Origin of the sequence: Rhizobium sp. NZLR1b (genome assembly GCF_019685155.1) — a bacterium.
GTDB lineage: Bacteria > Pseudomonadota > Alphaproteobacteria > Rhizobiales > Rhizobiaceae > Rhizobium.
Window position 1 is genome coordinate 1 of record NZ_JABDWC010000030.1, and the last position, 57671, is coordinate 57671.

A 57671-nucleotide genomic window follows, 5' to 3' on the forward strand; every position below is an offset into this window, starting at 1 on the left:
GCGTACAACATCATCCGCCTTCCCAAATTGATCGGATCGACGGGCGAAGTGTGTCTTGAGGGAGATCAATAAGCCGATATGGCCAGAAAACCCGCCTCAATCGGCCAAAATCCCACCGCACGACAGCCAGTCTGTAAAAAAATCAGACCCACAGCAAGCAACTGCGCCAACGCAGAGCGAATTTCAGCAGCCTGCTAGCGTGATGCATGATACGCAATGGCGTCAGGCGGAAGCTGGCGGCAGCAGTAAAGTGTTGAGGAAGGGCAGGAGGGCGGCACCGAGTGCCACCCCGCCGCCGCTGAAGCTCGCCGGTTTCATCGGCGAAATCCATGGTGTCAGCAACGGCCTCGTCGAGGTGTCGCGCCGCTCGATGGAAAGTTGATGGATCAGGGCTTCGATCACGCCTTGTGGCAAATCGCTCCCGATCATGACGACGCTGGGCGCAAGAAAGCCGGCCATGGCGATGATCGGGTCGAGCAGATGGCCGGCGGCCTCGCGTATCCATTGCGACAATGATGGCGAGGAGAATTCTTCCCCGTCCAGCAAGCGCGTGAATTCCTGGTCGCCGATCCTCGACCGCAGGGACTCGAAACCGACGACGGTGTTCAGCTGGACATTGTCGGGGCCGGTCAGCATTTCGCCGATGCTGCCCGCCCTGCCGTGGACGCCGGAATAGGGAATGCCGCGAATGAGAAAACCAGCCTGAACGTCGTCATCGATGATGATCATCGCCAGCCCGCCCTCCCGCGTAGAGCTGCCGATCGTGCGCTCTGCGAGTAGGCTCGCGGTGCACTCGTTCTCGGCATAGGGACGGGCGATCGCCGACAGTGCAGCGATTTGATCGCTTTGCTCGTCCGTCCAATCGTTGGCGGCGATGCCAAGGCCGAGGATCGGCATGGCGGCGTGGCGATCGGCGATGTCCTTGACGGCGGCGTGCACCGCGCCGACCCTGTCTGTGGGGCCCAGGCTGAAATAGACCCGATCATGAGCCTGGCCGCTGAGATCGATGAGCACGATCTCGCCGCGCCGCTGGCGGAGTTTGACGCCGATCGAAAAGGCGCCTTCCGGACGCAAGGCGAACTCGGTGGCGGTCGCCCCGCCACCGGGACCGCTGCGGCGATGGGAGGTGACAAGCTTTTGGTCGGCCAATCGGCGAAGAATATTGGTGATGCCGGGGCCTGACAGGCCGCTATGCCGGCCAAGCTCCATCCGCGTCAACGGACCATGGCGGCGGATGGCTTCCAGAATGACGCGAATATTTCGATCGGCGATTTCACCGGACCTGAGGCCAATTGTTTTGGCGCGCGGGGCACCCATGTCCTGGGTTTGAAGCCGACGCGGCCCTGATCGAAGATACCGCATGATCGTCTTCCCTGGAGCATGATGCCGAAAAGTGTGAGCGGTTTTCTCATGACATCATGCTCTAACTATCTAATGTAGAACAGGATTCAGATTTTAGGCCGACCGGGCCTAAAATCATCCTGTTCTAAAGCACCATTTCGATTGTGTACCACGCTTCCGGTCGATGCTCGTAACAATTTTTCCTGTGGATGCGCGTAACTAACTGATTCTATTGCTCCAGAAACCACCCTGTCTCAAGGCGCAGCCCGGCAAAGTCGGAGCTGGTTTGGCAAACTGGCTCGAGCAACGGTTTGCATGTGGGTGCGGCCGCGCCTGCCGACTTTACCGTAGCAATCGTCGTCCGACAGCCCGGCCGAAGGCGATCTCGTGGAGCCATCCGACGTGGTTATCCGTTTAATAGAGCGACAAGCGATATCGGCATCTCGACCGCGAAAAAATCCATTGCCGCACCGATAATCAGCGCCCACACGACTATCAGGAAAATGAGCGCTACAATCCTGATTTCTACCGGTCGCATTGTTTGCTCCATCCCCGCATATGCGTCCCCCCCGAGACAAAAGCTCATTGTGCCTCGCGCAAATTCGCTATGCGCGAGGATGATGTGCGACCGAAGAGAGCGTGGACGCATGCAGCGCCGAAGTCTCGGCTCTCTCAATACCGATGTCGCTTTGGCCGACCAGGTCGCCGGAAATAATCCTGTTGCTGCGTTCGAGATAATGACCGTCAAGGAAAGAGCGATAGGCGTCTTCGATACCCTCCTTCAGACCGATCTTGGGAGACCAGCCGAGAGCGCGAAGCTTGTCGATGCTCAAGAGTTTACGTGGCGTTCCATCTGGCTTGGTGAGGTCGTGCTTGATCTTGCCTTCGAAGCCAACGACCTTGGAGACGAGTTGTCCCAATTCGAGGATGGAAATGTCTTCGCCGGAACCGACATTCACATGACTTTCGGCGGAATAGGTCTTCATGAGATGGAGGCAGGCGTCGGCACAATCGTCAACATGCAGGAATTCGCGCCGCGGCGTGCCAGTACCCCAGATGCAGATCTCTTGCTGCTGGTTGACCTTGGCTTCATGCGCCTTGCGTATGAGCGCCGGCATGACATGGCTTGACCCGAGGTCAAAATTGTCCTCGGGACCATAAAGATTGGTCGGCATGGCCGAGATGAAATCTCTACCGTGCTGTTTGCGATAGGCGTGGCAGAGCTTTAATCCGGCAATTTTGGCGATCGCATACCATTCATTCGTGGGCTCAAGCGATCCAGTCAGAAGGGAGTCCTCCACGATCGGCTGGTCGGCGAATTTCGGATAAATGCAGGACGAGCCCAAAAACATCAGTTTTTCGACGTGAGTTCTATGGGCTGCGTGGATGACGTTCGCTTGGAGAATCAAGTTGTCGTAAAGAAAGTCGGCCGGATAGGTAGCGTTCTCCAGAATGCCGCCGACCCTCGCCGCAGCCAGGAAGACGGCGTCGGGACGATTCTTACTCATCCAGGCCTCCACCTGCTCCTGCCGTCTGAGGTCGACCTCGGCGCGGGTGGCCGTCAAAATCTCGCAACCCTCGGAAGCGAGACGCCGCACGATCGCAGAGCCCACCATGCCGCGGTGGCCCGCGACATAGACCCTTTTTCCGGCAAGGCTGTAGATCACCTCAGGCATGAGCAAAGCCTTTGGTTGCGCCTAGCGACGGAACATTTCGTGCCATGACTTTCAGATCCTCGCGAACCATCTCCGCAACCAGCTGATCAAGGCTGGTCTCGTGTTTCCAGCCAAGCTTGGTGTGCGCCTTCGTCGGATCGCCGATCAAAAGATCAACTTCAGTCGGACGAAAGTAAGCTGGATCGATCTCCACCACACACTGACCGGATGTCTTATCGTATCCCTTTTCCTCAACCCCGTTCCCACGCCAATCAATTGGCATGCCCACCTTGGCAAAAGCCTTATCGACAAAGGAACGAACCGAGTGCGTTTCGCCTGTCGCCAGGACATAATCCTCCGGTTCGTCCTGTTGCAGCATCAGCCACATGCCGCGGACATATTCTCGTGCATGTCCCCAGTCGCGCTTGGCATCCAGATTGCCGAGATAGAGCCTTTCCTGCAGGCCAAGATGGATCGCCGCCGCCGCCCGGGTGATCTTGCGTGTCACGAATGTTTCGCCGCGGATTGGGCTTTCATGATTGAACAAAATGCCGTTCGAGGCGTGCATGCCGTATGCCTCGCGATAATTGACCACAATCCAATAGGCGTAGAGCTTGGCCGCCGCGTAGGGTGATCGGGGGTAGAAAGGCGTCGTTTCGCTCTGCGGGACTTCCTGGACTTTGCCGTAGAGCTCTGAGGTGGACGCTTGATAGAAGCGGGTCTTTTTGGTCAGCCCCAGGAGGCGAATTGCTTCAAGTAGCCGAAGAGTGCCGGTTCCATCCGCGTTAGCCGTGTATTCCGGCGTCTCGAAAGAGACTTGAACGTGGCTCTGTGCGGCGAGATTATAGATCTCGTCCGGCTGCGTTTCCTGAACGACACGGATGAGATTCGTTGAATCGGTCATGTCCCCGAAATGCAGAATAAAGCGAGGATTCTCGATGTGGGGATCCTCGTAGAGATGCTCGATACGACTGGTGTTGAAGGACGATGAGCGTCGCTTGAGGCCGTGAACGATATAGCCCTTCTCCAAGAGCATTTCGGCCAGATACGCGCCGTCCTGACCTGTTATACCGGTAATCAGCGCAACTTTTCGGTTCTCTCTCATTCTCGTATCCATGGGTCCTCCAACTTGGATGCCAATGCAGAAGCAAATTATGCTGTGTAGTTCGTGCAATTTCAAAAAATGAGCATTTAATCAGTGCGTGTGATGTATTCACACTTTGAGTTTGTAGTATTTCATCAGGGATTTTGAAAAAAGCTCCGAGTCGCTGAAGTTATACAGTGCGTGCTTTTCGGGATTTACCTTGTTGATCGCGACAACGATTTCCGAGTTCCGCGAGCTTTTCATTTGCTGCAGGCTGAACTCGACGGCGCGGCGGCTCGTCTTTCCCCATCCAACGATTGCCAGTGTTCTTTCCGCCAGGGCAGTCAAATGCACGGTATCTGTCGAGGCGAGCACAGGCGCGCTGTCGAAGATGACAACCTGGCCGGCCGCGCCCGCCATCTCGATGATTTCTGCGAGGCCGTTCGGACGGACGCGCCGCTGGAGACTGAAATTTCCAGACGGAATGAAATCGATACCGCTTGGATGGTGGTAGACGATGTCGCGGAAATCGGCTTGACCATTCAGGAATTCGTTCAATCCGTGCGTTAGCTCCGACCTGAAAAACGAATCGAGTTTTCCCCGCCGAAGGTCGCCATCGACCAGCAGCACCGGAATCGCGGCGGCGGCAAGTTCGATAGCCAGCGATCGCGCGACAAGCGACTTGCCGTCCCCGCTGTGAGCCGACGTAACGACGATGCTGTTCGGCAACTTACCGCCATTGGACTGCTTGAGTGAAAGCACCACCGTACGGATTGCTTCGTCAAACATCGGGACCGGTATATGTGTGAACATCGTCTTCGAATGTTCCCTTCGCGCCAGACGCGGGATAAGTCCAGCCGGTATCGTGCGCGCCATTCCAGATATCTGGTCGAAGCTCCGGACCGTCCGGTCCCACATTTCGATCACGAAAGCGGCCGTTATGGCGGCCGAGATTGCGGCCAGGAGGGCGCCCACCAGATAGGAAAGCCGTCCACGTCCCTGTGATGCAAGCGGCACTGTAGCCGGTGTTAAAACTTCCAACTCCGCCCCCGGCAGCAGGGCCCTCGCGGCGAGGTCACGGCGCTGGTTCTCAAGCTTGTCGAGTGCCGTTTGTTCCTTTTCCGCGATCTTCTGAAGTCGCAACAATTCCGTCTGCACCAGCGCATCGCGTATGCGTTTTTCATTAGCAACAACCAACCTGGATTGTACTGCTTCAGCTTCATGATCAAGTGCGACGAGCTTGATCCGCATTGTCTGGAGATATTGTTTGGTCGCAAGTTCGAGATCGGCACGGGATTCTTGGATCTCTCCACGTAGCTCCACCACGGCGTCGGCATTGCCGTCATATGTCTCGAGAAGACGGGCGAGATCCTGTTCCTGTCCGCGAAGATCGCGTTGCTTTATGGCAATGCTGTCGGGGACGACGATGTTCTGCGCTGCGACCGAAGCGTTATCGGCTGTTTCCAGCGTCGAGATCGCCGCCTCTACCTCAACCCGGCTTTCTTCGATTTTCCCTTCTCGGCCAGTGAGTTCCAGAAATGACTTGATCCGTTCCTCCTGAGCGTCCTCTTTCGAGACGACGTCCATCGATTCTTGATAGTTGCGGGCAGCGTCTCGAGAAGTGTCAGCGCGAACCTGCTGTTCCGTGATGCGCTGTCGTATCCACTCTTCCGCCGCATCCAGGCGGCCACGGACACTCTCCTTCCGCTCATCGAGGTAAATGCCGATGACCCGGTTCGGAACCGCGGCTGCGAGTTCAGGATCAGTCGAATTGAAGCTGATCTGGATAACGTCACTCTTATCTTCATGCCACACGCCGAGCGCCCTAAAATATTCCGGGATGATGGCGTTGATGTTGTCCCGTAAAGGCGAGGTGGGGTTTTTTGTGTCGAACAGGGCGCGCACCTTTGTCCGGATCCTTTCGATGAACGAGGTCTCCCGCAGCGCTGGATTGAATTCCTCCCGCACGTCAAGCTGCAGTTCGCGGACAACTCGCTCTGCGATACTTCTGGATAGAAGCCGCTCAGTCTCCGATTTCGCGTCAAGTAGATCACTGTGGTTGGCATCGTCCGTATCAAGCGATGTTGCGAGGGGCTGGTGGACAATCAACCGGGCCCAGCCCTGGTAGGTGGGCTTCAGCCCAAAGATCATAATCGCCGCGGGCGCCATGAGCAGCATGGTTATCGTGATGATCATGATCATTCTTCGGCGAACGAGACGGTAAATGGATGCCAGATCGAAGTTGTCCGCCTTGGTCTCTACCTGAAAGCGTGGGTCATAGCGCATCGGCGAGATCGGAAGATTGCGGTCCGGCGGAAGAGTGGAAATCGTCATCGTGCGCCAACCATTGCTTGAGGTTTCGCGGAAACGGTTTCGTATAGTTTCTCGAGCGACCGCATGTAGGCCTTCATGCTGAAATGGTTGAGGTAATGCGTGCGCCCCCGGACTGAGAGGCGGATGCAGGTTTCTGGATCGGTCACCAGTTTCGCCATGGCTGCAGCCAAGGCATTCGGATCTCCGACGGGCACGAAAATCCCGGTTTCACCGTCGGTAATGACTTCGTCATGCGCTCCGACACGCGTGGTGACGACCGCGAGCCCGTGGGACAGCCCTTCGAGCAGGGCCATTGCCAGACCTTCGGCGTGCGAAGGCAGAACCAGGATATCTGCACGCGCACACAGGGCTCGCGCCTCACCGGCGTCGAGCCAGCCGGGCATCTCTACCAGATCGGAAAGCGCCATGGCGTCAGCCTGACGGCGATAATCCTCGACAGGTCCGTCGCCTGCCAGTACAGCCCGCCACTGGAGTTCTTTCATGAGCGGGTGGCTCAGGGCCAACAAAAGCTCCGTGACGCCCTTGCGTTCGCTCAACCGGCCGAGGAATACGATCAGCGGTGTCTGGCCGACGCGAATATCGTGCGCCCCGGGATCGGGGACGCAATTATGGGCAACGACCGTGCGACGCTCGTCAACGCCCAGAAGTGTGGTCAGCGTCATGCGATCGCGCCGGCCGAGCGCCACAACGCAATCGGCATTCTGAAACATCCGACGGATGAGCCGTTGCTGGCGCGGCGAGCGTTGCGCAAAGTCGCCGGCATAGTCGTAGTCGTGCAGGTGCAATATGTGGCAGCACCCGAACAAACGGGCAGCCTCGGTCAGGATCAGTTTTCGGGAGGTGCTGCCGCGGCCGGCGATATGGATATGGTGAATGCGGGCCGGCGCGACAATCCGGTCCTTTGCCATCGTCAGGATGGCGCCGAGCAGGCGTGCGGGTGACGTCACCTTGGACCATCGAGCCCCTCTGGTATCGGTGACGAAATGTTCGGTGCCGGTCTCGTTCGCTGTCTCTGTTATATAGCCGACCAGCCTGCCAATGCCGCCGCCGTTCTCGCAGCCGCCCGGAACATAGTGGCGGACGCTGGCCGTGCTCCGTAGTGCCATTCGACTTCTGTCCGTCACGGCCTCCATCAGCATGACCCGATCACCTCCCGATAAACGGCCGCGGCCTGGGCGCCGACCCGTTCAGGCGAATTCGGTCCTTTGGCCCATTCGAGCGCATTGGCGCCGAAATTGTTTCTCAGTTCGCCGTTGTCTGCCAATGTCCTGATTGCTGCCGCGAGCTCTTTGGCATCTCCGGGAGGGACCACCATTCCCAACCCGTTGGGCTGAACGGTGCCCCGCAACTCGCCGACATCCGTGACGATCACCGGTTTGCCAAATGCGGCAGCAAGGTTGAGTACACCGCTTTGGGATGCTTCAGTATAGGGAAGCACGACAATGTCGGTGTCCAGGAAAAGCTGGGCGACCTCTGCATCCTCGATAAAACGATTGCGAATGTCGTAGCGGCCGGCATCCCCCATAAGCGGCTGGAATATCAGCGGATTGTCGCCACGGCCTGCGACCGTGATGCGCAGGTTGGGAAGGGCGTCCTTGAGCATCGCCTCGGCCCGAACCAGATGTTCCAGGCCCTTGTAGGCGAAAATCCGTCCGAAGAGCAGGACGCGTATGGTACCATCCGCTTCGCGCGGTGCCATCTTCTGTCGCCGCGCGAGTTCCGCATAGCGAAGGATGGAGGGATGCGACAGGACATGGACACAGTCCGGCGATTTTGAATATCGATCGAGGACAAGCCGCTTCAGTCCCTCGCCGTGGACGACAACATGTCCGGATTGTTTCACCATCAATTCGGGGGCCCAGTCGGGCAGCGTACGCGTATCGGAATCGCCGGGATGGATTTCCACGTCATGAACGGTCGTCACAAGCGGGATCGGGCGCCAGAACGGCACGGCAAGGTTCAGCCAAAGCGTAGAATTGCTGAGGAGATGGATGAGGTTTGGCTGTTCCCGCCGGATCAGACGCGTAAGCTGGTAGAGAAACCAGGGATTGGAGAGAGAACGGTGTCTCGGCCAGTCCAGAAGGTGCAGATCGACAGCCGGATCGAAAGAAGAGGCGAGATGTGCATAGCGCCGGCGAGGCACGGCAAGCACAACGTTCAGGTGTTGGGCAACGCCGCTGGCGAAGGAGATGGTATAGTCTTCCAGTTCGGAAACCAATAGCAGCGCCTTCATTTCGCTGCCTCCGACAAGCCGACGTCCAGGCCGAGCCGTGACAGGCCGCGCGCAGAGCGCAAACTATCGCGCGTCCGTCGGAGCAGGTTCGGTTCGCCGGCAAAGAAGAGGCCTTCGACGGCAAGCTTGAACCGGGTGCGTGTATCGGCTCCCTGCAGCTTTGCCGACGCGATGCGATAGGGATGGTGATCCGTCAGACGTAGTCTTGCCGGCAGTTGATGGGTTGAGAGAAACAGGTTCGTCGCTTCAACGGTACGCTGCCAGTGCGTCATCCGCCTCCTTAGCGTGGTGGCATCCTCGGTCGAGCGATACCAGTTGTTATTGTGGATGCGGTAGAATCCAAGCGGATCCGGCATGGCAATGACGTCCCCCAGAAACGGATAGATCCCCACGAGCCAGGCGTCGGCCGATATGCGGAATTGTTCGGGAATGCTGCCGGCAGCATTCCATGCGCTACGCCGTACCGCGACGGCTGACGTCATCGGAAAAGGCCACCAGCCAGCCGATCTGGTGAGTAGCGGCGACAAAGCGCCCGAACACAGGGTTCGAGGGATCGGCTTGGAAGTCGGCGTGCCATCGACAAGCGTTGGCTGCAGTCGGTGATAGACGAGCGATGCTTGCGGGTTTGCGCGGAACGCTGCAGCCGTCGCCGACAGCTTGCTCGGCGCCCACCAGTCGTCAGCATCCAGAAAACAGAGGATCTCGCCCGTGCTTGATCTCACAGCGGTATTGATCGCAGCCGCCTGTCCTGCGTTCTCCTGGAAGATCACCTTTACTCGGTTGTCATACACTTCCAGAACAGACCGCGACTGGTCGGTAGAGCCGTCATCGACGACGATTATCTCGACGTTGCGCGCGTCCTGGCTCAACACGCTGTCTATCGCCCGCCCAACGAAGCGAGCGTAGTTGTAATTATTGATGAGGACACTGAGGGCCGGCCGCTCCATGGCGCGCTCAGGCGGGTTGCCGCGATGCGCTGCTGTGCAGCAGCGCAAAGTTGCTTGAGAGGTCGACCTTTAGGTAGCCATCGAGGCTTGGAGCCTCGGTGATGGTGATATTCAAAATACCATGTCGGCCGAACAGCATCTCGCGCAGAGCCGATGAGATCGCCGCTGACAATGCCACGACGAGCAGAGCGCCGGTCGTGTTGCATAGAGAACTAGGATCATGACGCAGAAACATAGTAATCCTAACCTTCCAGGCTTCGACTGCAGAGATAGCCTCTGTCAGAATTGTTGCCTCATTGCAGTGGAACCGCGGCTTACCCACCACGCTTCACGAGACATTCATCGCCACGGTACCGGTGAACGGACAAGCGCAACATCTGCTCTTAAGGGCAATTCGCGGGCATGAAGACCCACCTTTTGGGTAAATGCCGGCTGAAAGCTTAGGCGCAACATCGTCTTTGGGTGGAGCGAAGGTGCATTAGGCGTAGCCCGCCCTTCACTAGAACAGGTTGACCGGGGATGTGGCCGGATGATTGCTTGAGAGCAGCGCAGCCACAAAGGCCGACACCTGTTTTTTTGATCTGCCGCGATCAACAGCCGCTTGTCTGTTCAAGTCAGTCGGGACGGATAATGAGAGTAGATAGCCTCAGAACTGCCAGCGGACCAACCATCAGTTGGCGGGCCATAGAATGCTGGGGCGCCGGCATATCCCTTTTTCTTCAGGCAGGCGCTCTTCTGCCACTTATCCTGGCTGATGCGGACGGAACGCTCAGCGAATCTGCCAAATCTATACTGCGTCTTCCTTGCTTTCCTGTTTATGCATTTACAATCGTGATCCTGATACGCAATTTTCCGCAGTTTCTAACGGCGCTCAGACGAAATCTGATTCTTCCCCTGATGCTCGTCTTGCCGTTTTTGTCTGCTCTGTGGTCAATATCACCGCCAACGACCTTGAGGCGCGCAATCGGCCTTTTGTTTTGCATGCTTCTTTCCTATGTCCTGGCGATACGTTTCACGCCAAGGCAGCTGCTGTTCCTGCTATTTGTGACGCTTGGAGCCTGTATCGGCCTGAGTGTGGTTATCTCCGTGGTGTCACCAAGCCTCGCCAGTATGCCGGACGGTGCTATGCGGGGCGTCTTCATTCACAAGAACGTCCTGGGCTGGTACGCGGCTCTGATGATCTTGGTGGCGACGGCGGTGCTGATCGACGGCACGCTCGGTCTGCGGCGAACCGCGTTCATCTTGTTGGCGGCGGGTGTGATCTGCCTTGCAAGCTCCGGATCGATGACCGCGATCATTGCAACGTCAGTGGCGTATTGCCTGATCGGCTTTTATTCCCTCCTGCAAAGAAGCAGCAGCATTGGCCGCGTCGTCATCGTCCTGTTTTTCGTTCAGCTGTCTGTCGGCATTCTGATTTCGCTGCACGAATTCCTGGTTCCGGCCCTTGTAGCGCTCGGCAAGGACGCGACTTTGACGGGTCGGGTGCCATTGTGGGAGCTGGTTGACCGCGAAATATCCGATCGTTGGTTGCTTGGCTACGGTTACCAGGCTTTCTGGACAGTCGCGAACCCTGAAGCGACGCACATCTGGTTAAAAATCGGATGGCCGGCGCCCCACGCGCATAATGGATACCGCGATATCCTGTTGAGCTTTGGCATCATTGGAATGATTCCGTTCGCTCTGATGCTTCCCTACGCAATTCGCCAGGGCGCGTTCCTTCACTGTCATGATCCGCAGTACGGGTGGCTCTGGCTCAATGTCCTTACGATCATGATTCCGGTGATGAATCTGACCGAGAGTATTTTTTTCGTTCAGAATGACGCCATCTTCATCCTGTTTACCACAGCCATCATCATGTTTTCGCTATACGCGCCCGTCGTTTCGACCAGCCGTTCGCCAGCTTGGCAGGCGCCCGCGCATGGCCTTACGAGCGGGTTGCAGACATCATGAGGCGGCGTTTTGGACGGATCCTGAGCATTTTGCCTGTCATGCTCTTTCCCCAGCCCGGCAATCCGGCGCCAGTTGGGACAGAGATAGATGGGCCCGAGCGCCTGCAGGTGCTCGTCAGGGAGGCGACTTGCGCGGAAGCTTCCGCGACTTTGTCAGCCAAGTTGAAGGGGACTTCTTTAAGCGACGAATTGAGCAGCAGCACCGGGGTGCGGACGATATTTTACGTTTCTCCCGATGGCAAAGACACCTGGAGTGGCCTCCTTCCGACCGCAACTCAGCAGGGTGGCGACGGCCCTTTCGCCAGCATTGAAAGAGCCCGTGATGCTGCCCGTGAGAAGGGCGGCACCAACACCATCGCGCTGGGTAAAGGCGATTACTACCTTACTCAGCCGATCGTCTTTGATGCCCGCGATACGGGCTTGATCCTGACGGCAAGATGCAATGAAGCGCCGATTTTGCATGGGGGGCCGCGCGTGCGCGACTTCGCGCAGCAAGCCGATGGTCGCTGGACGGCGCCGCTGAAGTTGCCGCCGGATGAAGGGGTCGGTGACCTTTTCGTCGATGGGATACGCCAAACCAGAGCTCGATTCCCCAACGCCCCCGCTGATGGCGATCCACGCAAGGGATGGTTGTTTGCCGCAAAGTGCCAGCCTACCGTCGACGCGTCGGAAGGAAACACGGGCTTTTGTTTCCATGCCGGCGATCTTCCGGCAGTGGGTGATACAAGTGGACTGGTCGTGGACATCGTTGGGGGGTATCAACCCGGAAGCCAGTGGGGCAATGATACGCTCCCCGTTGTATCCATCGATGACGCCGGCCGGACTGTCCATACGAAAGGCACAGGCTATTTCTTTACCGCAGAAGGCAGCCGCTATTTCCTTGCCGGAGCCAAGACCTTGCTCGATGCTCCCGGAGAGTGGTGGTACGACCTTGTCGCGGGCGAGCTTCATTATATCCCTGTCGATCAGTCGTTGCCCAATTCCGTCGTCGTTGCTGGCATCCTGCCGACATTCTTCAAGTTGGATGGGGCCAGCGGGATGGTTGTATCAGGGTTCGAGTTTAGAGATGGAGCTCCCGAAGGCAGCGGCAAGTTCTATACGGAAACCAGAGGATTTGGCGCCATTCGGATCGAACACGCTGATGGCGTCAAGATTGTCGGCAACAGCATCGAGAATGTCGGCGTCGGGATCCATGTGACGGAAAGCAAGGATGCGTTGATTGCCGCCAATGTGATTGCGGATGTGGCTGGCAACGGGATCTACGTCGGCACAAATTATGGCACCTTCGGCAAGTCGAACGGCGCCAGAATCCTTTCAAACCATATCCATGACATCGGAAAGGTTTACATTGAAACCGCCGGAATATGGTTTCAGGCGGCTGACAATGTCAGGATCGCCGACAATCTGATCGAAAACACGGCGCAGTTCGGAATCGCCGGCGGTTCGCTGTGGGGTTCCAATGACGCCGTCTATAACGCTGTCATCGAGCACAACGTGATCCATAACGCCAATCAGCAGACGGCAGATGGCGGTGCCATCAAGATGATGGGCGAGCAGGCCGACCCTCTGAACAGCACCATCCGCTCCAATCTCGTGACCGGCACCGGTCATCTCATGAACAGGGCCGATGGGACGTTCTGGCCTCCCGGATATGAAAATACCGGTGAATGGCCGTCCCCTATCAGCTGGGCGATCTATACGGATGGGAAGGCGAGCGGGCTGCGCATCGAGGGAAATACGCTCTCGGGCAACGTCGCGGCGATCGGTATCAATGGCGGTTGGAGCAACCTGGTGGCGGGAAACGTCATCACGAACGGATCGGGCGCTGCTTTTCGCGTTGATGACGGTACCGGCAGGGGTTGGCGTCCACCGTGGGCACGCCCCAATCGTATTGAGGAGAACGTTGTATCGGTTGACAGTGACAGCGGCATTGTCGCGTACGTCAACGCTCCCGATCTTGGGCTTGGATTTGTGCAATTCGCGCGCAACCGCTACAGCGGCAACTTGAACGACAAGAGCTTCCGAATAGATCCGAGGATCATGCGTTCGGGAGAATTTGGCAGTCTAGGCGATCTTCAGAAGGCTGGGGCGGACACCGGGAGCGTGGCCGCGCCGCCCGAGTAACAAAAGGCGCGCGCCCCGCGACGAGCGGTGTTCTGCGGCGATAATGTTCGCCGGGATCTGCCGATCCGTCGAATGATCAATCGCGTCAAGGCGAAGGCCTTTTGAGGGTCAGGCGAAGCCGCAGCCAGATCGCCTCGAAGATCTGCTGGCTCCTGTCAACCAGCGTCGGCATTTGCCGGGCATGTTCGATCCGCACATCAAAGATGATGGCATTGCCAGCTCGTACGCGCAGGCTCTTCTCTAGCAAGGCCTTTACCAGACCCTTGAGATGAGATTTCGGTCGAACCTTCAATGTCGCCGGCGAGTTCATTCCGATTCTGGCGATAGAACACGATCCTCCCCGGCTTTGTTCGCGCGAGCGAATATCTTCTGCAGCTCTTCGGTCATCAAAAAGAGCAACATGGCAAGCCATGGGGTACGTAGACTTACTTCGAATATCGTACGCCATCCCGGCGTAAGACGTAAACGTGAAGTCTCTTCTACGTCCAATAGCTGGAGCGGCAAGTATGGAGGCAATCGACCTGCCGGGATATTCTGATGACAGTTTCAGTCGCGAAAGCGTAGGTCATGAGAAAACAATCAGTAGGCAGCAGCCCAACTTCAGTTCTTCATCCAGGGGGCTCTTTAGGATGGACGAATGTCCTTGGTGTTCGCGTCTCGGCAGTCAATCTCAAAAGCGCGACGGGATTTATTCAAAAAGCGGTCGAAGACGGCAGGAAGGAATATGTATGCGTTCGCGACGCACACGGCATCGTCCGATGTCAGGATGATCCCGAGCTCCGGTCGATCCATAACCGGGCGTTCCTCGTAACCCCCGACGGCATGCCGCTTGTTTGGGCGCTGAGACATGCTGGTCATGCCGAAAGCGACAGGGTCTATGGACCAGATCTCATGCTATCCGTTTTCGATGCCGGCAGCGCCAAGGGCTTGCGCCATTTCCTTTATGGCGCAACGGCCGAAACGCTCGAACAACTGCAGGCGCGCCTTCTCGCAAAATATCCGCAAGCGCGGATCGTCGGCTCCTATGCACCGCCTTTTCGCAAACTGTCGACGCGGGAGGAAACGGATATTGCTGACCGGCTCAACCGGTCGGGCGCCGATATCATCTGGGTCGGGCTGAGCAGTCCCAAACAGGAACTCTGGATGGCGCGCATGCGCGATCGTCTGGAAGCATCGATGCTCATCGGTGTCGGAGCTGCGTTCGATTTCCACGCCGGCCTCAAGCGGCAGGCTCCGAGGTTCATTCAAAGAAGCGGCTTCGAATGGGCGTTTCGTCTTCTGTGCGAGCCGCGGCGGCTGTGGCGGCGCTATGCGCTCGTCGTGCCGACCTTCATCTCACTGTCAGCATTCCAGAGACTGGGACTTCGGAAGTTTCCGATCGAAGACGCCATTTCTGAATCGGGCGCGTCGGGACAAATGCAGTAGAGGGGTAAAAGCGTCATGTCCATATTTGTGCCGTCAGCTATGACACCGGGTCCGTCGAAGGCATCCACACCAAATGACATGACATCGCGGGCGATTCCGGCAGGGTCCGTGCCGCCCATAGCAGCCAGGACTGCCGATGCCTTTGCGCCGGCTGGACTGAATATGCCCGTCGCACTAGGGCGCCAGCTTCCTCGGCTTGCAACGTCGTCCTTCCTGGTCGCCGGCGACATTGCCAGCTATCTGACTGCCTATTTCGTTCTCCTGTTCTTTCTTCCCAGTGGTTCGGAGGGCACGCTCGTGGAGCGTGCGTTCACGATCGCCGCACTGGCTGCGATTGTTCTTTACGCATCGGCCGGCCTCTATCCTGGATATCGGCTGCATGACCACGAACATCTGCGGCGGCGCACTATGGCTGCCGTCAAGGTGGCTGTCCTGGCGGCATTCGCAGCGATTGTCCTGCCGGAGGGGGAACGACTGCTGCTTGCCATTATTGTGTTCCTCGGTCTCGGGCTGATTGTTCAGCCATTTGTGCATTGGCTTGCACGTGGCCTGTGCTGGAGACTTGGAATTTGGGGGGAGCGCGCGGTTGTCATAGGGGGGCGCAACCTTGCTCCCGCGCTCGTGGCACATTTCAACGACCACTGGCAGTATGGCATCAGGCCGGAGCCCTCTTCCTCCGATACTTTGGAGGCATTGCCGGGTGGCGGGCCATCCATTGCGGTAATTGCCGGCGACACAGGCTCGCTTGTGTCCGACTTGCCGGCGATGCGTCGGAAGTTCGCCGAAATCATTTTGCTGTCCGACACGCCGAGCCTTAAGGTAAGTGGATTGCGACCTGCGGATATCGGCGGAGAGATCGGTATTCGCCTCACCACCGGTGGGAGTTCGATCAACTCGGATCCGGTTCGCCGGATCCTCGATCTCGCAATCGCCGTCCCTGCAACGATCGTGGTCGCGCCATTCATCGCGATGGCAGCGGCCGCAATCTATGCCATCGATCCAGGCCCGGTCTTCTTTCGGCATGCCAGGGAAGGACGGTCCGGCAGGCCGGTGCACGTCCTGAAACTGAGGACGATGTACCAAGACGCGGAAAAGCGCCTCGAAGCACTATTCCGAGACAACCCTGCCATGCGCGCCGAGTGGTTGAGCCACTTCAAGCTCAAGGACGATCCGCGCGTCCTTCCGATTATAGGACATATGCTGCGCTCATCGAGCATCGACGAGCTCCCGCAATTGGCAAACATCATTGCGGGCGAGATGGCCTTTGTGGGACCACGCCCGTTCCCGGAGTATCACCTTTCGGCGATGGACGGCGAATTTCGGGACAAGCGCCGTTCCGTCACGCCGGGGCTCACGGGCCTTTGGCAAATTTCTGAACGAAGCGATGCGGACATCGAGCTGCAGCAGCAACTCGACGAGTTCTACATCGACAACCGGTCCCTGTGGTTCGACTGCCAAATTCTTCTCGGCACAATCCCCGCGGTCTTCAAGCGCAGGGGAGCCTGCTGACCACTTCCACGAGGCAACCATCAACAACGGAGCACACCAATGCACGGACACAAGAGAATTATGGTTACCGGCGGCACCGGGTTTCTGGGATCATTCCTGTGCGAAAGGCTTTTGCGAGAGGGCAATGACGTCCTCTGCGTGGACAATTACTACACCGGTTCGCGCGACAACGTGCTGCACCTTCTCGACGACCCGCGCTTTGAGATTCTTCGCCACGACATTACCTTCCCGCTGTATGTGGAGGTCGACGAGATCTACAACCTCGCCTGCCCGGCATCTCCGGTCCACTATCAGCACGACCCCGTGCAAACGGTGAAGACCAATGTGCACGGGGCCATCAACATGCTCGGCTTGGCAAAACGCACCAAGGCGAAGATCTTCCAGGCCTCCACCAGCGAAGTTTATGGCGATCCGGCCGTGCACCCTCAACCCGAGGAGTATCGAGGCAGCGTCAATCCGATAGGCCCGCGGGCATGTTATGACGAAGGCAAGCGGTGTGCCGAAACATTATTCTTCGACTATCATCGCCAATACGGTGTGGAAATCCGCGTGGCGCGGATCTTCAATACTTATGGGCCGCGTATGCAGACCAACGACGGCCGCGTCGTCTCCAATTTCATCGTTCAGGCGCTTCAAAACGAGCCGATCACCATCTTCGGCAAGGGCACGCAGACGCGCTCCTTCTGCTATGTAGACGATCTGATCGAGGGCTTCATCCGCCTGATGGGTACGCCGGCCGGCGTCACGGGTCCGATCAATCTCGGCAACCCAGGAGAATTCCAGGTCCGGGAACTGGCCGAAATGGTCATCGAGATGACCGGATCGAAATCAAGCATCGTTTACAATCCTCTGCCGATTGACGATCCCACACAGCGCAAGCCCGACATCAGCCGGGCAAAGCAGGACCTCGGCTGGCAGCCGACGGTGAACCTGCGTGAGGGGCTCGAGAAAACGATCGCGTATTTCGAGTGGAAGCTTTCTGGCGGAGCCAAGAGCGTGCCTGGCGTCCGGTCCTCGCGAACGGCTTACACCTATCTGCCTACTCCGGCCGTCGGCCTTCCTGTTGCGCAAGCTGCGCCCCTGGGAACGTGAACAGAAACGGCAAGCGAAAATCAAGGCTCGGTTTCTTCAATAGACCGAGCCCCAAATCGCGGTTTGCAAAATGAGCGGCAACCGTCGGACGTGCAAATCGCTGCAAAAACAACAATGAGGAAATGAGGCATGCGCGTTGCCGTTGTTACGCCATACTACAAGGAGCCTAACGAGCTCCTTGAGCAATGCCGGGCGAGCGTTCTCGACCAAACCGTTGCATGCGACCATGTTTTTGTTGCCGACGGGTTTCCGAACGCTATCGTCGGTGGCTGGCGCGCAAAACATTTCATTCTGCCGAATGCTCACGGCGACGCCGGCAACATGGCTCGCGTGATCGGCAGCCTCAGCGCCTTTGCCCAGGGCTATGACGCGGTGGCGTTTCTCGATGCGGACAACTGGTACAGATCCGACCACATCCAGCGCTTGCTTGAGCTTCACCGCCGTACCGGTGCTGCGGTTTGCACATCGAGACGTTCGATGCACCGTGCGGACGGCACCTACATGTTCGACGACTCAAAGAGCGACGGTCGCACGCACGTGGATACGAACTGCTTATTTCTCACGCGACCGTCCCTGCCGATCATTGCGCGCTGGGCTCACATGCCGAGGGAACTCTATCCAGTCGGAGATTCCGTCTATTGGAGCTCGATCCGAAGCTCTCGGCTGTCGCTCTCTCATGAACCGACCGCGACGGTATGCTACCGGACGACTTGGGAAGCCGACTACAAGCGAATGGGAGAACCTGTTCCTGCAGGCAGCAAGACCCTCGCGTTCACCGACCAGCCATATCACTGGTTCAAGTCTCTCCCGGCTCGGGACCGCTGGCGCATCTGGCAGGATTTCGGCTTTCCCCTCAGGCGCCGCACGGTGGCAAAGCTGGTCGGCCAATATGCGCTGTCAAGGCTTTCCCCCACCTCTTATCTCGGCGCCAAAATATGAACACCCAAAGTCTTGCCGAGCCGGCAATATCCCGTCTTCTTGCCCGGTCCGCCTTGTTGGAAACTGTCTGGCCTCGCGTGAAATCAGCCAGGCGAAAACATTCTCAACGCATGCGAGAATAATCGGAAAACAAATTACGCATAACAAAGAAACGATGCCGCGTCCGAAAGCTTTGTCAAACCAGGAGTGACGCAGTGCTTACGGAGGAAGAAGTTTGCAACGTGTTGATGTCGTAGTCCCCTGCTATAATTATTCCCATTTCTTGCAGGAATGCGTTGAAAGCGTCCTTTCGCAGGCGGGCGTCGATGTGCGCGTGCTCATTATAGATGACTGCTCGCCAGACAATACGCCGGAAGTCGGGATGGCCCTGGCATCCCGCGACACGCGGGTCACTTATCGGCGGCACACTGCAAACATGCGGCACATCGCTACCTACAATGAAGGGATCGATTGGGCAGGCGGTGACTTATTCCTGCTTCTTTCTGCGGATGATTATCTTCTGCCGGGCGCGCTGGACCGCTCGGCGGAGCTGATGCGCAAGTATCCGGATGTGGGGTTGGTGTTCGGGAACGCGCTCATAGCTGAGCCAGATGGTACTACGAGCAAGCGCGCGGATCCTCTCGGCGACAATAACGTGCACCCCATGCAGGTCTTGTCCGGTCGGCAATTCATGCGGTTGAGTGGAGCGCGCAATCTCGTTCCAACGCCGACAGCTGTTGTGAGGACGGCGCTGCAAAAGCAGGTCGGCGGCTATCGCAAGGAACTGCCGCATGCCGGCGATATGGAAATGTGGCTGCGACTCGCATCACATGCCGGCGTTGGCTACATCAATGACGACCAAGCAGTCTATCGCCAGCATGCTTCGAATATGTCGCTGCAATACTATGGGGAAAATATCCTCTCCGACCTTCTACAAAGAAAAATGGCTTTTGATATCCTGTTTAACCAAGCGGCCGATAGCCTCAGGAAAGATGAGATGTTGCGACGCTTTCTTGCCAGAGATCTCGGAAAACAGGCGCTTCGACAGGCTGGTATTGCATTCAACAACTTCGACGTTGCGACGGCCGTGGCTATTCAGCGTTTTGCACTGGAGGTTTCTCCTGAGGTGCGAAATTCGTTGCCCTGGATCAAGTTGATCTGCAAGCAAACGATCGGGCCAAAATGCTGGTATGCCTTGAATTCTGTGCGGCGAAGAGTTGCGGCGTGAATGGGCAGGATCGGGCCGGGTCAGTTCATCCGCAAGTATGGTAAAAACAGGCCGTGGTTGAGCGCCCGATTGCTACTCATGCCAAAATCGCGGGAAGCGTAATAGATCGCCTTGGTATAAGAAGACCCGGTGACGCATTCGCGCCACCGGGGGTGATTTGAGCAAGAATGTGGTTGCAAGAAAAGATTTGTCCAAGCCCTAGTATCATCACTACGTATTGTTCACGCTAGTGCCGGAATTCCACTCTGGAACAAGTCGTTAAGCTTGAACACGACTTCCGTCCTGTTGGTTGCCTTGACCTTTTTCATGATGTTGCGAACGTGTACCTTGACGGTGCTTTCTCGCAGGTTGAGCTCATAGGCAATGATCTTGTTCGCCTTTCCGCGCCGCAGTGCCGCGACGACTTCGGCCTGGCGGTCCGTGAATATCCCGGCCAGCGGGTGCGCTGTCGGGTTGTTCGACTGCAGCAAGTGACGCATGGCGAACAGGGCGCTTGCGGGCACGAAGAGTCCTCCTGCTACCGATAGCGCAATCAGCTCCATGCACACGCTAATGCTGACGGAGGCAGGAATATAACCCTTGGCTCCGTAGTCGATCGCCCTGACGATTTGAGCGAAATCGTCACTATCAGACAATATGATGACCGGTGTCGACACGAATTCCGACGAAAGGCTCTTGATCTGCTCCGAAACGACAGGGTCGTCGACCGTCTTGCCACCGACGTTCAAGAGGATTGCCGAAAGCGGAGGATATTCTTCGCGCTTTTGCTTCCACTCTTCAATCGATCCGAACGCCAGAATCACGAAATCCGCCGTGTGGGCGGCCATGCATTGCGCAAGGCAGTGCCGATCAAGTTCCCTCCTGTCAAGAATGACTAGTGAGTGCTTTGACTTTGACGGTCGGGTAAACGCCGTCGAGCCATCTTCTATCTCTATCGGAAGAGATACGGATTCCTGCCTGTGGCTTATATTTATTGTATCCAACGCCCCATCCTCCCAGCCTTTTTTACGCGGTACTTCAAAGTCGAATATCAAACTCCTCTGCAAATATGGGAGTTTAATTAGCAAAAGTGCTAATTTAATACCACAGTTTCGGGGATGTTAAACTAATTAATAGTGGTTACCTCAGCACATAGGTTCCATGGAAAGATACAAATGGTTGAATCTCTAAAACTGATCAATCTGAGTCTAGTTCATTTGTATGTCGATCCATGGGGTTGCTACACATATTCAATTTAACTCGCTAAACCCATGTAAACTATGCCCGTCTTCGACGTGGAGGATCAGGATCGATCGTTGCGTGACCTGTCGCTGCTGATGATCGATGGCCATAGACGTTCGCATGCGATCGTCATCAAATTTCGTAAGCAGATACGCCTTTAGGTGGATGAGCTTCCACGTTTTGTTTCTTTACTAAAAGGAAGAAAACAATTCTTTTTGAAGCGGAAGAAATATTTGCTCTGACGAAACGAAACCTTGGATGCATTCTTGCGATTGCCGGTTTCACCCAAGTCAGGGTTTGTTGAGGAGTAGGGGGCGAGTTGGGATGATTGCATCGAACGTCAACCTGGGTGACGGCTGCGTTATCCACCATCGGGATCTTGTCAATCTCTACGGCTGCACGATCGGCGCGGGAACGCGCATCGGCACCTTCGTTGAAATCCAGAAAAACGTCCTCGTCGGAAAAGACTGCAAGATCTCCAGCCATTCCTTCCTGTGTGAAGGCGTGACGCTGGAGGACGGCGTTTTTATCGGTCACGGGGTCATGTTCACCAATGATACTTACCCGCGCGCCGTCAATTCGGACGGCAGTCTGCAGACGGAGGCTGACTGGGTTGTCATCCCCACTCTGGTCAAGCGCCACGCGTCGATCGGCAGCAACGCCACCATTCTGCCTGGCGTGACCATCGGAGAGGCCGCACAAGTCGGCGCGGGCGCGGTTGTAACGAAGGATGTGCCTGACGGCACCATTGTTGCCGGCGTTCCGGCGAGGATCACCGGTCGCGTTCATGACCGGTCAGTCAACATGCAAGAGTTGGGAGGAATGCGATGATCGGCATTGCTGTTATTGGGTATGGGTATTGGGGTCCGAACCTGGTTCGTAACATCTCGGAAGCGGCCGGCGCGAACCTCCTTTCAGTTTGTGATCTGAACGTCGAACGGTTGGCGGCTGTTAAAAGCCGGTATCCCGCAGTAACGATCACTGACAATTTCGAGGAAGTTCTGCGCGATCCGAGGGTGGATGCAATCGCCATCGCAACGCCGGTCTCGACCCATTTCAAGCTCGCAATGCAGGCTATGATGGCCGGAAAACATGTCTTCGTCGAAAAGCCGATGGCATCGACGACGGAGGAAGCCGCGCGGATGGTCGAGGAAGCCGCGCGCAGACGCCTGGTGCTGGCCGTGGATCATACCTTCGTCCACACCGGCGCCGTCCGCAAGATGCGCGAACTCGTCGAAAGCGGCCTCGGCGACATGTATTATTATGACTCCGTCCGGGTCAATCTGGGGCTCTTCCAGCACGATGTCAGCGTCATCTGGGATCTCGCGGTGCACGACCTGTCCATCCTGGACCATGTCCTGCAGGAAAGGCCGGTGGCTGTTTCTGCGACGGGCATGAGCCATGTACTCGGCGAGCCGGAGAACATCGCCTATCTGACGCTCTTCTTCGAGAGCAAGCTCATCGCGCACATCCACGTCAATTGGCTAGCCCCTGTCAAGGTCCGCCGCACGCTGATCGGCGGCAGCAACAAGATGATCGTTTATGACGATCTGGAGCCCAGTGAAAAGATCAAGGTCTATGACAAGGGCATCACCATGTGCCCGAATTCCGACGCGTATGGCGAGAAGGTGCATCAGATGATGGTCGGTTACCGCAGCGGCGACATGTGGGCGCCCAAGCTCGATATGACCGAAGCGTTGAAACGCGAACTGGATCAGTTCGTCGATTGCATCGAGCACAATTCGCGGCCCATCACTGATGGCCAGGCCGGGCTGCGCGTCGTCCGCATCCTTGAAGCCGCAAGCCGGTCGCTTGCCCAGCGCGGTCGCATCATCGAGCTTGAAGAGGCGAGGCGCATCGCATGATCCCGTTCCTGGACCTCAAAGCACAATATCAATCGATCAAGAGCGAAATTGACGCCGCCGTGCTCGGCGTGCTTGCCTCGGGGCAATACATACTGGGCGAGGAGGTCGCCCGCCTCGAGCAGGAATTCGCGGACTATTGCGATGTCAAACATGCGATAGCCGTCAATACCGGGACGAGTGCCCTGCATCTGTCGCTTCTTGCGGCAGGCGTCGGCCCCGGCGATGAAGTCATCACCGTGCCATTTACCTTCGTCGCGACCGTATCGGCGATCTGCTACGCAGGTGCACGACCAGTATTCGTCGATGTCGAGCCCGTGACGCTCACGATGGATCCAGCTCAGCTCGAGGCAAAGATCACACCCAGAACCAAGGCCATTGTTCCCGTCCATCTCTATGGTCAGATGGCCGATATGGACGCGATCAGGGCGATTGCTGACCACTACCGGATACCGGTGATCGAGGATGCCTGCCAGGCGCACGGAGCGCAATACAAAGGCGCGCGTGCCGGCAGCATCGGCGCATCCGGCTGTTTCAGCTTCTATCCCGGCAAAAATCTCGGGGCCTGCGGCGAGGGGGGTATCGTCGTCACGAACAGCGACGATCAGGCCAAAACGATGCGCATGTTGCGCGACTGGGGTCAGGAACAGCGCTATCACCATCTGCTGAAGGGCTTCAACTACCGCATGGATGCCATTCAGGGTGCGATCCTGCGCATCAAGCTCCGGCATCTCGAAGCCTGGACCGAAGCGCGGCGCGCCCATGGACGCCGCTACTCGTTGCTGCTTGGCGGTTCGGCGAATTTGAGGACGCCTGTCGAAATCACCGACCGGCGCCACGTCTATCACGTCTATGCCATCAGAAGTCGCGATCGCGATGAGCTTCAGCGCGTATTGAGCGCGGAGGGCATTCAGTCCGGGTTGCACTATCCGATTCCCGTTCATCTGCAGAAGGCCCATGCCGACCTTGGTTACCGACCCGGCGATTTCCCAATCTCGGAAGTCGCCGCACGGGAGGTCCTGTCGCTGCCGATCTATCCCGAGATGCCGGCGCGGCACGTCGATCAGGTGGCCGCCGCGCTGGAGTACGCCTATGTCAGCTAGTCGTGCCGACGAGGCCCGGGTCGTGCAGGCGGTCCATGGCCGTCATGAAAGGCCGGCGGACCCTGCCTACCAAGCTGGGTTGGCCGAAGAACTCAGGCAATCTTATGGGCGCCCTGGCCTGATTGAGCTCTACGGTCGTTTCGCGGTCGGTGACGGTGTCATCGATACGCTGATGCGAAAAGCCATCTGGCAAGCCATTGCGCGGAGCTGCGGCACAGGATTGCAGGTTGCAGGCGGTGCCGGTTTCAAACATCCGGAAACTTTCGAAATCGGCGATGGCGTGTTCATTGGCGCCCAGGCCTATATCCAGGGACGCTTTGACGGTACTTGCGTGATCGGCGACAATGTCTGGATCGGGCCGATGGCTTATTTCGACGCTCGCGATCTGGTGATCGAGGATTCTGTCGGGTGGGGACCTGGCGCCAAGGTGCTTGGCTCGACCCACACGGCACTGCCGATGGATGTGCCGATCATTCGCACGGATCTTGAAATCAAGCCGGTACGCATCTGTGCAGAGGCCGATATCGGGACGAATGCGACCATTCTACCCGGTGTGACCATCGGGAAGGGAGCGATCGTTGGAGCGGGGGCAGTTGTCGTTTCAGACGTCGAGCCGTTCTCAGTTGTCGCAGGTGTACCTGCGAAATTCATACGTTGGCGTTCGGATAATGATCCGATGACGAACATGTCGCGTGAGGGAAGATCATGAGAAATCAACGGGTGCTCATTACCGGCGGAGCCGGCCTGATCGGGTCGCATATTGCCGATCTCGTCGCATTGGAAAAACCGCGTGAGATCATCATCCTCGACAACTTCGTGCGCGGACGCCGGGACAATCTCAGCACGGCAATAGCCAGCGGGTCCGTCAACATCATCGAGGGAGATATCCGCGACAGGGCGCTTCTGGCCAAAATCTTCGAAGGCGTCGACATCGTCTTTCATCAGGCCGCAATCCGCATCACGCAATGCGCGGAAGAGCCACGACTGGCTTTCGATGTCCTTGCAGAGGGCACGTTCAACGTTCTCGAATCTGCCGTCAAGGCAGGTGTCTCGAAGGTGGTTGCTGCTTCCTCGGCTTCCGTGCTGGGGCTGGCCGAGAGCTTTCCAACGACCGAAGAGCATCATCCCTACAATAACCGGACGATCTACGGCGCGGCGAAGACATTCAACGAGGGGCTGATGCGCAGCTTTGCGGAGATGTATGGCCTGCGCTATGTCGCGCTCCGCTATTTCAACGTCTACGGCCCGCGCATGGACGTCTACGGCGCCTATACGGAAGTTCTGATCCGTTGGATGGAACGTCTAGTGGCCGGAATGCCGCCCCTCATCTACGGGGACGGTAGCCAGACGATGGACTTCGTCGATGCCCGCGACATCGCCCGCGCAAACATTCTGGCCGCGAAAAGCGATGTCACGGACGAGGTGTTCAACGTCGCCAGCGGCAAGGAAATAAGCCTGCTGGAACTCGCGAAAATGCTAAGCGACATTATGGGTTCCTCACTCGAACCGCAGCACAAGGAAGCCCGCACGGTCAACGGCGTGACCCGTCGTCTCGCCGATATCAGCAAGGCCGAGCGGCTCCTCGGCTTCAAGGCGGAGATCTCTATGGAGCAAGGGCTTCGTGATCTTGTTGCCTGGTGGCAAAAGCAGACCGATGCAGGGGGGCAGGCAGCATGAGTTCATCTCAATCCACAATTCCGGCCACAATTCCGGTCGCCAAACCCGTCCTCGGCGAGGAAGAGGCTGAGGCTGCGCGCCGCGTTATTCTGTCGGGATGGGTGACGCAGGGGCCGGAAGTCGCGGCTTTCGAGCGTGAATTCGCTGCCTTTGTGGGCGCCGTGCATGCCTGCGCCATGTCCAATTGCACGACCGCGTTGCATCTGGCGCTGAAGGCGGTCGGCGTATCCGCCGGCGATGAAGTCGTCACGGTCAGCCATTCTTTCATCGCGACCGCAAACGCGGTTCGATACTGCGATGCAGTGCCTGTTTTCGTCGATATCGAAGAAGATGGTTACAACATCGAAGCCAGTCTGATCGAAAGAGCGATCACACCCCGCACCAAGGCAATTCTCTGCGTGCATCAACTCGGCATGCCTTGCGATCTCCGCGCCATCGTCGAGGTCGGCAAGCGCCATCAGATACCGGTCATCGAGGATGCCGCCTGTGCGACGGGAAGCGAAATCCTGTGGGATGGACGTTGGGAAAAGATCGGCAAAGCGCATGGCGACATTGCCTGCTTCTCGTTCCACCCCCGGAAGGTCGTCACGACGGGAGATGGCGGCATGTTGACCACGGCCAATCCCGAATATGACCGGAAGTTCCGGCTCTGGCGCCAGCATGGCATGAGCGTCACCGATGCCGTTCGTCACGGCTCGAAACAGGTCATCTTCGAAGACTATGACGAGTTGGGTTACAATTACCGGATGACCGATCTTCAGGCTGCCGTCGGACGCGAGCAGTTGCGGCGGCTGCCGGAGTTGGTTGCCCAGCGCAGGCTGCTTGCCGAGCAATATTGCGAACAGCTGTCGACGATTGCCGGGCTATCTTTGCCGGTCGAGCCGCGCTGGGCTCGCAGCAACTGGCAGAGCTTCTGTGTGAGATTGCCCGATACGGCCGACCAGCGGGCCGTCATGCAAACCCTGCTCGATCAGGGTATCTCGACCCGGCGTGGTGTGATGAACATTCATCTGGAGGGAGCCTATTCCGATGAGAGTTCCCACCGCGCTGCCACGAGCCTGACGCGGGGCGTATCTGCGCAGCAGCAAACGATCATCCTGCCGCTTTATGCCCAGATGACGGTGTCTGACGTGGACCGGGTTGTTGAGGCACTTCGCGCAGCCCTTGCGGAAGCGATCATCGGAGCCGCCAGCGTGCAACGTGCCATGGATGTCGCTGTCGCCTGAACCCGCAATTTGCCTGACGCAACAATCGGCATACCGAACAATGCGCGTGTCTCCGGATGCGCGCATTGTTCGTTATGCCGATTTCGTGAGCCATCCGCGGATGGTTGCTGGCACGGACTCCGGCGGAAGCAGGTCGATCAGCATGCGCAGCGAATAGAGCCCGCAGAGAACGACGGCGACGAAGCCAATCACCGTCGCCGGCCATAGCGGCATAATTGAGAACGTCAGGAAAACCACTGCCGATGCGGGCAAGAAAAGCAGCGCGTGTCTGCGATTGGCGGCGGACCAGCGAAAACCGGTCAGCTTCCGCACGATCCCATAGATCAGGATGCTGTGCCAGACATAGAGGCCAAAAAACGCCATGCCGGCTCCTTGCGTACCGAGCAGCGATACGAAGAGCCAGGCAAGCCCCACGTGCACGACTGCCGCCGCAACTTCCGTCCAGAAGAAAATCGCCTGGGTACGCTTCGCCACGACGATGAAACCCATCGGCCAGGAAATAATCCGCAGCATCATTCCAAGGCAGATCCAGCGCAGAAGCTCGACTGCCCCGTGAAATTCCGCCGAATAGAACAGGCTCATCATGAGCGGCGCGAGCGTCAGCGTGCCGAGCAGGCCGGGGCCAGCGAGCAGCATGCTGATTTCGGCCTGTTCATTGACCAGCCGATTGCATTCGGCATTGTTGTCGATCGTTGCGGTCAGGCGCGGATAGAAATCCGTTCCCATGGCCTGCAGGATGAAACCGGCGTAAAGACCGCCGAGGCCCCAAGCTGCTTGATACAATCCCGCCGCCATGACGCCGCCCTCCTTCAGCACGATGATGCGGATGGCATAGGCCGCACCAAAGGTCAGAAGTCCGCTTGCCATGAAGACGAAACCGAGCCGGAGCAGCGCCGACACCTCCCCGCTGAACTGGCGCGTCGACATGGGCGAGGGATTCGGGAAGATCCGCCGGCTGTACCACCAGGTCGGAAGGATGGAGGCAGCTGCAATTACCACGAGCGACGGTGCGATCGCCTGGATCCCGAACAGGTAGATCAGCGGGATACTCACGGCTGTACCGAAGAGCCCGGCAAGCACGTTGATGCGAGCAAGATCCGCAATGCCGCGCATGCCTTGGATCAATGCACTCTGCCCCGCAGATACCAGCCGGAAGAAAACGGCGAGCGACAGCAGCACAATGCCGCCGACGTGCTGGTAATCACCAAAGGTGAACCCTGAGACAGGATATGCCAAAGCGGCCAGAAGAAGCGCGCCAAGCAGCGCCAGCACCACCGATATACGTCTCAGTACGGTCGCCGACTGGGCAATCCTCGCTGCGTCGCCGGTGCCGGCAGCCTCCGCGACCTGACGCACGCCACTGCCGCCAACGCCCAGACCCGCGATAGACTGCGCGATATCGACGATCGAGCTATAAAGGCCCATAAGCCCGATGCCTTCCGGCCCGAGCAGAACGGCCATCGCCTTGTTTCTGATAATGCTGAGTGCGACATTCACGAGCGAAGCGCCGCCCATCAGCATCGTCGACTTGAGGATCTGAGTGTAGGTCTGGCTGGTGGGTGGGGTGATGCGCAAAGTCATCGGAAGCCCCTAGAGCATGATGCCGAAAAGTGTGCGCGGTTTTCGGACGACATCATGCTCTAACCCTTAATTTGAAACAGGATTCAGACTTTAGGCCGATCAGGCCTAAAATCATCCTGTTCGAGCCGTTTATCCCGTGCTGGCGTTCAACGGCCCGCCGCAGGCTCGATTGCAGCACATGCTTTTCGCGTATCACCGGCTTACCTGACTGACATGCGCCTCGGTCTGAACAGGCGGGGCAGCGGCGTCTTCGGACGGCGCATCGGCGATGCGGCCTCGGGTTACCCTGATCACGTCGCCCGGCGCTAGCTCGGTCGTTTCGGAGGCCTGGAATTGATTGACTTGTCCCTTGTCCCGCCGGTTCACGACGAACGTCAGAGGGAGTTCTTCACGGCGGTCATTCACGTTGGCGCCGTTCGAAAATTCTTCGAGAAGCAGTTGTTGCGTGGTGTCGCGCTTCAATTTGAGCTGATCGAGATTGGCTTTTTCCGCCTGCACCTCGGAAGCGACCTCGCTGCGGCGAGTGTCGGAAAGTCCCTCGAGATTGCGCGTCGTCTCGTTGATCGCCTGGCGGCCCCGCATGATGGCAGTCACGAGGTCGAGCCGGTCGGAGCGATAGGTGGTGAGCAATCGTTCCAGATCCATCTGGCGTGAGGTGATCGTAAGCCCCTTCTGGACCAGCGTCTTCACGCTCGTCAGTTGCTCTTCGACCGACTGGATATTGTCATCCGAACCTTTCAGCTTTTCTTCCAGTGTATCGATTTCCGCCGTCAAGAGATTGCGCAATTCGACGAGCGCCACCGACTGCTTGTCCAGCGCGTTTGCACGGGCCTGAAAAATGACCCGCTCCTCCTGGTCGATACTCTCGGCATATTGCCGATCGGCAGCGGGCGGCGGATCGAAGGCGATCTCCTTCGCGTCGGCCATCTCCGCTTGCAGCCGCGCGAGCTTTGCCGAACCGCGCAGCAGCGAATGGTCGATTTCCTGCAAATCGCCGGCAAGCCTGATCGTCTGCGATTGCTGCTGTGCCGCAGCCCGCAACGGGCCGCCGCTCATGGCCAGGGATTGCAGGACGCTGAGGCCGGAGCGAAACTTGTATTCTCCCGGCGCCACCACGTCTCCGACGACGTAAATGGACGGATAGTCGAGGATATCGATGGTCACTGCAGGTGCCTGGGCCAGACCCATCTTCGCCTGAAGGCGCTTGGCAATCTCGTTGGTGAGGCTCGCATTGTCCAGATTTCCAACCGACAGCGCCCCCAGAAAGGGTAGGGAGACCGTACCTGCATCCGAAACCGTATAGTCGCCTCCAATCCCATCCCATCGCTCAAACTGGCCTTTGGACTGGATCCATTGGACGATCGTCAGGCGGATTCTCGTTTGTGGAGCCAAGGGGGCGCTGTCGGCAACAGCGGGCGACACAGCCCCGGCGAGAAAGACGAGTGCGCTGACGACAAACGTCGCGCGAAAGAACACGCTAGGGGCGCGGTGCGATAGATTCATGTATATGTCTCGCCTGCAAAACATTCTTACACGGACGCTGATACGATAACTTGAACTCTGCTCGAACGCCGGAAGCCAATTCCGAAGCTGCTTCGCCAGTGTGCAGTCTGGCGAAGCCTTGAGGAAGGTGGAGGTCGCCTGCTTTGCCACATCAATATTGATGAGGTGGGGAGGGTGCGGAGACTAAATTGGGTAGAAACATATATCGTCGGTGCGCCACACAGACGTCGTCACAGAAAATCAATAGGTTCTGCACGCAGAAATAGGCGCGCTCGCTTCGGTAAAGCGCAACCCCTCCGGCAGCGTCTTTATGCTCCGGATCGCCGATTTTACCGCACGATGCCCCGCCGCTTCGCCACCTCTGCGGCTTCGAGCCTTGCCCAGGAAACGGCGAATCTCTGTCCTCAGGCATCTGATACGTAGCGTGGGCGACGCAACACGGCCGCTTGCCCAAAGGATGCCGCCGGTAGAGCGAAAGGCGTAGGATATACTCTGCTAATTTCGACTATACTTCAGAGCTTCGCCTTTAAGCGATCCTCATAGATTCGACCCTGACAATCTCGCGAGAGGTACCTGCCATGTATCGCAACGCTCGCCGGTGGACTTCGCGCTCACTCCTGCTGGATTCGTTGGTTCCCCGATGGTTGACTGTCGGCGGAAAGGAAAGGCCGCGCAAGCCTGCCGGAAGGCACGGGGACGATGCTCAACTCGCGGCAGAGGTGCAAACGGCGGATGGAAACAAGCAGGCCCCCCTCGTCGGCGATCCCCATAAGGACGCGGCGCTCAACGAGCATGAGGTTGGGCAGAGCGCGGGCGTGAACGGCGACGCTGACGGTCGGGCCGACGACAGCCTCGTAGCGCCGCCCTTGCCTGACGCTTTCGCAATCAATCGCGAAATCGGAGAGCGAAGCGGTGATAGAGCCGCGTCCGTATTGTCAGTTCATATGCCGGATTTTGCCCATTTCGAGGGGAACGCGAACGGAGTTGCATTCGGGGCGGCATCACCCCTTTTACGCACCTACGCTGGGATGAACCTCATAGGCGACGATCCTTTGGCGCTGTATCTGCCGCAAAGCCCTTCACCGACAGCGTCGAGCCACGGTTCTGCCACCGTCGCTAGCGAGCGTGCACACTCGGGCAAAGTCGTCATTCTGGAATCGACGCCAACGGCGCAGACGACCGGGCAGCATGCTGGAGCAAATGCGCTGGCGTTTGGCATGCCCTTTGGTGTGTGCGGGTGCGGCTACTATACGTCCCCCACACGGATTCTCGATTGGGCCCATGGCGGCGCCTTGCTTCAGCAAGATGGTCAGTTGCCGGGAACAAGGCTGACCGAAGGACCGGACTATATGGAGTCGATCAAGAAGGCCATCGGAGCCTCGGTCAGCGACCCGCTTCTCGATCGTAGCCTGTCTCCTCTCTCGGGCTGGCGCGGAACCGCAAATTGGACAGAATCAACGGCCCTGAACGGATCATTGCCAGGCGGCGGAGAGACCGGAAAGGGCACCACCACGAAAGGTGTCGGCATCCTTTCCGGCTCGGTGACGACGCCGCCTCAACCTTCTGCGCAGCGCTCGTTGACGACGCAAAATCTGGCGGCCGCTGCGGCGACGGCCAGCAACGCGATCGTGCTGGAAAACCAGAAGCAGGGTAATCCGGAAAGCGAGTGGGGCATCGACGGTGCCGGCAGCACCAACATCGAGGGGTTTGCGACTGACATCAGCGTCGACAACGGCAAGACCGTCAGCTTCAAGATCAACACCAATTCCACCAACTACCGGATCGATATATACCGGCTCGGCTATTATGGCGGCATGGGCGCGCGCAAGGTTGCGACCATGCAGCACACCGGATTGCAGACCCAGCCCAATCCGTTGCGCAATGCTACGACCGGCACGGTCGATGCCGGCAACTGGGCAGTCTCCGCCTCGTGGGCGGTACCTGATGATGCCGTCTCGGGCGTCTATATCGCCAAGCTCGTGCGCCAGGATGGCACCTCCGGCGAAAATCAGATCCCGTTCATCGTGCGCGACGATGCCAGCCACAGCGACATCGTTTTCCAGACCGCCGACGAGACCTGGCAGGCATACAACGGCTGGGGTGGTGCAAACTTCTACGGCGGCAACGGTCCGGCGACGGGGCAGGGGGCGGGTCGTGCCTATGCGGTCAGCTACAACAGGCCGATTGCGACCCGCGGCGGCGTCGGCACCTATGCCGGTCCGCAGGATTACCTGTTCGGCGCCGAATATGCGGGCATCTCCTGGCTGGAGCAGAACGGCTACGATGTTTCGTACATGTCGGGTGTCGACGCCGACCGTTATGGCAGCCTGTTGCTCAATCACAAGACTTATATCGATGCCGGGCACGACGAATACTGGTCGGGACAGCAGAGGACCAATGTCGAAGCCGCACGCGATGCGGGCGTCAATCTGATGTTCTGGAGCGGTAACGAGGTCTACTGGCGCACGCGTTGGGGCAATGCCTACAGCGCCGACGGAACGCCTTATCGCACCCTGATCTCCTACAAGGAGACATGGGGACCGCCCGGTACCAGCCTCGACCCTTCCGACCAATGGACCGGCACCTTCCGCGACCCACGCCTCAGCCCACCTGCTATCGGCGGCGGCAATCCTGAGAACTCGCTAACGGGTCAATTATTCAAGGTCGACGATGTCGGTAGCAATCTCGGCGCGATCACGGTCGGATATGACGACGCCAATCTGCGCTTCTGGCGCAATACGAGCGTCGCCAATCTCCAGCCTGGCCAGACGGCAACGCTCACCAAAAACTATCTTGGTTACGAATGGGACGAAGCGCCTGATAACGGCTTCGATCCGGCCGGCCTCGTCAAGCTGTCGTCGACGACGCTTCCGGTCAGCTCTTACTTGCTCGACTACGGAAACACGACCGGCAATGCGACCGCGACCCACAATCTGACGCTCTATCGTGCGCCGAGCGGTGCACTGGTGTTCGGGGCCGGCACAGTCTACTGGACATGGGGCCTGAGCGACAATCACGATAACGAGGCGACCGCAACCGATCCCCGCGTGCAGCAGGCAATGGTGAATTTGCTGGCCGACATGGGTATTCAGCCTGGGACGCTGCAATCCGGGCTCGCCGCCGCAACCGGTTCTACGGACCATGTTGCACCGACTTCCGTTATCACGGGGCCGTCAGCGGCGACGGTTGGCTCCACAGTCACGATTACAGGTACCGCCACCGATACGGGCGGCGGTGTCATCGCCAGTGTCGAGGTTTCGACCGACAATGGCGCGAGCTGGCATCCGGCGACAGGCGATGAGAACTGGACTTATACTTGGTCGCCGCAGGTCGCGGGCAGCTACACGATTCGGTCGCGGGCCGTCGACGATAACATCAACCTTGAAACACCCTCGACAGGACGCACGGTCACCGTGACCGGGGCAAGTTTTACCTCTCTCTTTGGCGCGGCGACGCCGGCGGTCGTCAATACCGACGATACGTCAGCCGTCGAGCTCGGTGTCAAATTCCAGACCTCCGTGGCAGGCACCGTCACCGGTATTCGTTTCTACAAGGGCAGCCTGGACACCGGTACGCATACAGGCTCACTGTGGTCGAGCACGGGTACGCGGGTTGCGACCCTCACCTTCACAAACGAGACCGCCAGCGGCTGGCAGACTGCCTATTTTACCAGCCCAGTGAGCCTGACGCCCGGGCAGACCTACACGGCATCCTATCACACCAATACCGGCAATTACTCGACAACCACCGACTACTTCATCGCCAATGTGACGAGCGGACCGCTGACGGCGCCAGCCAGCGGCAACGGCGTATACACCTATGGCAGCGCCAGCCTGTATCCGACGAGCACCTTCCAGTCGACGAACTATTGGGTCGATGTGATGTTCACGACGCCGAGCTCGAACACGACACCGACGGCAGTTGCCGATGTGGGTAATGCGACCGAGAAGGGCGGGGTGGCCAACGGTTCGGGCGGCGTGGTTGCTAGCGGCAACGTGCTGACCAACGACACCGATCCGGATGCCGGTGACACCAAGACCGTCACGGCAGTGATCTTTGGTGCGACATCAGGCACGCTCGGCACGGCACTGAGCGGCACCTATGGCAGTCTCGTGCTCAGTGCATCGGGCGCCTATAGTTATGCCGTCAACGAGAGCAATACCGCCGTCCAGGGGCTGCGCCAGTCGACCAACACGCTGAGCGATGTCTTCAGCTATACGATGCGCGATACCGCCGGCGCGACGGCCACGGCAAGTCTTACCGTCACCATCCATGGCGCCAACGATGCGCCGGTGCTGGCCGTCCAGACCGTCGCCCAGAATGCGACCGTGGGCTCGGCCTTCTCCTTCGTGCTGCCGACGACGACCTTCACCGATGTCGACAGCGGCGAGACGCTGACCTACTCAGCAACGGCTGCCGATGGCACGGCGCTGCCCGCCTGGCTGAGCTTCAATGCCACGACGCGGACTTTTTCCGGCACACCGACGGCATCGGGCACCTATGGCGTCAAGGTGACGGCGACAGATCTTGGCGGCCTTGCCGCCAACGAGAGCTTCAATGTCGCCGTGTCGACGACGGCAACGACCTACAGCCTGTTCTCCGCCTCCAGCACGCCGACCCAGACGAACCTCAACGATGGTCAGCAGCTCGAGCTTGGCGTCAAGTTCCAGTCGAATGTTGCCGGTGACGTTACCGGCATCAAGTTCTACCGCAGCGCCAACGACAACGGCCAGAACGTCGTCGACCTGTGGACCACGACGGGCACCAAGCTCGCCACCGCCACCTTCGCCAGCACCACAGGGAGCGGTTGGCAGACGGTGAACTTCACAACGCCCGTCACCATCGCCGCCAATACCAACTATGTCGCGTCCTACCACACCACCGGAGGCTACGTGGCAACGGATGCCTTCTTCGCCACTGCCGTCACCAACGGTCCGTTGACGGCCCAAACAAGCGCGGTCGCCGGTGGCAACGGTGTCTATGCGTATGGCGGCTCCGCCACCACAGGTCTCTTCCCGACCAACTCATACAATTCGGCGAATTACTATGCCGACGTTGTCTTCCGGCCGCAGCTCGTCGGGTAAAGCAAAGGACAAGTTTACGAACCGGTTTCGAATGAGGGTAGAACAGGATGGTTTAGGCTCGGTTGGCCCAAAATCTGAATCCTGTTCTAATTTAAAGAGTTAGAGCATGATGTCATAAGAAGATCGCTCACACTTTTCGGCATCATGCTCTGATACGACGCAAATGCTGGTCGCGGCGAGAGGCGCTCCGACCCCACATTCGAGGAATGCCGATGAACAGGATCGAGCGGCTCCCGGTAACCGTGCTGGCCGGCTTCCTCGGCGCTGGTAAGACGACGCTCCTCAGCCACGTCCTCAATAACCGTCAGGGCCTGAGGGTCGCCGTCATCGTCAACGATATGAGCGAAGTGAACATAGACGCCAGTCTCATTCGAGACGGCGGCTGCAACCTGTCGCATACGACGGAGACATTGATCGAGCTCAGCAATGGCTGCATATGCTGCACCCTGCGCAACGACCTGCTGACGGAAGTACGACGGCTGGCCGAAGACCGGCGATACGACTATCTGTTGATAGAAGGTACCGGCATTGCCGAGCCGCTCCCGATTGCGGCAACCTTTTCCTTCCGCGACGAGAACGGCGTCTCGCTCGCCGATTTTGCCAGGCTCGACACAATGGTCACCGTGGTCGACGCTGCAAACCTGTTAGCCGACTACAGCAGTGCCGATTTGCTTGCCGACCGCGGCCTGCAGCGCGACGGTGAGGACCGGCGCACACTCATCGATCTGCTGGTGGATCAGATCGAGTTTGCCGATGTCGTCGTGATCAACAAGATCTCGGAGGCGACCGAAGGGATCCGCGCGGAAGTTCGCAAGATCATTTCTGCACTCAACCCCGACGCACGCCAGGTGGAGACGGATTTCGGTGAGGTTTCGCTCGCAACCCTCCTCAATACGGGCCTCTTTGATGAAGCAAAGGCGGCAGCGCACCCGTTGTGGCACAAGGAACTGTACAGCCATGATAAGCATGTTCCGGAGACGGAGGAATACGGGGTCTCGAGCTTTGTCTATCGCACGAGGCGCCCCTTCGACCCCAAGCGGTTTCGAGCATTCCTGGACGAGCCGTGGCCGGGGGTGATCCGCGCCAAAGGCCATTTCTGGCTTGCCACGCGCCCGCGTCACGTTGGCCTAATGTCGGCCGCTGGCGTGCAACGGCGCTGCGAGCCCATGGGGCTTTGGTGGGCAGCCGTGCCCCGGCAGGACTGGCCGGGCCATCAGCAGTTTCGTCAGCATCTTGAGAGCCGGTGGGACAGCGCTTGGGGCGACCGCCGGCAGGAATTGGTTTTTATCGGCGTTGATATGGACGAGATAGGTGTACGGACCGCGCTGGACGGATGCCTCGCCAGCGCCGATCCGCGCGACTGGGCCACCCTCGAGGATCCGTTTCCGGCCTGGTAGCAAGGGGCGGCGCAGGACAACGCTCGAGTTGACCACCTCGACCAGCCGGACCGGCAAAATGATACGGAATCAGAATTCCTTTCAACCAGCGTCGGCCACTTGGCAGAACGGTGGGCAGCTTTGGAGCCTTGTCGGCCGGCATGCGGCGAGGGTCATCCTATGGGCGTAGGGGGATACCTCCCTCATACCCCGGATTGCTGTCGTACGTTCCCTTAGCAAAGGTGCCAGAATGAACGTCATGCTACAGCGGGCGAAGAGCCGGCCGATGCGGAAGGGGACGCCGCTGATGCGGAGAATTCATGTGAGTAATCGTGAGTACCTGAGTACATTTGGTGGAGCGTTGAGTATCTTTCGTGCATCCTCCGCCTGGAGCGCAGTACTTGCATCCGCGACGGTCGTATCGTCGAGAAGTACCGATGGCTCCCCAAGCTTTGCCAATCAGGGCAGCGCAACCGTCCAATCCTCCTTCACCGGCACGGTCACATCTTTCCTGATATCATCAGGCGACATGCAATCGTCCCCTGCGTCGTCGACGGCGATGCCTGCGCCTGCTGCCGATGGCGGCGCGCAGGATACGTCCACGAAGACGGCGTCGGCTGCGACGGTCTTCCAGACGCCTTCCTCGACATTGCAACGCACTGTGCTTGGCCCGGATCCGGCCGAGGAGGCTGCGACACTGCCTGCTGCTCCCGCGCTTACGGGTGTTATCAGCGATGCCGATACCGGCAGCGCCAAAACGGCGCCGGTCAGTTCTTCCAGCAGTCTCGGCACGGCTTCGTTGCGCCTTCAGGCCTCGATAGCATCCATCTCGGTGGAGCCGAGCCAGGACGTTTCTGCTCAGACGACCGCGGCCCCGACGGCACTGATGGCATCGATACCGGCAGCTTCGGCTGCGGCGACGCCCAACAAGATCGCGCTCGAAAACCTGAAGCAGGGCAACCCGATCAGCGAGTGGGGTCTGGAGGGTGACGGCGGCGGCACCATTCAGGGCTTCGCCACCGAAATCAGCACGAATATCGGCCAGACGGTCGATTTCAAGATCGCCACCGATTCCACCCATTACCGCATCGATATCTACCGCATGGGCTATTATGGCGGGGCCGGGGCGCGCAAGGTCGACTCGATCGAGCAATCGCTGACCACGGCGCAGATCCAGCCGCATCCGATCGTCGATATGTCACTCGGCCTCATCGACTGCGGCAACTGGTCGGTCTCGGCGAGCTGGCAGATTCCGACGGACGCGGTCTCCGGCGTCTATTTCGCCAAGCTGGTGCGCGAGGACGGCACCGCAGACGCCAGCATCATTCCTTTCGTTGTGCGCGACGACGCCTCCACCAGCAATATCGTCTTCCAGACGTCCGACACGACATGGCAGGCCTATAATGCCTGGGGCGGCGCCAGCCTCTACTATGGCGAAGTGCCCGTCGATCCCGCAAGCATGATCGGCTACCTGCCACCGAACTGCAGCTGCGGCCTGCAGGCCATCGGCCGGGCCTCGGCGGTCAGCTATAACAGGCCGATCATTACCAATACGAGCCCGATCGGCGGCTCGCACGACTACATCTTCGGCGCCGAATCCTCCGCCATCTCGTGGCTGGAGCAGAACGGCTACGACGTATCTTATATTTCGGGCGTCGATGCAGCGCGTAGCGGCAGCCTGCTGCTCAACCACGACGCCTATCTCTCCGTCGGGCATGACGAATACTGGTCTGCCGAACAGCGCGCCAATGTCGAGGCGGCGCGCGATGCCGGCGTCAACCTCGCCTTCTGGAGCGGCAACGAGTGCTACTGGAAGGTCCGCTGGGAAAGCAGCATCGACGGCAGCGGCCAGGCCTACCGCACCATGGTCTGCTACAAGGAAACCTGGGGCACGAGCACGGATCCGAGCAATGTCGGCACCGGCACCTGGCGCGATCCGCGTTATGCCGATGCGGGACAGGAGCCGGAGAATTCGCTGACGGGCACGATGTTCCAGGTGGACAGCTACCGCTCCGATACGATCTCCATTCCCTACGACTATTCGAACCTGCGCTTCTGGCGCAACACCGATGTTGCTGAGCTGCAGCAGGGCGAGAGCTACAATCTCGTGCAGAACCTGCTCGGCTACGAATGGGATTCCGATGTCGAGAACGGCTTCCGTCCGGATGGGCTGATCGACCTGTCACTCTCCTCGGTCTCGGTAAGCACCTATCTGCGCGATTACGGCACGACGGTCGGCGATGCGGTGGCGGCCCACAGCCTGACCATGTATCGGGCGGCAAGCGGCGCGCTGGTCTTCGGCGCCGGCACAGTCTTCTGGTCCTGGGGGCTGAGTGACAACCATCAGGGCGCGGCGACGTCAACCGATCGCAATGTGCAACAGGCGATGGTCAACATGTTCGCGGACATGGGCATTCAGCCGACGACGCTGGATGCGAGCCTGATCCTTGCGACACAATCGACCGACACGCTGAAGCCCACCTCGTCGGTCACGTCGCCGATCGTCGGCGCAAGCTTCCTCGAAGGGCAACATGTGACGATCACGGGCACGGCGCAGGATTTCGGCGGCGGCATCATTGCCGGCGTGGAAGTCTCGACCGATGGCGGCCAGCACTGGTTCAAGGCCACCGGCCGCGAGAGCTGGAGCTATAACTGGGTCGTCCAGGCGAGCGGAACCTACACGATCATGTCACGGGCCGTCGACGACAGCGTCAATATGGAGGCGTCATCGGCCGGCAAGCAGGTCACCGTCACCTTGCCGGGAACGACAGGCCTCTGGACGCTTGCGGAAAAGCCGGCGGTCGAAGTGGCGATCGATCGCGATTCCGTCGAGCTCGGCCTGCGCTTCCAGACGACGACAGCAGGCTCCGTGGAGGGCATCCGCTTCTACAAGGGCTTCTCCAATATCGGCGACCATGTCGTCAGCCTCTGGAGCGCCAACGGAACGCTGCTGGCATCAGGCGTGTCCGTCGACGAACCGCTCTCCGGCTGGCAGACGGTGATGTTCTCTTCGCCGATCCAGATTGCCGCCGGCACGACCTACGTGGCCTCCTATCACAGCGGCGGTTTCTTCTCGCTGACAAACAATTATTTCACCGGCGGCACCTATGCCAGCGGCGCGGTGAAGGCCGTCGATGGCGGCGGCGTCTTCGCCTACGGCACCACTGCCGGCACGTTCCCCGGCCAAAGCCCCGGCACCGGCACCAATTACTGGGTCGACGTAGTCTTCGATGCCGGGCCCAACAGCGCCCCGGTTGTGACCGACGATACGGGGCTGACCATCACCCGCAACGACAGCGTCGTCATCTCGATCGCCTCGCTCATCGGAAACGATACGGATCCGAATGGCGATGCGATGACGATTTCGGCCGTCGGCAATGCCGTCAACGGCACGGTGACGCTCAACAAGCAGAACGGCGCCGTCATCTTCACGCCGACCAACAATTATTCGGGGCCTGCAAGCTTCACCTATACGCTGTCGGACGGGCGCGGCGGCACGGATCAGGGCAACGTCAGCCTCACCGTAAACCAGGGCCCTGCCGGGGAAGCACTGTTTACCTCAAGCGAAGGGCCGACGGGCGCAAGCTTCAACGACGGTCAGTCGCTGGAACTCGGGATGAGGTTCGTCGCTTCGTCCAGCGGCATGATTTCCGGCATCCGCTACTACAAGGCGGCCGGCGATACCGGCGCCCATACCGGCTCCCTCTGGACGGCCGACGGCACGCTGGTCGCGACCGTCACTTTCGCCGACAGCGGATCGGTGAGCGGCTGGCAGACCGCGACATTCACCAACCCGGTGCATATCGCAGCCGGCACAACCTATGTCGCCTCCTACGACACGACAGGCTCCTATGTGGCGACATCAGACTATTTCACCTCAGCGCATACCAACGGCGCGCTGACGGCGCTTGCCGGCAGTAACGGCGTCTTCGGCAATGGCACGGATTTCCCGACTTCCAGCTACCAGTCGTCGAACTACTGGGTGGATGTCGTCTTCAACCAGACAACCAATGCGGTGCCGGTCGCCGCCAATGACAATGGCTACACGACCTATTCCAACACCGCACTTTCGATTGCCGCAGCCAGCCTGCTTGCAAACGACCATGACGCCGATGGCGATCCGCTTAGCATCACCGGCGCGAATGGTGCGGTCAACGGAACCGTGTCGTTCAACAGCCAGACCAAAACGGTGATCTTCACGCCGAACTCTGGCTATACGGGTTCAGCAAGCTTCTCCTATTCGATCTCGGATGGATATGGCGGCACGTCGTCGGCCACTGTGAGCCTCGCGGTCAATTCGCAGCCTGGCGGCGGCACGACCGCAAGCCTGTTCACCGGCGCCGACACGTCGGGCGTTACCGCTGCCAATGACGCCAACTCGGTCGAACTCGGCGTCAAGTTCATCGCTTCCGCCAGCGGCCAGATCACCGGGCTCACCTATTACAGGAGCGCCCAGGATACCGGCACGCATGCCGGCTCGCTCTGGACAGCGAGCGGCCAGCTTCTGGCTCAGGCGACCTTCATCAACGAGACGGCGAGCGGCTGGCAGACGGTTTCCTTCATCCAGCCGATCAATGTGACGGCCGGCGCCACCTATGTGGCGAGCTACCATTCGAACGGCTTCTATTCCGCAACGGCGAACTACTTCACGACGGATCATACGAACGGTGCGCTGACGGCGCCGTCGAGTGCGGCGAGCGGCGGCAACGGCCTTTATGCCTATGGCTCGGGCAACCTGTTCCCGACCGCTTCCTACAATGCCAGCAATTATTGGGTCGACGTGCTCTATCAGCAGGGCGGCGCGCAGAATGCGGTTCCGGTCGCCGCCAATGACAGCGGCTTCTCGACCAATACCGGCACGCCGATCACCATCCAGGCCTCCGTGCTCCTGGCAAACGACGCCGATGCCGATGGCGATCCGCTTGTCATCACCGGCGTCAGCGGCGGGGTCAACGGCTCGGTCGCCTACGATGCCCAGGCCCAGACGGTGACCTTCACGCCGACGGCAGGCTATTCGGGACCGGCAAGCTTCAGCTACGCGATAGCAGACGGCAAGGGCGGCACGGCGTCGGCGCAGGTTGCCCTCACCATCAACGGCGGCCAGCCGGGAGGGCCGGAGCAGAACCTCTTTGCCGCCGGTGCCACGCCGTCGATCGTCTCCATCAACGACAACCAGCAAATCAATCTCGGCATGAAATTCCAGGCCGATACGTCAGGCTGGATCACCGGCGTCCGCTTCTACAAGGGGGCCGACAACACCGGCCCGCATAGCGGCTATCTCTGGACCGCCTCGGGCACGCTGCTCGGCAGCGTCACCTTCAACAACGAGACGGCCAGCGGCTGGCAGACTGCGCAGCTCACCCAGCAGATCGCGGTCCAGGCGGATACGAGCTATGTCGTTTCTTATTCGAGCAACGGCAATTACTCGGCGACCGGCAATTACTTTGCCAGCGATGTGACGAACGGCGATCTCAAGGCGCCCGGCGGCAGCAACGGCGTCTATGCCTACGGGGCGGGCGGGTTGTTCCCGACAGCCAGCTACAACAGCACGAACTACTATGTGGATGTGGCGTTCAAACCGCAGCTCGCGGCGTAAAGCCCGCGAGGATGCAAGGCCAAGCATGCTGTAAAGAGTGAGAGTTTCGATGATGAGTGCAGACAACAGATTGCCCGTAACGGTTCTCGCCGGGTTTCTCGGCGCCGGCAAGACGACTGTGCTCAATCATGTCCTGAGTAATCGGGAGGGTCGCCGGGTTGCTGTCATCGTCAACGATATGAGCGAGGTCAATATCGATGCGGATCTCGTGCGCGAGGGCGGTGCAGACCTCTCGCGCACCGACGAGACGCTGGTAGAGCTTACCAACGGGTGCATCTGCTGCACCCTGCGCGACGATCTTCTGAGCGAAGTGCGCCGGCTCGCAGCCGCCGGCCGTTTCGACTATCTGCTGATCGAGGGAACCGGCATTGCCGAGCCGCTGCCGGTCGCAGCCACCTTCTCCTTCCGCGACGAGAGCGGGGCTGCCCTCTGCGACGTGGCGCGTCTCGACGCGATGGTCTGCGTCGTCGATGCGGTCAATCTTCTCACCGATTACCAGAGCGCCGAATTCCTTGCCGATCGCGGCGAAAGGCGTGACGGGGACGATGAGCGCAAGCTCGTGGACCTGCTCGTCGAGCAGATCGAATTTTCCGATGTCGTCATCATCAACAAGGCAGGCGATGTGCCGTGCGCCGACCTTGCCGAGGTTCGCCGGGTCGTCGCGGCGCTCAATCCGGATGCCCAGGTCGTCGAGGCGGTTTTTGGCCAGGTGCCGCTTGGCGCGATCCTGGATACCGGCCTCTTCAGCGAAGCGAAGGCCGCCCGCCATCCGCTCTGGCACAAGGAACTTTTCGGTTGGGGCGATCATGTGCCGGAGACCGAGGAATACGGCATAACAAGCTTCGTCTATCGCAGTCGCCGGCCCTTCGATCCCCTGAGGCTCAAGGATTTCCTCGACCGGAAATGGGCGGGCCTCATCCGCGCAAAGGGCCATTTCTGGCTGGCGACGAGGCCGGACGAGATCGGCCTTCTGTCAATTGCCGGCACCCAGTGCCGCATCGAGACCAGGGGGTACTGGTGGGCCTCGGTGCCGCGGGTGCAATGGCCGCGCTTTCCGCAGTTCCGCCAGCTCATCGACCGGCATTGGGACGATGTCTGGGGCGATCGCCGCCAGGAGCTCGTCTTCATCGGTTCCGGCTTCGACGAGGAAGCGATCCGTGCTGCGCTCGGCGATTGCCTGACCGGCGAGGAGACGGGTTTCGATCCGCAAACCGCCGTCGGCCTCCGCGATCCGTTTCCGGCATGGCAGCACGGACATATCCTCGCACATTCAAATAGTTAGAAGTGTCATGATGGGCGTAAGACGGCCTAGTGTGAAGACGTTTTGATTACCAACCAGAGGAGAGAACAATGAGTGACGAACTTTATGCAGATGGCATCGGCGAAATCACCATTACCGGAACGATCGTGCGCATCGACCTGATGTCGCTTTCGGCAACCGATCGTGACGCCAACAACAACCCGAAGCCGGTCTTCCGTCAGCGCATCATCATGCCTGTCGATGCCTTCGCCAATGCGGTCGACCTCATGCAAAAGGCGCTCGGCGGGTTGGTCGAGGCGGGCGCGGTCCGTCGCATCGGCGATATGTCAGCTGCGGCGGCTGCCGATATCCAGTCGGTACAGCCCGGCGCTTCGAACGCTTCGCCGAACTTCAACTGATAAAACAAATAGTGACTGGGTCTCGTATTGTTTCGGGTGGGCCATGAGTGGTTTTCTGCATACCAACCTGCACTGTCTAGCGCTCGTCGCGCGTCATCACGGCGTCGATCTCGCGCCTGAGCGATTGCAGCACGACTATGCCGTCGGCAACGATCCCGTTGCCGTGCGGCAGCTGCTGCGCATGGCCAAGGATGCCGGCCTCAGAGCCCGGCATCTGACGCTCGGCTGGCGATCCCTGTTTCAGCTCGGCGAAGCCTTTCCGGTGATCGCGGAACTGACGAACGGCAACTGGGTGGTCATCGCCGGCGCCGTCGGGGAGGGTGAGGAGGAGAGAATTCGCGTTCTTGACCCGCTCGCGTCACGCGCCGAAGTGATGATGCTCAGCGAAGAGCAGTTCGCCAAGGCCTGGCTCGGATCGGTGATCCTACTGAAGCGCAACTATCGCATGTCCGACGAGGACCGGCCCTTCGGATTTCGCTGGTTCGTGCCCGAGATCATCAAGCAGCGTAGCTTCTTCCGAGATGTCGCGCTCGCCGCCTTCGTGCTCTACGGGCTGGGCCTGACGACGCCGATCTTCTTCCAGCTTGTCATCGACAAGGTGCTGGTGCACCAGAGCTATGCGACGCTGACGGTTCTGACTATCGGTATTGCTATCGCGCTCGTCTTCGACGCGACCTTCAGCTTCCTGCGCCGCTATCTGCTGCTCTACGCGACGAACAGGATCGACATCCGCGTCGCGACACGCACCTTCGGCCATCTGCTCAACCTGCCGATCGCACTTTTCGAGCAGGCCTCGGCCGGCGTTCTCGTCAAGCATATGCAGCAGACGGGGCGCATCCGCGAATTCCTGACGGGGCGCCTGTTCCTGACGCTTCTCGACGGCGTTTCGCTCTTCGTCTTCGTGCCGATCCTGCTTCTCTACAGCGTCAAGCTGACGCTTGTGGTGCTCGGTTTCGCAGCGCTCGTCGGCCTCGTGGTGATGATGCTCGTCGGGCCGTTCCAGCGCCGGTTGCAGGCGCTTTACCAGGCCGAAGGCGACCGGCAGGCATTACTGGTGGAAACCGTGCACGGCATGCGCACCGTCAAATCGCTGGCACTGGAGCCGCGCCAGCGCAAGGTGTGGGACGATTATTCGGCCCAGTCGATCTCCGTGCGTTTCCGGGTCGACAAGATTTCGACCATCGCCCAGTCGCTGACCGGGCTTCTGGAGAAGCTGATGAGTGTCGCGATCATCGGCCTCGGCGCGCTCGATGTGTTTAACGGCTCGATGACAATCGGTGCGCTGGTCGCCTTCAACATGCTCGCCGGCCGGGTCTCCGGACCGCTGGTGCAGATCGTCACCATGGTGCACGAATATCAGGAAGTGGCGCTCTCCGTGCGCATGCTCGGCGAGATCATGAACCAGCGGCCGGAGCAGGCGGGCCGCGGGCGAGGTGTTCGGCCGCATCTGAAGGGCCGCATCGAATTCGACAGGGTCACCTTCCGCTATGCGCCTGATAGTGCGCCTGCGCTCGACAATGTCTCATTCGCCATTCCGGCGGGCTGCGTCTTCGGCGTGGTCGGCAAGAGCGGGTCGGGCAAGACGACGATCACAAGGCTCATCCAGGGGCTTTATCAGAGCCAGGAAGGCCTCGTGCGCATGGATGGCTATGACAGCCGCGAGATCGACCTGGTGCACTTAAGAACCAGCATCGGCGTGGTGCTCCAGGATAGTTTCCTGTTTCGCGGCTCGGTTCGCGAGAATATCGCCGCCGCCAAGCCCGATGCCAGCATCGAGGAGATCATGGAAGCCGCCCGCATCGCCGGCGCCGAGGAGTTCATCGAGCGTCTGCCGCGCGGTTTCGACACCATGCTGGAAGAAAACGCCGCCAACCTGTCGGGCGGCCAGAAGCAGCGCCTGGCGATTGCCCGCGCGCTGATCACCGATCCGAAGCTGTTGATCTTCGATGAGGCGACGAGCGCGCTCGACCCTGACAGCGAGGCGATCATCCGCGACAACCTCAGCCGCATCGCCGCCGGCCGGACCGTGGTCATCGTCTCGCACCGGCTTTCGACGCTCGTCGATGCCGATGCCATTCTCGTCATCGATCGCGGCAAGGTCGCCGATATCGGCCGGCACGATCAGCTCGTGTCGCGCTGCATGACCTACCGCCACCTGTGGTCCCAACAAATGAGGCAGGTCGCATGAACGCGCACGCCAGAAAATCCAGCGAAAACCTGCCGGTTCCTTCAGACAAAGGCTCCACAGGCCAAGGCCTCTCAGACAAGGGCCCCTCAGACACGGGAAGGCAACTGACTGCCCGGCCGCCGCTGCCGCCGGCAATAGCGGAATTTCAGTCCGATGCCGTCGAGCTCGAGGAGCGCGCGCCGCCGCGGGTGGCGCGCATGACGCTCTACTGCGTGACGGCGCTGCTTGCCTCAGCGATCATCTGGGCCTCGGTTTCCTCCATCGACGAGGTGGTGATTGCGCCCGGCAAGCTCGTCACCACCCAGCCTACCATCGTCGTCCAGCCGCTCGAAACATCGATCATCCGCACGATCGAGGTGAAGGCCGGCGAGGTGGTGCATGCCGGGCAGACGCTGGCGACCCTCGATGCCACTTTCAGCCAGGCCGATGTCGACCAGCAGCAGGCGAAATTCTCCGCACTCGACGCTCAGGTGAGACGCATCGAGGCCGAGCTTGCCGGCGTCGACTATACGAAGATGGCGGGAGATACGCCCGACCAGATACTGCAGTCGCAGCTCTTCGGCCAGCGACAGGCCTTCTACGCGGCGCAGCTGCAGAATTTCGAGCAGCAAATCGCCGGCCAGTCGGCGTCGCTCACCGCCAGCAAGAACCAGGAAGCGGTGTTGACCCAAAGGCGCGATGGGCTCTCGCAGATCGAGGCAGCGCGGGAGCGGCTTTATAACACACAGAGCGGCTCGCTGATCACGCTGCTCGGCTCCCGCGACGCCCGCCTCGACGTCGAATCCGATCTGACCGCCGTCCGCGGCCGGGCCGACGAGGCCGCCCACTCGTATGCCAAGCTCCGAGCCGACCGCCAGGCCTTCATCGAGGATTTCCGCCGCGCTGCAATGGAGCAGCTGGTGGAGCTGCGCGGCCAGCGCGACATGGCTGACGAGGAACTGAAAAAGATGGAGCTGCGCCGCAACATGGTGGCGCTGACCGCACCCGCCGATGCCGTCGTGCTCGACCTGGCGCAACGCTCGGTCGGCTCCGTCGTGCGCGAGGCCGAACCGGTGGTGACGCTGGTGCCGATCAACGTGCCGCTCGAAGCCGAAGTCTCGATCAACACCCGCGACATCGGCCGTGTCGCCGTCGGCAAGGAAGCGCGTATCAAGCTCGACGCCTATCCCTTCCAGAAATACGGCACCGCCTCGGGCGAGGTGAGAACCATCAGCCAGGACACGTTCCTCACCGGCCAACAGGAACAGAGCGCCACCCCCGGCCAGCCGGCCGCCCCCTTCTTCAAGGCCCGGATACTGCTTGCCGATACAAGGCTGAATGCCGCAGATGTGCCGGTGCGGCTGCTTCCCGGCATGACCGTATCCACGGAAATCAAGGTCGGCAACCGCACGGTGATCTCCTATTTTCTGTATCCGTTGCTGCGTGGCCTCGATAACGCAATACGCGAACCGTAGGACGCGATGGTTCAGTTCGCCCCGAACGAGATCCCGAGTGACTTCGCAGGTCCTCGATCCGGGTGACTTCATGCCCACGCCCGCCCCAGGGACCATATGCATCGAAACCGCGGTCACGAACCACGCGTCGCAGTATGGCCAGACGATTTCCGACGATATCGCGTCGAAGGAGCCGGTCAGCGGGAAAAGAGGGGACTATTCTGGATTTGCCGTCGCCGGGGTGATTCTGGTTGCGGACTTCGTGTACGCCAGACGTAGGGCTAAGAAAGCACTTGGATGAGCGGTACCCGATGTGGCCTTCACATATTGACGAAATGATTCCGGCTCTTGATCTCAATCCCCGAGAGCGTTTCGAAAGTCCTGACAGTAAACCGACAGCTAGTGACCTCTATTGATCGGAGGTCGCCCGGACGGGTTACTCAAAGGATAAAAACATCATGTTGAAACTGATCGCCGCTGTCGCAATCATCGCCGCCACGCCGATATTGGCATCGGCTAGCCCAAGTTGCACCAAGGAGCCGAAATCAAAGTGGATGTCCGAAGACGCCATGAAGGCCAAGGTCGATACGCTTGGCTACAAGGTGAAGACATTTGAAATCACTGGCAATTGCTATGAAATCTACGGCAAGGACAAGGACGGCAAGCGAGCCGAGGTCTATTTCAATCCGGTATCCGGTGATATTGTCCAGAAGGGCGAATGAGGATGACGGTGATCTCGCTAAGGAAGGAGGGCGCATCGCCCTCCGACGTCGCTCCGAAAAGCGTCAAGGTCTGGTATCCGGTTGTCCGGGTATTCCACTGGACCATCGTCGCGACTTCTTTCCGACGCCGCGTAAGGTCTTGGATCAAATCCGTGGCATTGTCGGTCGGAACGAGAAGCGCCATCTCGGCCACAGTCCCCTGGCATCTGTGATGATGCTGTTGCTGATCGTGCTTCTTGTGGCAACTGCCACGACTGGTTGCATGACGACACTGGATGCCTTCTGGGGCGAAAAATGGTTGGAGCGATTGCACGGCACGATTGCCAACAGCATTATAGTGCTTGCTTTCATCCATGGCGGCGCTGCTATTTTGGAAAGCTGGCGGCATCGGGAAAATCTCGTCTGGTCGATGGTACAGGTCGAAAGAAGGCATGAGAGTTCTGCTCATCGAGGACAGCGCCCGGCTTCGCGATCTTCTTTGCGAGGCGATCAGGGACGAAGGTTGGAAGATCGACGCCTTCGGGACAGCGCAGGAAGGCCGGCTTGCGCTCCGTGAGGGCGAGTACGATCTCCTGCTCCTCGATCTCGGTCTGCCTGACGAAGATGGCATCGACGTCTTGAAGTCTCTTCGGGCCGCTGGCATGCAGACACCGGTGCTTCTTTTGACGGCGCGTGGTGCGATCGACGAGCGGATAGTCGGGCTTGATGCAGGCGCCGACGACTATCTGGCCAAGCCGTTTCACAATGGCGAACTGGTTGCCCGGATACGCGCAATCATGCGCCGGGCGCCCCTCACTTCCATGCCAGTGCTGGAATATGCAGCAATTCAATTCGATGTCGCTTCACGACAGGTAATGTGCGCCGGCACAGAGATTGCGCTTGCCCCATCGGAGAAAGGATTGCTCGAGCTTCTGATGCGTAACGGTGGCAAGGTGGTCGCAAAATCAAGGATCGAGCACACGTTCTCGGAATTTGGCGCTGAAAGAAGTAGCAACGCCGTCGAGCTGGCAATCTCCCGTTTGCGCAAGAAGTTGGAAGGTCATGGGACCTACTCATCGATCGAAACAATCAGAGGGGTTGGCTATATGATGCGCGAGGTACGCGATTGAGCCGATCCCGCCCGACGCTCGGAGCCATTCTGGCGCGCCGGATTGCATTCTTCGCGATCCTGGCCATGCTCTTGCAGCTCGCCGTCGTCTTCTCGGACTACTACTGGAATGTAGGGGAGCTTTCTCGACTGTTCGTCGAGCCGGAAACGGAGCGGCTCGCATCTGGGATCGTGGTCGATGGTGCAAGCGTTCGATACCGAATTCCTGAAAATGTGCAGCAGCGTTACAGTCAGGGTAGCACCGGCTACGTGGCCCGTGTTCGTCAAGCAAGCGGCGCGCTCCTGTTCGAGTCTTGCGATGCCGCCTGCGAGGAGCGCTTTAACTCGCCCCGTGGGTCTACGAAAACAATCATTCGCTGGAAGTTCGTTTGTCAGGTCCAAGCCGCTGGGCTGCAGGGTGCCCCCACGCTGTTTAATGAAGTCGCAAAAGATCCTGACATCTGGGATCGCCCATGAAGTCCGAACGCCGCTTGCGGCTTTGAAGCTGGAACTCGGGCATATCGACCATCCTCGTGCGAGGCAGGCGGAGGCCGACGTCGATGATCTCGTCCGTTTCGTTGGCCAGCTCACCGCTCTCGCGCGGCTCGACAGCGTTGACCAGAGCATGTTCGAGGAGATCGTCCTTCCGGCCGATGTCAACCCGCCGGATTTCTGGTTGCGATCCTTGACGCCCGGCAAGCCGTTGTCGCTTGTTGGCGGCAGGGCATTTTTCATTGGAAATCAGCGTTTCCTTGTCGATATCGCAACGATCGATGATCCTTCCGACGTCATGTCCGATGTCCTTTTGGAACGAGGTGATAGAACACCTGATCGTGCCGATGAGCATTCTCCTGGTCCTCGTCCTCGGTGGAACCTTGTTGTCCGTCCGGCAGGCATTGCGTCCGGTGCGGGCCGCGGCAGAAGCGGCCGATCGCATCGACCCAATGGATTCCCGTTCGCATTTGGGTTCGACGAAATGCCGCGGGAAGTCGCGCATCTCGCGGTCGCGGTCAACCGCGCCTTCAAGCGGGTCGGCGAGCTGTTCGCTGACTTATTCGTCGGACGAGCTGCGCCCGTTTGTAGGACCTGCTGCACAAGGCCACGGCCATCAAATGGCCCTGGCCGATGATGACGCCTATGAACTTTGCGCGACCGTCAAAGGTAATCTGTTAAAGCGAGTTCCAATCAATGCGACAGGAATATCGGCGTCCTACCGTTTTCGATCATGCTGCGGGTCACGCCCCCGAAAAGCGTCTGCTGCCAGCGATGCCGAAGTTGATGTCTTTGATCTTGGTCACGGAAGGCCATCGTCTCAGGAGCGCCTGGCATCCATTCTGGGCACCGTTCCAATGCTGCCAATTCAACGCCGCTGCAGAGGTCTCTCCCGCCGCCTGAATCGGCACGCCCCTCGCGCCTTCTAGTGCGCGAGAAGGACCGGCATGTCAGCATTGCAAAGGAGTTCCCGAGTGACGCCGCCAAGGATAAACTCGCGAAGCCGGGAGTGGCCAAATCCGCCCGCCACCAGGAGATCCGCATTCCGTTCGAGCGCGGCCGCTTGAAGGGCGGCAGCCGGGGACTGCCCGCCGGCCTGAATCGATACGTCTTCTACCTCGAACCCGGAGTGCCTCAACGAGGATATCAGGAGCGAACGGTTCGCTTCGTCGACCTGCTTGTCGTCGATCACCGAGATGACCTGCATCTTCGTCAGCCGCTCGGCGAATATACGGGCGCAGGAGATCGCTCGTGCCGCGGTCGCGCTGCCGTCCCAGGCGATCGCAACGGTATCGACGCGACCACAGACGCTACTGGCAGGAAACAGAATCAACGGACGGCCGCTCTCGAGCAACAGCGTCTCCGAAAGCTGGCGAGAGAGTTCCGATGCCTCCACTATGGACAGGTCGTGGCTCCTGGCGATTTTCGCGAAGCACTCAAAGACGAACGGCTCCCTGGCGTCGAAGCCATGAATTCGCACCTCGACGCCGCTCTCCGAGGCCGCGTCGGCAATGTATTTTCGAAGCGAGGCCCCACTGTCGCGGCTATACCCTTCCGCTTGCCCCCGCCATGAGTCTACATCGACCACCGTTGGAAACGGCGGGTGGATCGGTGGGATCCGCACCTGCGGGATACTGGCGAGGAGGTCGGCGCCAATCTGGCGGGCGAGGTCGATCGCGTTGTCAACGATGGTGAAGGAACTTGCATCGGGATAAGTTGACAAAGGGAGATGGAATTGTGGTTTCATGCTGACCTCCTGAGGTTATACCTCCGCCATGATGCATCCCGAGCCGAACTTCGCATTGCGCTTCGTCAAAGCACCGCCGTGTCCGGTCGGAGCGCAACCCGGACAAACTGACGTCGGACCGCAGACGACGATGTCTGCCAAACCAGTCCGGGCGGTACTGCGCGTGCCGACTGACTCGCAGCAACTTTGACATAGGGAGGCCCTTGTGAATTCCATGGTCGTTGCAAGATTTGCATTAGCGCTTTCCATCGGTCTCCTGGTCGGGCTGGAACGTGGCTGGCGGGAGCGGGATTCTCCTGCAGGGAGCAGAACCGGGGGCATCCGAACCTTTGGCATCTCGGGGTTGCTTGGAGGTGTAATTGCGGCCTTGGCCAACGCGACCGGGTCCTCGCTGCTCCTGGCTTGCGGCTTCATGAGTTTTGCCGCCGTATTCGGACTCTTCAAGCTTCGGGAGGCCTGGGACGACGAAGACTACAGCGTCACCTCGGTCATTGCCGCGCTATGCGTTTTCGGACTCGGCGCTCTTGCAGTCGATGGCGATCCCGTCGCCGCGGCGGCGGGCGGCACTGCCCTTGCAGCCATACTGGCGAGCCGCGACGTTCTTCACGCCTTCCTCAGGCGTTTGACTTGGGTCGAGCTGCGCTCGGCTCTGATGCTTGCGGTCATGACGGCCGTCATACTTCCTCTTTTACCAAACCGCGATGTAGGTCGGGCACTGACGGTGAACCCCTTTGAAGTATGGCTTTTCACCGTCTTGACCGCGACCATCTCTTTTGCAGGCTATATCACCGTACGCCTATTCGGCGAGAGGAAGGGCACTTTGATCGGCGCAGCCGCCGGCGCCTTGGTCTCGTCCACGGCCGTGACGCTAACGCTGGCTCGTTCCGCCAAGGATGGAGCGGAAGTTTGGAGACTTGCCGGCGCCGCGTGTTTGGCGGCCACGGTGTCTATCCTGCGCGTGGCTGGGCTGACCTTGATCGTTGGTCCCGCAGTCTTGCCGAAGATAGCGCCTGTGGCAACGGTCGCGGCAGTGGTTTTCGCCTGCATGGCCGTGTTCTTGACGAGGTCTGAACACAAGCGGGCCGCCGTCGACGTCTCGGCCCGCAACCCCTTCGAGGTCCGCTCGCTTTTCTTTTTTTTGCGACGATATACGTACTGGCGCTTTCTGCGAGCGAAGTCCTGGTCGCATACCTGGGAAATTCTGCGGTCCTGTTGGCCTCGATCATCTCTGGCAGCTTCGACGTCGACGTCGCAGTGTTGACGGCGCTGCGCCGGACCGACCTCCAGGCTTCGGACATCGTCGTCCACGCGGTACTGGGCGCCATGGCTGCAAACGCAATTGGCCGCGTGATACTGGCAGCATCCGTCGGTCCCGCCCGGTTCACCATGCTTTACGCCGCCACCACGACAATGGCGATCGCTTTCGGCTTCATTGTTTTCATCTGGAATTCACAATGATCGCTCGCGCGGACGTGGCGATGACGCGACGGATCAGAGACGGGACGCCGCCAGCCAGTTAGAAATGCGACGCTGAGCATCTCCACTCAGGACTTGCGCAGTTGTCGCGACGCTAAAGCGTGTCGCGATCTTTCAGATTCGCTCGTCACGCTTTAGGTCTTTGTTTTTACGCATGTCTTTAACGCAAAACCGCAGCACACTTTTGCGAGACAGGCTCTAGCTGATGTGATTTTCTTGAGGGCCGCCGGTGCGTTCTTCCGCGCGAATTTTGGGGGCGAACGCCGTCCACCGGGGTTGCTGCTTGACGCTCCACACACGCGACCTCACACTCGCGGTGTCGAAGGTGAGTCGGACAGACTGTACCGTTGTTCACATCCGTTGCCCACCTCAGAAGGAGTCGCCAGCAGGAGCTTTGGCTCACGCGCCGACCGACGCCGGTTGGTCGCAAACAGGATCGAGGTTGATTGCGTTCGAACTCGCATCCGCTGCTATTTTTCTCGTGAGGTCGCGCCGTGGATAAGGTGTTATCAGCAGTCGATCCGCCTCGCGACATCCCGTTTTGGCACTGGAAATTCCTATTGCGGAGCGACCGCCGCTGGCTGCGTTGGCCAGTGCTTTTGATATCCGTTTTGCTTCTTGCAGGCGTTGTTTTTTACCGTGAAATCCACCGCGTCGAAGATCCGGTCGGGCTCTCCGAAAATCGAGCTCTCAATAACGCTGCCCGATCGGCGCCCATAGCCGTCCGTCCTGATACGGCGGCTCCCTCTCTTCTCCCGCCGATGTCTATATCGCCGCGGCTGATCGAGGTCCCGAAGCCGGAGTTGGCAAGTCAATTTCTGCGGACGTGGCGCGTCTCGGGGCCGGTTATTTGCGGTGCTCTTCGGGAGGCCGGCATCGAGATGAGCGAATGGAAAGCCGCATCGATGCGCAATCGCAATTATGAATGTTATTTTCAGCGCATCTACGAACGGGACGAGGTGCGTCCCCTCAGCTCCACCTTCCTCAAGGTTCGTGGCAATGAAACCGGCGATATTCTTGAGATCCGCGCCAAGATCGTTAAGCCGACGACAGACGCGAAGGGGCGTCTAGCCCCCGCCGTCCTGCACCTTTTCGCGATCATTGTGAAGCAGGCATGCTGGCGTGATTTCGAGGATACTCTTGAGGCGATCCAAAACCTTCGAAATGTCGAATATGAACGATTCGGGGCCTATCTCAGCTTCACGCGCGAAGCCGGCAGCGGAAACAATTTTGATTTTGTTCTTGGCCTTAAGGCGACTTCAGCTTCGCAGGTGAGGACTAAGGCGTATTTTTCGACAGAGCGCTGGCTGGCCACAAACCCGCGCAACGTTTCTGCGAATTTCATCCTGATGGACCCCTTGGGCACGCCCATATCAGCCAATTGCGCTCAATGACGGCGGGTGGCCTTTGAGATCGGCGCCGTCGATCCTCCTGTCTTCGACTATCGGCGGAACGGCTGCGTTCTTTGCCGAGTTGGCATGGCGCCTTCTGCATCAATCGCCTCCCGTTGCCCCAACCCGCCGACACTCGACAGGCTAAGGGCCGCCCAAGCTGCGACTCAATCGTCGCGTCTAACTCCTTGATGTAGAACAGGATTCAGATTTTAGGCCGATCCGGCCAAAAATCATCCTTTTGTAGGAGCATTAACTACCGAGGCTTCAAGAACAACGGAGACGTCCAAATTCGGGATTGGTCACGCTGGCGCGCCGTGATGAACAATGGATGTTCGCGTTCCGGATCGAGCTTCAGTTCGCGCAGCAATATCTCACCCGCAAGATCTCTCGGTAGCGGTTGGTCTGTCACCCTTTCCACGATAAGGCGCAGCTCGACGCCCGGTAGATCGAATGTGACCGAGCCCTTCGCAAGGAGATCCTTCCCATTTACCTCTAGTCTTGCTTCCGGGGCATGCACATGCGGTGGCGGCTGCAGCGGGTTGCCGATCTTGCTGTAACCATGAAGGTCCGCGGCAATCGTGATGTGAGCATCGTTTAGGTCGGAAAGCTTGAGCTCGATCCCGTCGACATCGCCATGTGTTGCCGTTCTAAAGCGGAGTTTGCCGAGTCCGGTACGCCATACGCTTTGTTCAGGGTGGTCAAAGCCAACTCCGTGCGCATCAAGAAGCCCCGCGCCGATCACAGCAACCTCGCCGCTCCAATAGGCGGCCCGATAGCGGTCCTTGATCCGCGCACCGCCGAAACGGACCCGGACGCTGCGTTGGCTGAGACCCGCCTCCACATGCAGGTCGCGGCTCCACACGAGGCGATCGCCGTCATAAAGCTGAACCTCTTCCCAGCCGACCTGGCCGAGCAGGCGGTAGGCCAGCGGCTTTTCGGGTTCGGCATGGAACACCTCGCCCATGAAATGCCGTCCTTGCGACAGAACAGCAAAACTGCGTTCACCGGTCGTGGCGAAGGTGCGCCGTGCCCTGAGTGCGCTGCCGACGCCGGCACGGTCGAAGCGGTCGGCGATGACGCCGGTCAGACCGCCGCGCGACCCGAAGGTGCCGGTTGCCGGTGCGCCGCCACCCCATCGGCCCTGGTGCTCGTCACTCGCCGCGGAAGCTCCGACCCTGTATCCGCGCGCGAGCGCCTCGGTGTAGAGCCAATGGAATTGTCCCCAGGCGGACCCAATCTCGATCAGCCGCTCCAGCTCGGGATGGTTCCAATCCAGAATGCAGCGCCGGCCGCCCACATGTGGGATCAGCAAATGGCCCTTTGGATCGTCCACATAGGCGGTATGGAGCCGCTCTACAGGCCAGATGCCGGGTCGGATTGTTCCGGCCGTCGTCTCATTCCATTCGAAAGAGCGAAGGGACCGCCCCTCTTGATCGAAGGGTTTGCCATCACGAAGGAAGACGACGTTGCGGTCGCCGCCGGCTGCCGAGTTGCCGCACCATTCGGTGCCCGGATAACAGACGAAGCGTCCGGGCTCGTTGAGGCTATGGATAGTCTCCACGGCAGCGTCTCACGAGTCGCTGAAAGTGCAGGGTTTCGATGCCACGATGCGGATCGTCGCACTGACGGCGATTGACACACCGTCGGCGTTTGTCCCGTTGTTCGGAGCAAAATGCGCGCTGTTGGAGCGTCTTCACATAGTGGATGACGAGCCCATTGCCTTGGGTCGGAGCCTCCTGCCCGCCGTCATGTCCGAGCTGGCTTTGGAAACGGCCGAACAACGGCCGACCTATGCCCTCCTTAAAGAGAAAGCAGGCGCCGATATTGCCTCCGCCGAGATCGCGATAGGCGCGCGCGCCGTCCCGCCGCAAATATCGTCCTTGATCGGTACTGCTGCAGATGCGGTCTTGCTCGTCCTTGAACGAACCTCATATTTCGATCATGGCGCCTGCGCCGAGTGGTCGGAATTCTTCATCCGACCCGAGCGATACAAATTTTTCCTCGGTAATCGAATGTCCGTCTAAGTCGACCACCTCAAGAAACGAAGATCGCTTGCGAGCGCGGATCGGGAATTCAGGCGTTCAGTGCGCTTTCATCTAAAGAATTTCTAAGTGCCTCCGGCGCCGTGGGCCGGTTCAGGCCCAAGATCGCGGGCGACGTCGCGTCTGCAATCAACGTTCTTCTGGAAGCCTTGAGATCCAGTTATGCCGCGCTTAGAAGTTCAGCGCTAACCGGCATCCCCATATGAAAGCCCTGGACGCGGTCAATGCGAAGATCCTTGAGCAGCGACAATTGTGCTGCAGTTTCGACGCCTTCCACCAGGATCGTATTCCCACGATTGCGGATGAGAGCAATCATGTCCTGAAGCATCGTCAACCCGCGCGGGTTGGAGCAGTCGTGCAGGAAGGTGCGATCGACCTTGACCGTCTGAAACTCGATCGCCCTCAGCCAAGAGAGGCCTGCGAAGCCGGAGCCGAAATCGTCAAGCCAGATCTCGACGCCGAGAGCCCGCAGATCTGCAATGCATTTGAGCACCTCCGACTGCATATCCATGTCCAGGCCCTCGGTGACTTCTAAGGCCAGTCGCGACCCGCAGACCCCGCACCGGGCAAGAATATCAGCGACACTCGCAGCAAAGCCGGGGGAACGTAGTTGTATGGGCGACACGTTGACGCTGACGGTCGCCATGCGATCGGTCATCAGTATGTCACGGCATGCCGTCTCGATCGCCCACTTACCCAATTCGAGGATAGCGCCCGTCCGTTCTGCAACCGGAATGAAAGTCTTCGGCGAAACCGCGGTGCCGTCCGGCATCCTAAGGCGCATCAAAGCCTCGACAGCTCTTGCTTTCTCGTTGGTCACATCGAAGATCGGTTGGTAAACGAGCGAGACCAGTTTGCGATCAATGGCGGCCGTCAGCAGCGGGACGAGTTTACCAGCATTGTCGTCGGGGCGAGGCAACAACGGATCAAACCTGCGAATGCAATTTCGGCCACTTGCTTTGGCATTGTAGAGAGCAAGATCGGCCTCACGCACTATTCGTTCGACTTTCTCTCCAACTTTCTCGCGAGTGAACGCGACGCCAATGCTGACGGTTACGATCGGGCTATCATCTGGTCGCCCGTCGTGAGCAATCGCAAGAAACTCGACTTCCATTCTGATCTTTTCGGCCAGGCTCATCGCGATCTTAGGAGTTTCAACCGGCAAGACCACGATAAACTCCTCGCCGCCATACCTGCCGATCATGCCGCCGGACGACTCCACAACCGCCTTCAGCGCATTGGCGATGACAGTCAGGCATCGGTCTCCTTCCTGATGCCCGTAGCGGTCATTGAAGCGTTTGAAAAAATCGACGTCGATCAGGAAGACGACGAAGTCGCGGCGCTCGTCTTTCCAGATGGCCCA

General features: G+C 59.3%; 41 protein-coding genes and 3 pseudogenes (1 of these 44 running past the window's edge). 29 read left to right on the forward strand and 15 right to left on the reverse strand.

Annotated elements, in window-relative coordinates:
* Nucleotides 1-222 precede the first annotated feature (222 nt).
* The 8 genes from HJB84_RS29295 to HJB84_RS29330 all read right to left on the reverse strand — a co-directional run bounded on the left by HJB84_RS29295 (nucleotide 223) and on the right by HJB84_RS29330 (nucleotide 9829).
* The gene (locus tag HJB84_RS29295; protein WP_221117625.1) at nucleotides 223-1362 is read right to left on the reverse strand and encodes an ROK family transcriptional regulator; all 1140 of its coding nucleotides are present in this window, start codon (nucleotides 1360-1362) and stop codon (nucleotides 223-225) included.
* Nucleotides 1363-1946: 584 nt separating this feature from the next.
* The gene (locus HJB84_RS29300) at nucleotides 1947-3017 is read right to left on the reverse strand and encodes a GDP-L-fucose synthase (protein ID WP_207585140.1); all 1071 of its coding nucleotides are present in this window, start codon (nucleotides 3015-3017) and stop codon (nucleotides 1947-1949) included.
* Entirely contained in the window at nucleotides 3010-4113 is a 1104-nt protein-coding gene (gene gmd, locus HJB84_RS29305) for a GDP-mannose 4,6-dehydratase (RefSeq protein WP_207585141.1), read from the reverse strand. The genes HJB84_RS29300 and gmd overlap by 8 nt, the downstream gene beginning before the upstream one ends.
* A 96-nt stretch (nucleotides 4114-4209) precedes the next feature.
* Nucleotides 4210-6414 (reverse strand): polysaccharide biosynthesis tyrosine autokinase, encoded by a 2205-nt coding sequence (locus tag HJB84_RS29310; protein WP_221117626.1) that lies wholly within the window; start codon nucleotides 6412-6414, stop codon nucleotides 4210-4212.
* Entirely contained in the window at nucleotides 6411-7553 is a 1143-nt protein-coding gene (locus HJB84_RS29315) for a glycosyltransferase family 4 protein (RefSeq protein WP_221117627.1), read from the reverse strand. Before HJB84_RS29315 ends, HJB84_RS29310 begins: the two co-directional genes overlap by 4 nt.
* Complete coding sequence (locus tag HJB84_RS29320; protein WP_221117628.1) at nucleotides 7547-8647, reverse strand: glycosyltransferase family 4 protein; 1101 nt, start codon at nucleotides 8645-8647, stop codon at nucleotides 7547-7549. Before HJB84_RS29320 ends, HJB84_RS29315 begins: the two co-directional genes overlap by 7 nt.
* Nucleotides 8644-9594, reverse strand: coding sequence for a glycosyltransferase (locus HJB84_RS29325; RefSeq protein ID WP_207585145.1), 951 nt, complete (start codon nucleotides 9592-9594; stop codon nucleotides 8644-8646). Before HJB84_RS29325 ends, HJB84_RS29320 begins: the two co-directional genes overlap by 4 nt.
* 7 nt (nucleotides 9595-9601) lie before the next feature.
* Nucleotides 9602-9829 (reverse strand): hypothetical protein, encoded by a 228-nt coding sequence (locus tag HJB84_RS29330; protein ID WP_207585146.1) that lies wholly within the window; start codon nucleotides 9827-9829, stop codon nucleotides 9602-9604.
* A gap of 395 nt (nucleotides 9830-10224) precedes the next feature.
* Between HJB84_RS29330 and HJB84_RS29335 the strand changes: the two genes are divergently transcribed.
* A complete protein-coding gene (locus HJB84_RS29335; RefSeq protein WP_207585147.1) occupies nucleotides 10225-11544 on the forward strand; it encodes an O-antigen ligase in 1320 nt (439 codons plus the stop codon).
* Complete coding sequence (locus HJB84_RS29340) at nucleotides 11541-13667, forward strand: right-handed parallel beta-helix repeat-containing protein (RefSeq protein WP_221117629.1); 2127 nt, start codon at nucleotides 11541-11543, stop codon at nucleotides 13665-13667. The genes HJB84_RS29335 and HJB84_RS29340 overlap by 4 nt, the downstream gene beginning before the upstream one ends.
* An 85-nt stretch (nucleotides 13668-13752) precedes the next feature.
* Here HJB84_RS29340 and HJB84_RS29345 read toward each other — a convergent pair whose 3' ends face one another.
* The gene (locus HJB84_RS29345) at nucleotides 13753-14079 is read right to left on the reverse strand and encodes a hypothetical protein (protein WP_207585149.1); all 327 of its coding nucleotides are present in this window, start codon (nucleotides 14077-14079) and stop codon (nucleotides 13753-13755) included.
* A gap of 155 nt (nucleotides 14080-14234) precedes the next feature.
* On the opposite strand from HJB84_RS29345, the gene HJB84_RS29350 reads away from it, so the two are divergent.
* The 5 genes from HJB84_RS29350 (at nucleotide 14235) to HJB84_RS29370 (ending at nucleotide 19839) form a co-directional block, all read left to right on the forward strand.
* Nucleotides 14235-15092: a WecB/TagA/CpsF family glycosyltransferase gene (locus HJB84_RS29350; RefSeq protein WP_221117630.1), complete on the forward strand. Its 858-nt coding sequence runs from the start codon at nucleotides 14235-14237 to the stop codon at nucleotides 15090-15092.
* Between the two features lie 15 nt (nucleotides 15093-15107).
* A complete protein-coding gene (locus HJB84_RS29355) occupies nucleotides 15108-16601 on the forward strand; it encodes a sugar transferase (RefSeq protein ID WP_207585151.1) in 1494 nt (497 codons plus the stop codon).
* Nucleotides 16602-16640: 39 nt separating this feature from the next.
* Complete coding sequence (locus tag HJB84_RS29360) at nucleotides 16641-17693, forward strand: UDP-glucuronic acid decarboxylase family protein (protein ID WP_207585152.1); 1053 nt, start codon at nucleotides 16641-16643, stop codon at nucleotides 17691-17693.
* Nucleotides 17694-17822: 129 nt separating this feature from the next.
* Nucleotides 17823-18632 carry a glycosyltransferase family 2 protein gene (locus HJB84_RS29365; protein WP_207585153.1) on the forward strand — a complete coding sequence of 270 codons (810 nt, stop codon included), beginning with the start codon at nucleotides 17823-17825 and terminating at the stop codon, nucleotides 18630-18632.
* 214 nt (nucleotides 18633-18846) lie between these two features.
* Nucleotides 18847-19839, forward strand: a complete 993-nt coding sequence (locus HJB84_RS29370) for a glycosyltransferase (protein ID WP_207585154.1) — start codon at nucleotides 18847-18849, stop codon at nucleotides 19837-19839.
* Nucleotides 19840-20060: 221 nt separating this feature from the next.
* Here the strand turns inward: HJB84_RS29370 and HJB84_RS29375 are convergent, their stop codons facing one another.
* Nucleotides 20061-20822, reverse strand: coding sequence for a response regulator transcription factor (locus HJB84_RS29375; RefSeq protein ID WP_207585155.1), 762 nt, complete (start codon nucleotides 20820-20822; stop codon nucleotides 20061-20063).
* 562 nt (nucleotides 20823-21384) lie between these two features.
* Between HJB84_RS29375 and HJB84_RS29380 the strand changes: the two genes are divergently transcribed.
* Genes HJB84_RS29380 through HJB84_RS29405 form a run of 6 tightly spaced genes read left to right on the forward strand, consistent with a single transcriptional unit; the run spans nucleotide 21385 to nucleotide 26928 of the window.
* A complete protein-coding gene (locus tag HJB84_RS29380; RefSeq protein WP_207585156.1) occupies nucleotides 21385-21891 on the forward strand; it encodes an acyltransferase in 507 nt (168 codons plus the stop codon).
* A complete protein-coding gene (locus HJB84_RS29385; protein ID WP_207585157.1) occupies nucleotides 21888-22925 on the forward strand; it encodes a Gfo/Idh/MocA family protein in 1038 nt (345 codons plus the stop codon). The genes HJB84_RS29380 and HJB84_RS29385 overlap by 4 nt, the downstream gene beginning before the upstream one ends.
* Nucleotides 22922-24025, forward strand: a complete 1104-nt coding sequence (locus tag HJB84_RS29390; protein ID WP_221117631.1) for a DegT/DnrJ/EryC1/StrS aminotransferase family protein — start codon at nucleotides 22922-22924, stop codon at nucleotides 24023-24025. The genes HJB84_RS29385 and HJB84_RS29390 overlap by 4 nt, the downstream gene beginning before the upstream one ends.
* Nucleotides 24015-24734: a DapH/DapD/GlmU-related protein gene (locus tag HJB84_RS29395; protein WP_207585159.1), complete on the forward strand. Its 720-nt coding sequence runs from the start codon at nucleotides 24015-24017 to the stop codon at nucleotides 24732-24734. The genes HJB84_RS29390 and HJB84_RS29395 overlap by 11 nt, the downstream gene beginning before the upstream one ends.
* On the forward strand, nucleotides 24731-25702 hold the full coding sequence (locus HJB84_RS29400; protein ID WP_207585160.1) for an NAD-dependent epimerase/dehydratase family protein: 972 nt from the start codon (nucleotides 24731-24733) through the stop codon (nucleotides 25700-25702). The genes HJB84_RS29395 and HJB84_RS29400 overlap by 4 nt, the downstream gene beginning before the upstream one ends.
* The gene (locus HJB84_RS29405) at nucleotides 25699-26928 is read left to right on the forward strand and encodes a DegT/DnrJ/EryC1/StrS aminotransferase family protein (protein WP_207585161.1); all 1230 of its coding nucleotides are present in this window, start codon (nucleotides 25699-25701) and stop codon (nucleotides 26926-26928) included. The genes HJB84_RS29400 and HJB84_RS29405 overlap by 4 nt, the downstream gene beginning before the upstream one ends.
* Nucleotides 26929-27000: 72 nt before the next feature.
* Here HJB84_RS29405 and HJB84_RS29410 read toward each other — a convergent pair whose 3' ends face one another.
* Entirely contained in the window at nucleotides 27001-28509 is a 1509-nt protein-coding gene (locus HJB84_RS29410) for an O-antigen translocase (RefSeq protein ID WP_207585162.1), read from the reverse strand.
* A 192-nt stretch (nucleotides 28510-28701) separates the two neighbouring features.
* Nucleotides 28702-30012 carry a polysaccharide biosynthesis/export family protein gene (locus tag HJB84_RS29415; RefSeq protein WP_207585163.1) on the reverse strand — a complete coding sequence of 437 codons (1311 nt, stop codon included), beginning with the start codon at nucleotides 30010-30012 and terminating at the stop codon, nucleotides 28702-28704.
* A 578-nt stretch (nucleotides 30013-30590) separates the two neighbouring features.
* Here HJB84_RS29415 and HJB84_RS29420 point away from each other — a divergent pair.
* The 12 genes and pseudogenes from HJB84_RS29420 to HJB84_RS33825 form a co-directional block, all read left to right on the forward strand.
* The gene (locus HJB84_RS29420; protein ID WP_221117632.1) at nucleotides 30591-35096 is read left to right on the forward strand and encodes a N,N-dimethylformamidase beta subunit family domain-containing protein; all 4506 of its coding nucleotides are present in this window, start codon (nucleotides 30591-30593) and stop codon (nucleotides 35094-35096) included.
* 212 nt (nucleotides 35097-35308) lie between these two features.
* The gene (locus tag HJB84_RS29425; RefSeq protein WP_207585165.1) at nucleotides 35309-36493 is read left to right on the forward strand and encodes a GTP-binding protein; all 1185 of its coding nucleotides are present in this window, start codon (nucleotides 35309-35311) and stop codon (nucleotides 36491-36493) included.
* 265 nt (nucleotides 36494-36758) lie between these two features.
* Complete coding sequence (locus tag HJB84_RS29430; protein WP_405049250.1) at nucleotides 36759-42068, forward strand: DUF4082 domain-containing protein; 5310 nt, start codon at nucleotides 36759-36761, stop codon at nucleotides 42066-42068.
* Between the two features lie 49 nt (nucleotides 42069-42117).
* Nucleotides 42118-43350 carry a GTP-binding protein gene (locus HJB84_RS29435; RefSeq protein ID WP_207584411.1) on the forward strand — a complete coding sequence of 411 codons (1233 nt, stop codon included), beginning with the start codon at nucleotides 42118-42120 and terminating at the stop codon, nucleotides 43348-43350.
* Nucleotides 43351-43418: 68 nt separating this feature from the next.
* Nucleotides 43419-43727, forward strand: a complete 309-nt coding sequence (locus HJB84_RS29440) for a hypothetical protein (RefSeq protein WP_207584412.1) — start codon at nucleotides 43419-43421, stop codon at nucleotides 43725-43727.
* Nucleotides 43728-43770: 43 nt separating this feature from the next.
* Nucleotides 43771-45915, forward strand: coding sequence for a peptidase domain-containing ABC transporter (locus tag HJB84_RS29445; protein WP_221117634.1), 2145 nt, complete (start codon nucleotides 43771-43773; stop codon nucleotides 45913-45915).
* On the forward strand, nucleotides 45912-47369 hold the full coding sequence (locus HJB84_RS29450) for an HlyD family type I secretion periplasmic adaptor subunit (protein WP_221117635.1): 1458 nt from the start codon (nucleotides 45912-45914) through the stop codon (nucleotides 47367-47369). Before HJB84_RS29445 ends, HJB84_RS29450 begins: the two co-directional genes overlap by 4 nt.
* Nucleotides 47370-47803: 434 nt before the next feature.
* The gene (locus HJB84_RS29455; RefSeq protein WP_207585179.1) at nucleotides 47804-48070 is read left to right on the forward strand and encodes a PepSY domain-containing protein; all 267 of its coding nucleotides are present in this window, start codon (nucleotides 47804-47806) and stop codon (nucleotides 48068-48070) included.
* A gap of 2 nt (nucleotides 48071-48072) precedes the next feature.
* Nucleotides 48073-48505, forward strand: a pseudogene (locus tag HJB84_RS29460) (cytochrome b/b6 domain-containing protein).
* The gene (locus HJB84_RS29465; protein WP_207584415.1) at nucleotides 48502-49179 is read left to right on the forward strand and encodes a response regulator transcription factor; all 678 of its coding nucleotides are present in this window, start codon (nucleotides 48502-48504) and stop codon (nucleotides 49177-49179) included. Before HJB84_RS29460 ends, HJB84_RS29465 begins: the two are co-directional and overlap by 4 nt.
* Nucleotides 49176-49490, forward strand: a pseudogene (locus tag HJB84_RS29470) (two-component sensor histidine kinase); the annotation flags it as partial. The gene HJB84_RS29465 and the pseudogene HJB84_RS29470, both read left to right, overlap by 4 nt.
* A 298-nt stretch (nucleotides 49491-49788) precedes the next feature.
* Nucleotides 49789-50199 (forward strand): annotated as a pseudogene (locus tag HJB84_RS33825) (two-component sensor histidine kinase); the annotation flags it as partial.
* A gap of 375 nt (nucleotides 50200-50574) precedes the next feature.
* Here HJB84_RS33825 and HJB84_RS29480 read toward each other — a convergent pair.
* Nucleotides 50575-51396: a universal stress protein gene (locus HJB84_RS29480; RefSeq protein ID WP_207584416.1), complete on the reverse strand. Its 822-nt coding sequence runs from the start codon at nucleotides 51394-51396 to the stop codon at nucleotides 50575-50577.
* Between the two features lie 214 nt (nucleotides 51397-51610).
* Between HJB84_RS29480 and HJB84_RS29485 the strand changes: the two genes are divergently transcribed.
* The 3 genes from HJB84_RS29485 to HJB84_RS29490 all read left to right on the forward strand — a co-directional run bounded on the left by HJB84_RS29485 (nucleotide 51611) and on the right by HJB84_RS29490 (nucleotide 54266).
* Nucleotides 51611-52657, forward strand: coding sequence for a DUF4010 domain-containing protein (locus tag HJB84_RS29485; RefSeq protein WP_259671208.1), 1047 nt, complete (start codon nucleotides 51611-51613; stop codon nucleotides 52655-52657).
* The gene (locus HJB84_RS33830) at nucleotides 52588-52854 is read left to right on the forward strand and encodes a hypothetical protein (RefSeq protein ID WP_259671209.1); all 267 of its coding nucleotides are present in this window, start codon (nucleotides 52588-52590) and stop codon (nucleotides 52852-52854) included. Before HJB84_RS29485 ends, HJB84_RS33830 begins: the two co-directional genes overlap by 70 nt.
* 551 nt (nucleotides 52855-53405) lie before the next feature.
* A complete protein-coding gene (locus HJB84_RS29490; RefSeq protein ID WP_405049008.1) occupies nucleotides 53406-54266 on the forward strand; it encodes a DUF6030 family protein in 861 nt (286 codons plus the stop codon).
* Nucleotides 54267-54519: 253 nt separating this feature from the next.
* On the opposite strand, the gene HJB84_RS29495 is transcribed toward HJB84_RS29490, so the two are convergent.
* Nucleotides 54520-55827 (reverse strand): hypothetical protein, encoded by a 1308-nt coding sequence (locus HJB84_RS29495; protein ID WP_259671207.1) that lies wholly within the window; start codon nucleotides 55825-55827, stop codon nucleotides 54520-54522.
* Between the two features lie 25 nt (nucleotides 55828-55852).
* Here HJB84_RS29495 and HJB84_RS29500 point away from each other — a divergent pair, with 25 nt between their 5' ends.
* Entirely contained in the window at nucleotides 55853-56290 is a 438-nt protein-coding gene (locus tag HJB84_RS29500; protein WP_311044086.1) for a UTRA domain-containing protein, read from the forward strand.
* 178 nt (nucleotides 56291-56468) lie between these two features.
* On the opposite strand, the gene HJB84_RS29505 is transcribed toward HJB84_RS29500, so the two are convergent.
* Nucleotides 56469-57671, reverse strand: the 3' portion of a protein-coding gene (locus tag HJB84_RS29505) for a bifunctional diguanylate cyclase/phosphodiesterase (RefSeq protein ID WP_221117637.1). 744 nt of this gene lie beyond the right edge of the window; 1203 of the gene's 1947 nt are visible here — the last part of the coding sequence; its start codon lies beyond the right edge, outside the window; it ends in the stop codon at nucleotides 56469-56471.

Excerpts from the sequence above, each read along its gene's own strand:
- HJB84_RS29400 (WP_207585160.1), top strand. The coding sequence starts at position 24,731 with ATGAGAAATCAACGGGTGCTCATTACCGGCGGAGCCGGCCTGATCGGG.
- HJB84_RS29420 (WP_221117632.1), top strand. The coding sequence starts at position 30,591 with ATGTATCGCAACGCTCGCCGGTGGACTTCGCGCTCACTCCTGCTGGAT.
- HJB84_RS29415 (WP_207585163.1), bottom strand. The coding sequence starts at position 30,012 with ATGAATCTATCGCACCGCGCCCCTAGCGTGTTCTTTCGCGCGACGTTT.
- HJB84_RS29385 (WP_207585157.1), top strand. The coding sequence starts at position 21,888 with ATGATCGGCATTGCTGTTATTGGGTATGGGTATTGGGGTCCGAACCTG.
- HJB84_RS29480 (WP_207584416.1), bottom strand. The coding sequence starts at position 51,396 with ATGAAACCACAATTCCATCTCCCTTTGTCAACTTATCCCGATGCAAGT.
- HJB84_RS29405 (WP_207585161.1), top strand. The coding sequence starts at position 25,699 with ATGAGTTCATCTCAATCCACAATTCCGGCCACAATTCCGGTCGCCAAA.
- HJB84_RS29435 (WP_207584411.1), top strand. The coding sequence starts at position 42,118 with ATGATGAGTGCAGACAACAGATTGCCCGTAACGGTTCTCGCCGGGTTT.
- HJB84_RS29325 (WP_207585145.1), bottom strand. The coding sequence starts at position 9,594 with ATGGAGCGGCCGGCCCTCAGTGTCCTCATCAATAATTACAACTACGCT.
- HJB84_RS29380 (WP_207585156.1), top strand. The coding sequence starts at position 21,385 with ATGATTGCATCGAACGTCAACCTGGGTGACGGCTGCGTTATCCACCAT.
- HJB84_RS29300 (WP_207585140.1), bottom strand. The coding sequence starts at position 3,017 with ATGCCTGAGGTGATCTACAGCCTTGCCGGAAAAAGGGTCTATGTCGCG.
- HJB84_RS29320 (WP_221117628.1), bottom strand. The coding sequence starts at position 8,647 with ATGAAGGCGCTGCTATTGGTTTCCGAACTGGAAGACTATACCATCTCC.
- gmd (WP_207585141.1), bottom strand. The coding sequence starts at position 4,113 with ATGGATACGAGAATGAGAGAGAACCGAAAAGTTGCGCTGATTACCGGT.
- HJB84_RS29315 (WP_221117627.1), bottom strand. The coding sequence starts at position 7,553 with ATGCTGATGGAGGCCGTGACGGACAGAAGTCGAATGGCACTACGGAGC.
- HJB84_RS29485 (WP_259671208.1), top strand. The coding sequence starts at position 51,611 with ATGGTCGTTGCAAGATTTGCATTAGCGCTTTCCATCGGTCTCCTGGTC.
- HJB84_RS29350 (WP_221117630.1), top strand. The coding sequence starts at position 14,235 with ATGAGAAAACAATCAGTAGGCAGCAGCCCAACTTCAGTTCTTCATCCA.
- HJB84_RS29395 (WP_207585159.1), top strand. The coding sequence starts at position 24,015 with ATGTCAGCTAGTCGTGCCGACGAGGCCCGGGTCGTGCAGGCGGTCCAT.
- HJB84_RS29390 (WP_221117631.1), top strand. The coding sequence starts at position 22,922 with ATGATCCCGTTCCTGGACCTCAAAGCACAATATCAATCGATCAAGAGC.
- HJB84_RS29355 (WP_207585151.1), top strand. The coding sequence starts at position 15,108 with ATGTCCATATTTGTGCCGTCAGCTATGACACCGGGTCCGTCGAAGGCA.
- HJB84_RS29440 (WP_207584412.1), top strand. The coding sequence starts at position 43,419 with ATGAGTGACGAACTTTATGCAGATGGCATCGGCGAAATCACCATTACC.
- HJB84_RS29410 (WP_207585162.1), bottom strand. The coding sequence starts at position 28,509 with ATGACTTTGCGCATCACCCCACCCACCAGCCAGACCTACACTCAGATC.
- HJB84_RS29345 (WP_207585149.1), bottom strand. The coding sequence starts at position 14,079 with ATGGCTTGCCATGTTGCTCTTTTTGATGACCGAAGAGCTGCAGAAGAT.
- HJB84_RS29295 (WP_221117625.1), bottom strand. The coding sequence starts at position 1,362 with ATGCGGTATCTTCGATCAGGGCCGCGTCGGCTTCAAACCCAGGACATG.
- HJB84_RS29445 (WP_221117634.1), top strand. The coding sequence starts at position 43,771 with ATGAGTGGTTTTCTGCATACCAACCTGCACTGTCTAGCGCTCGTCGCG.
- HJB84_RS29360 (WP_207585152.1), top strand. The coding sequence starts at position 16,641 with ATGCACGGACACAAGAGAATTATGGTTACCGGCGGCACCGGGTTTCTG.
- HJB84_RS29465 (WP_207584415.1), top strand. The coding sequence starts at position 48,502 with ATGAGAGTTCTGCTCATCGAGGACAGCGCCCGGCTTCGCGATCTTCTT.
- HJB84_RS29335 (WP_207585147.1), top strand. The coding sequence starts at position 10,225 with ATGAGAGTAGATAGCCTCAGAACTGCCAGCGGACCAACCATCAGTTGG.
- HJB84_RS29450 (WP_221117635.1), top strand. The coding sequence starts at position 45,912 with ATGAACGCGCACGCCAGAAAATCCAGCGAAAACCTGCCGGTTCCTTCA.
- HJB84_RS29330 (WP_207585146.1), bottom strand. The coding sequence starts at position 9,829 with ATGTTTCTGCGTCATGATCCTAGTTCTCTATGCAACACGACCGGCGCT.
- HJB84_RS29430 (WP_405049250.1), top strand. The coding sequence starts at position 36,759 with ATGCGGAAGGGGACGCCGCTGATGCGGAGAATTCATGTGAGTAATCGT.
- HJB84_RS29310 (WP_221117626.1), bottom strand. The coding sequence starts at position 6,414 with ATGACGATTTCCACTCTTCCGCCGGACCGCAATCTTCCGATCTCGCCG.
- HJB84_RS29340 (WP_221117629.1), top strand. The coding sequence starts at position 11,541 with ATGAGGCGGCGTTTTGGACGGATCCTGAGCATTTTGCCTGTCATGCTC.
- HJB84_RS29425 (WP_207585165.1), top strand. The coding sequence starts at position 35,309 with ATGAACAGGATCGAGCGGCTCCCGGTAACCGTGCTGGCCGGCTTCCTC.
- HJB84_RS29365 (WP_207585153.1), top strand. The coding sequence starts at position 17,823 with ATGCGCGTTGCCGTTGTTACGCCATACTACAAGGAGCCTAACGAGCTC.